52 protein-coding genes and 1 tRNA gene (2 of these 53 cut by a window edge) are annotated in these 57,671 nt (G+C 58.8%); 23 read left to right on the top strand and 30 right to left on the bottom strand.

Translation table 11 applies throughout. The features are described 5' to 3' along the window. On the bottom strand, positions 1-400 hold the 5' portion of the coding sequence (locus HCO70_RS21810; RefSeq protein ID WP_253913418.1) for a sugar transferase. The gene continues 371 nt to the left of window position 1, outside the view; 400 of the gene's 771 nt are visible here — the first part of the coding sequence; its start codon is at positions 398-400; its stop codon lies off the left edge, out of view. A gap of 885 nt (positions 401-1,285) precedes the next feature. On the opposite strand from HCO70_RS21810, the gene HCO70_RS24915 reads away from it, so the two are divergent. The 3 genes from HCO70_RS24915 to HCO70_RS21795 all read left to right on the top strand — a co-directional run bounded on the left by HCO70_RS24915 (position 1,286) and on the right by HCO70_RS21795 (position 2,974). Next, a complete protein-coding gene (locus HCO70_RS24915) occupies positions 1,286-1,810 on the top strand; it encodes a DUF3768 domain-containing protein (protein WP_253913417.1) in 525 nt (174 codons plus the stop codon). 326 nt (positions 1,811-2,136) lie between these two features. Continuing rightward, positions 2,137-2,487: a helix-turn-helix transcriptional regulator gene (locus HCO70_RS21800; protein WP_172299998.1), complete on the top strand. Its 351-nt coding sequence runs from the start codon at positions 2,137-2,139 to the stop codon at positions 2,485-2,487. 10 nt (positions 2,488-2,497) lie between these two features. After that, positions 2,498-2,974: a hypothetical protein gene (locus HCO70_RS21795; RefSeq protein WP_172299997.1), complete on the top strand. Its 477-nt coding sequence runs from the start codon at positions 2,498-2,500 to the stop codon at positions 2,972-2,974. A gap of 95 nt (positions 2,975-3,069) precedes the next feature. Here the strand turns inward: HCO70_RS21795 and HCO70_RS21790 are convergent, their stop codons facing one another. After that, positions 3,070-3,513, bottom strand: coding sequence for a MucR family transcriptional regulator (locus HCO70_RS21790; protein WP_172299996.1), 444 nt, complete (start codon positions 3,511-3,513; stop codon positions 3,070-3,072). A 252-nt stretch (positions 3,514-3,765) separates the two neighbouring features. Here HCO70_RS21790 and HCO70_RS21785 point away from each other — a divergent pair, with 252 nt between their 5' ends. The 10 genes from HCO70_RS21785 to HCO70_RS21745 all read left to right on the top strand — a co-directional run bounded on the left by HCO70_RS21785 (position 3,766) and on the right by HCO70_RS21745 (position 17,436). Continuing rightward, the gene (locus HCO70_RS21785) at positions 3,766-4,395 is read left to right on the top strand and encodes a hypothetical protein (protein ID WP_172299995.1); all 630 of its coding nucleotides are present in this window, start codon (positions 3,766-3,768) and stop codon (positions 4,393-4,395) included. 181 nt (positions 4,396-4,576) lie between these two features. Continuing rightward, positions 4,577-4,936: a hypothetical protein gene (locus HCO70_RS21780; protein ID WP_172299994.1), complete on the top strand. Its 360-nt coding sequence runs from the start codon at positions 4,577-4,579 to the stop codon at positions 4,934-4,936. Further along, positions 4,936-7,011 (top strand): type IV secretory system conjugative DNA transfer family protein, encoded by a 2,076-nt coding sequence (locus HCO70_RS21775; protein ID WP_216665564.1) that lies wholly within the window; start codon positions 4,936-4,938, stop codon positions 7,009-7,011. Before HCO70_RS21780 ends, HCO70_RS21775 begins: the two co-directional genes overlap by 1 nt. A 19-nt stretch (positions 7,012-7,030) precedes the next feature. Continuing rightward, positions 7,031-7,924 carry a replication-relaxation family protein gene (locus HCO70_RS21770; RefSeq protein ID WP_172300025.1) on the top strand — a complete coding sequence of 298 codons (894 nt, stop codon included), beginning with the start codon at positions 7,031-7,033 and terminating at the stop codon, positions 7,922-7,924. 274 nt (positions 7,925-8,198) lie between these two features. Continuing rightward, positions 8,199-11,000 carry an SIR2 family protein gene (locus tag HCO70_RS21765; RefSeq protein WP_172299993.1) on the top strand — a complete coding sequence of 934 codons (2,802 nt, stop codon included), beginning with the start codon at positions 8,199-8,201 and terminating at the stop codon, positions 10,998-11,000. Further along, a complete protein-coding gene (locus tag HCO70_RS21760; RefSeq protein ID WP_172299992.1) occupies positions 10,997-12,505 on the top strand; it encodes a hypothetical protein in 1,509 nt (502 codons plus the stop codon). Before HCO70_RS21765 ends, HCO70_RS21760 begins: the two co-directional genes overlap by 4 nt. A gap of 86 nt (positions 12,506-12,591) precedes the next feature. Beyond that, on the top strand, positions 12,592-14,877 hold the full coding sequence (locus HCO70_RS21755; RefSeq protein WP_172299991.1) for a restriction endonuclease: 2,286 nt from the start codon (positions 12,592-12,594) through the stop codon (positions 14,875-14,877). Between the two features lie 193 nt (positions 14,878-15,070). Then, complete coding sequence (locus tag HCO70_RS24680; RefSeq protein WP_216665563.1) at positions 15,071-15,445, top strand: hypothetical protein; 375 nt, start codon at positions 15,071-15,073, stop codon at positions 15,443-15,445. 90 nt (positions 15,446-15,535) lie between these two features. Beyond that, the gene (locus tag HCO70_RS24675) at positions 15,536-16,603 is read left to right on the top strand and encodes an AAA family ATPase (protein ID WP_216665562.1); all 1,068 of its coding nucleotides are present in this window, start codon (positions 15,536-15,538) and stop codon (positions 16,601-16,603) included. Continuing rightward, a complete protein-coding gene (locus tag HCO70_RS21745) occupies positions 16,597-17,436 on the top strand; it encodes a hypothetical protein (protein ID WP_172299990.1) in 840 nt (279 codons plus the stop codon). The genes HCO70_RS24675 and HCO70_RS21745 overlap by 7 nt, the downstream gene beginning before the upstream one ends. Before the next feature lie 223 nt (positions 17,437-17,659). Here HCO70_RS21745 and HCO70_RS21740 read toward each other — a convergent pair whose 3' ends face one another. The 4 genes from HCO70_RS21740 to HCO70_RS21725 all read right to left on the bottom strand — a co-directional run bounded on the left by HCO70_RS21740 (position 17,660) and on the right by HCO70_RS21725 (position 20,331). Then, positions 17,660-18,214 carry a GNAT family N-acetyltransferase gene (locus HCO70_RS21740; RefSeq protein ID WP_172299989.1) on the bottom strand — a complete coding sequence of 185 codons (555 nt, stop codon included), beginning with the start codon at positions 18,212-18,214 and terminating at the stop codon, positions 17,660-17,662. Positions 18,215-18,435: 221 nt separating this feature from the next. Next, positions 18,436-18,621, bottom strand: coding sequence for an AlpA family transcriptional regulator (locus tag HCO70_RS21735; protein ID WP_172300024.1), 186 nt, complete (start codon positions 18,619-18,621; stop codon positions 18,436-18,438). 209 nt (positions 18,622-18,830) lie between these two features. Next, a tRNA-Leu gene (locus HCO70_RS21730) sits at positions 18,831-18,917 on the bottom strand. Positions 18,918-19,038: 121 nt separating this feature from the next. Then, positions 19,039-20,331, bottom strand: a complete 1,293-nt coding sequence (locus HCO70_RS21725) for a peptidoglycan-binding domain-containing protein (protein ID WP_172299988.1) — start codon at positions 20,329-20,331, stop codon at positions 19,039-19,041. Between the two features lie 150 nt (positions 20,332-20,481). On the opposite strand from HCO70_RS21725, the gene lipB reads away from it, so the two are divergent. Together lipB and ctaD are read left to right on the top strand one after the other, a co-directional pair. Continuing rightward, on the top strand, positions 20,482-21,147 hold the full coding sequence (lipB, locus tag HCO70_RS21720) for a lipoyl(octanoyl) transferase LipB (RefSeq protein WP_172300023.1): 666 nt from the start codon (positions 20,482-20,484) through the stop codon (positions 21,145-21,147). Positions 21,148-21,620: 473 nt separating this feature from the next. Then, on the top strand, positions 21,621-23,291 hold the full coding sequence (gene ctaD, locus HCO70_RS21715; protein ID WP_172299987.1) for a cytochrome c oxidase subunit I: 1,671 nt from the start codon (positions 21,621-21,623) through the stop codon (positions 23,289-23,291). 101 nt (positions 23,292-23,392) lie between these two features. Here ctaD and HCO70_RS21710 read toward each other — a convergent pair whose 3' ends face one another. Beyond that, a complete protein-coding gene (locus HCO70_RS21710; RefSeq protein ID WP_172299986.1) occupies positions 23,393-23,836 on the bottom strand; it encodes a hypothetical protein in 444 nt (147 codons plus the stop codon). 232 nt (positions 23,837-24,068) lie between these two features. Between HCO70_RS21710 and HCO70_RS21705 the strand changes: the two genes are divergently transcribed. Continuing rightward, complete coding sequence (locus tag HCO70_RS21705) at positions 24,069-24,587, top strand: DUF2244 domain-containing protein (protein WP_172299985.1); 519 nt, start codon at positions 24,069-24,071, stop codon at positions 24,585-24,587. Positions 24,588-24,619: 32 nt separating this feature from the next. Here the strand turns inward: HCO70_RS21705 and HCO70_RS21700 are convergent, their stop codons facing one another. Both HCO70_RS21700 and HCO70_RS21695 read right to left on the bottom strand, forming a co-directional pair. Beyond that, complete coding sequence (locus HCO70_RS21700; RefSeq protein WP_172299984.1) at positions 24,620-25,747, bottom strand: aminotransferase class V-fold PLP-dependent enzyme; 1,128 nt, start codon at positions 25,745-25,747, stop codon at positions 24,620-24,622. A 70-nt stretch (positions 25,748-25,817) separates the two neighbouring features. Further along, positions 25,818-26,552, bottom strand: coding sequence for a GAP family protein (locus HCO70_RS21695; RefSeq protein ID WP_172299983.1), 735 nt, complete (start codon positions 26,550-26,552; stop codon positions 25,818-25,820). A 172-nt stretch (positions 26,553-26,724) separates the two neighbouring features. Here HCO70_RS21695 and HCO70_RS21690 point away from each other — a divergent pair, with 172 nt between their 5' ends. After that, entirely contained in the window at positions 26,725-27,468 is a 744-nt protein-coding gene (locus HCO70_RS21690) for a YbaY family lipoprotein (protein WP_172299982.1), read from the top strand. Positions 27,469-27,670: 202 nt separating this feature from the next. Further along, positions 27,671-29,275 carry an ATP-binding protein gene (locus HCO70_RS21685; RefSeq protein ID WP_172299981.1) on the top strand — a complete coding sequence of 535 codons (1,605 nt, stop codon included), beginning with the start codon at positions 27,671-27,673 and terminating at the stop codon, positions 29,273-29,275. 84 nt (positions 29,276-29,359) lie between these two features. On the opposite strand, the gene HCO70_RS21680 is transcribed toward HCO70_RS21685, so the two are convergent. The 3 genes from HCO70_RS21680 to HCO70_RS21670 form a co-directional block, all read right to left on the bottom strand. Beyond that, positions 29,360-30,160 (bottom strand): YdiY family protein, encoded by an 801-nt coding sequence (locus HCO70_RS21680; protein ID WP_371742298.1) that lies wholly within the window; start codon positions 30,158-30,160, stop codon positions 29,360-29,362. 294 nt (positions 30,161-30,454) lie between these two features. Continuing rightward, positions 30,455-30,910: an Lrp/AsnC family transcriptional regulator gene (locus HCO70_RS21675; protein ID WP_172299980.1), complete on the bottom strand. Its 456-nt coding sequence runs from the start codon at positions 30,908-30,910 to the stop codon at positions 30,455-30,457. A gap of 7 nt (positions 30,911-30,917) precedes the next feature. Then, on the bottom strand, positions 30,918-31,373 hold the full coding sequence (locus HCO70_RS21670; protein WP_172299979.1) for an Lrp/AsnC family transcriptional regulator: 456 nt from the start codon (positions 31,371-31,373) through the stop codon (positions 30,918-30,920). A gap of 129 nt (positions 31,374-31,502) precedes the next feature. On the opposite strand from HCO70_RS21670, the gene ilvC reads away from it, so the two are divergent. Next, positions 31,503-32,525: a ketol-acid reductoisomerase gene (ilvC, locus tag HCO70_RS21665; protein ID WP_172299978.1), complete on the top strand. Its 1,023-nt coding sequence runs from the start codon at positions 31,503-31,505 to the stop codon at positions 32,523-32,525. A gap of 60 nt (positions 32,526-32,585) precedes the next feature. Here the strand turns inward: ilvC and HCO70_RS21660 are convergent, their stop codons facing one another. Then, positions 32,586-32,780: a hypothetical protein gene (locus tag HCO70_RS21660; protein WP_172299977.1), complete on the bottom strand. Its 195-nt coding sequence runs from the start codon at positions 32,778-32,780 to the stop codon at positions 32,586-32,588. Positions 32,781-33,149: 369 nt separating this feature from the next. Between HCO70_RS21660 and HCO70_RS21655 the strand changes: the two genes are divergently transcribed. Then, complete coding sequence (locus HCO70_RS21655) at positions 33,150-33,614, top strand: GyrI-like domain-containing protein (RefSeq protein ID WP_172299976.1); 465 nt, start codon at positions 33,150-33,152, stop codon at positions 33,612-33,614. 4 nt (positions 33,615-33,618) lie between these two features. Here HCO70_RS21655 and glmM read toward each other — a convergent pair whose 3' ends face one another. From glmM to HCO70_RS21620, 7 genes are all read right to left on the bottom strand, one after another. Further along, the gene (gene glmM, locus HCO70_RS21650; protein WP_172299975.1) at positions 33,619-34,971 is read right to left on the bottom strand and encodes a phosphoglucosamine mutase; all 1,353 of its coding nucleotides are present in this window, start codon (positions 34,969-34,971) and stop codon (positions 33,619-33,621) included. After that, positions 34,968-35,981 carry a dihydropteroate synthase gene (folP, locus tag HCO70_RS21645; RefSeq protein ID WP_172299974.1) on the bottom strand — a complete coding sequence of 338 codons (1,014 nt, stop codon included), beginning with the start codon at positions 35,979-35,981 and terminating at the stop codon, positions 34,968-34,970. Before folP ends, glmM begins: the two co-directional genes overlap by 4 nt. Positions 35,982-36,021: 40 nt before the next feature. Next, positions 36,022-36,930: a dihydroneopterin aldolase gene (locus tag HCO70_RS21640; RefSeq protein ID WP_172299973.1), complete on the bottom strand. Its 909-nt coding sequence runs from the start codon at positions 36,928-36,930 to the stop codon at positions 36,022-36,024. Between the two features lie 77 nt (positions 36,931-37,007). Next, on the bottom strand, positions 37,008-37,646 hold the full coding sequence (locus tag HCO70_RS21635) for a cell wall hydrolase (protein ID WP_172299972.1): 639 nt from the start codon (positions 37,644-37,646) through the stop codon (positions 37,008-37,010). A gap of 194 nt (positions 37,647-37,840) precedes the next feature. After that, positions 37,841-40,420 carry a putative PEP-binding protein gene (locus HCO70_RS21630; RefSeq protein WP_172299971.1) on the bottom strand — a complete coding sequence of 860 codons (2,580 nt, stop codon included), beginning with the start codon at positions 40,418-40,420 and terminating at the stop codon, positions 37,841-37,843. Between the two features lie 176 nt (positions 40,421-40,596). Beyond that, the gene (gene glyS, locus HCO70_RS21625; RefSeq protein ID WP_172299970.1) at positions 40,597-42,906 is read right to left on the bottom strand and encodes a glycine--tRNA ligase subunit beta; all 2,310 of its coding nucleotides are present in this window, start codon (positions 42,904-42,906) and stop codon (positions 40,597-40,599) included. Position 42,907: 1 nt separating this feature from the next. Beyond that, on the bottom strand, positions 42,908-43,378 hold the full coding sequence (locus HCO70_RS21620) for a DUF6446 family protein (protein ID WP_172299969.1): 471 nt from the start codon (positions 43,376-43,378) through the stop codon (positions 42,908-42,910). Positions 43,379-43,479: 101 nt separating this feature from the next. Between HCO70_RS21620 and HCO70_RS21615 the strand changes: the two genes are divergently transcribed. Beyond that, on the top strand, positions 43,480-44,313 hold the full coding sequence (locus tag HCO70_RS21615; protein ID WP_172299968.1) for a glycosyltransferase: 834 nt from the start codon (positions 43,480-43,482) through the stop codon (positions 44,311-44,313). On the opposite strand, the gene HCO70_RS21610 is transcribed toward HCO70_RS21615, so the two are convergent. Further along, positions 44,301-44,672, bottom strand: coding sequence for a VOC family protein (locus HCO70_RS21610; protein ID WP_172299967.1), 372 nt, complete (start codon positions 44,670-44,672; stop codon positions 44,301-44,303). The two genes, HCO70_RS21615 and HCO70_RS21610, sit on opposite strands and share 13 nt — an antisense overlap. Further along, a complete protein-coding gene (locus tag HCO70_RS21605) occupies positions 44,669-45,595 on the bottom strand; it encodes a glycine--tRNA ligase subunit alpha (protein WP_172299966.1) in 927 nt (308 codons plus the stop codon). The genes HCO70_RS21610 and HCO70_RS21605 overlap by 4 nt, the downstream gene beginning before the upstream one ends. A 159-nt stretch (positions 45,596-45,754) precedes the next feature. Here HCO70_RS21605 and HCO70_RS21600 point away from each other — a divergent pair, with 159 nt between their 5' ends. Both HCO70_RS21600 and HCO70_RS21595 read left to right on the top strand, forming a co-directional pair. Beyond that, positions 45,755-47,515, top strand: a complete 1,761-nt coding sequence (locus HCO70_RS21600; protein WP_172299965.1) for a trypsin-like peptidase domain-containing protein — start codon at positions 45,755-45,757, stop codon at positions 47,513-47,515. A gap of 160 nt (positions 47,516-47,675) precedes the next feature. Further along, positions 47,676-48,350, top strand: a complete 675-nt coding sequence (locus tag HCO70_RS21595) for a DUF6064 family protein (RefSeq protein ID WP_172299964.1) — start codon at positions 47,676-47,678, stop codon at positions 48,348-48,350. A gap of 89 nt (positions 48,351-48,439) precedes the next feature. On the opposite strand, the gene HCO70_RS21590 is transcribed toward HCO70_RS21595, so the two are convergent. From HCO70_RS21590 to hpaE, 8 genes are all read right to left on the bottom strand, one after another. Continuing rightward, positions 48,440-49,888 carry a TrkH family potassium uptake protein gene (locus HCO70_RS21590; protein WP_172299963.1) on the bottom strand — a complete coding sequence of 483 codons (1,449 nt, stop codon included), beginning with the start codon at positions 49,886-49,888 and terminating at the stop codon, positions 48,440-48,442. 33 nt (positions 49,889-49,921) lie between these two features. Next, positions 49,922-51,937, bottom strand: coding sequence for a cation:proton antiporter (locus tag HCO70_RS21585; RefSeq protein ID WP_172299962.1), 2,016 nt, complete (start codon positions 51,935-51,937; stop codon positions 49,922-49,924). Between the two features lie 3 nt (positions 51,938-51,940). Beyond that, positions 51,941-52,549, bottom strand: a complete 609-nt coding sequence (locus tag HCO70_RS21580) for an NAD(P)H-dependent oxidoreductase (protein WP_172299961.1) — start codon at positions 52,547-52,549, stop codon at positions 51,941-51,943. A gap of 64 nt (positions 52,550-52,613) precedes the next feature. Then, complete coding sequence (gene hpaH / locus HCO70_RS21575) at positions 52,614-53,411, bottom strand: 2-oxo-hept-4-ene-1,7-dioate hydratase (protein WP_172299960.1); 798 nt, start codon at positions 53,409-53,411, stop codon at positions 52,614-52,616. Next, complete coding sequence (locus tag HCO70_RS21570; protein WP_172299959.1) at positions 53,408-54,262, bottom strand: fumarylacetoacetate hydrolase family protein; 855 nt, start codon at positions 54,260-54,262, stop codon at positions 53,408-53,410. Before HCO70_RS21570 ends, hpaH begins: the two co-directional genes overlap by 4 nt. A 66-nt stretch (positions 54,263-54,328) precedes the next feature. After that, a complete protein-coding gene (gene hpaD / locus HCO70_RS21565) occupies positions 54,329-55,309 on the bottom strand; it encodes a 3,4-dihydroxyphenylacetate 2,3-dioxygenase (RefSeq protein WP_172299958.1) in 981 nt (326 codons plus the stop codon). 33 nt (positions 55,310-55,342) lie between these two features. Beyond that, entirely contained in the window at positions 55,343-56,197 is an 855-nt protein-coding gene (hpaD, locus tag HCO70_RS21560; RefSeq protein WP_172299957.1) for a 3,4-dihydroxyphenylacetate 2,3-dioxygenase, read from the bottom strand. A 45-nt stretch (positions 56,198-56,242) separates the two neighbouring features. Then, positions 56,243-57,671, bottom strand: the 3' portion of a protein-coding gene (gene hpaE / locus HCO70_RS21555) for a 5-carboxymethyl-2-hydroxymuconate semialdehyde dehydrogenase (protein ID WP_172299956.1). It continues 83 nt past the right edge of the window; the window shows 1,429 of its 1,512 coding nt (coding positions 84-1,512); the start codon falls outside the window, past its right edge; the stop codon is at positions 56,243-56,245.

Genomic DNA, 57,671 nt, shown 5'->3' with positions numbered 1-57,671 from the left:
TCCGTTCAAACGATCCGGCATCGCACATGGAACGAAATTTGAACATAGCAAACGGGGCGCAGTCGCGACCCATCCGTTTTTGTACGAAAAACAATGGGCCGGCATTAAGCCACGGGTTCAGCGCCAGCAAAAACACAGCCACAATCAAAAAAATTGGAACGAGCAACAGGCACATGCCAATGTCGAAAGCACGCTTGCTCACCGAAAAAACTACACGCCATGGCGGTCCTACATCACGCTCCCGATCGCGCCGTGTATGGTTTGAAACGGTTATCGCGCCAATATCGGACACGTCCAATACCATTGGTGGCATCTTCGCAGAAGAACCAATCCTGAGATTTGGGATCAATTCGTAAGGCAGATTGATGAAGCCATCTTCCGTTCGAATTAAGTCATGCATTACAGTGCCTCTCCGATCTAGCCCTTTCGTCAACCGTCTCCCCCATGCACTCCAAAGCCCGCCTCGCTAAAAAAAGGTCAGATCCCTTTTCAAGTTTTACTTCAGATAAATAAATACAAATAGACAAACGATTATTATTATCGTATCAATATTGTAATTTTCGCCAGATATTTTTCGTAATCTGATAGATTGCCCAAGTTCTAATAGCGATTCAAGATCGGACTGCTTCAAATCACCTTCACACAAGGAAGTAATACCGGTGTGATAGGAAAGGCAAGGAGCTCATTTCGCAGAGTGACACAAGGGCGGCACCTTGCAAGTCTCCACTCAACGGTATCGTGGAAAGCAGGTAAATTAGAACGTTCGCCATATTCTCGAGTCCAAGGCGTGAGAATTTCCGGGTCGACTTCTGGTGGGGCTATATCCTGATAATTTTATTACTGCAGTAAAACTTTCAGAACTCTTTTTCTGTATTCTACAGTACCATCAACATTATCGAGCAGCTAACCATGATCAAATCGACGTAATTGTGCGTTGCCGCACCAAAGACGGCAAGTTTTTCCGAACGCTGATCTTCAAGCCTTGGTGCGCCATTGGTTTGAGCAAATGCCATATGACGAATTCAGCCGCGAGTGTCGGTCGGCAATGTTTGGGCGCAGGCTTGACGCGGCCAGCGGCATCGAAGCATTTCAACGCCGGGTCGCATTTCCATCACGCTTCCCTAGATCCACTCACGAATTAGACATTCATCGGAACATTGTTGACTGACAGGTGGTTTCCGGAAATCCCGCCTGATGGCAAGCTACTCACAGACCGCTCTTTCTCTCCTTTCGGAGGGTGCGCCCGAAACGGTTTCGGGCCCCTACCCTGCGGAAGGAGAACTATATGCCAAGGGATATCGATGTATGTGATCTGGTTGGCGCTTATCCAATTTGCGCCAGTTGTGGTGATCAACGTGTTATGCGCGACGCCTCGGCGATCTGGAGCCTTGGGAGCCGCGGATGGGTCTTAGGGCCGACTTTCGACAGCTTCGTGTGCGAGCGTTGTGGCCGCTGCAATCTTAACTGGCTGGTCGACGAGACGTTCAGGACCAAACGAGTCCGTCGTCTCAATGACGAGTTGCGGCATGGCCAGGCCGACCATGCCTCCATCATGGTGACCACCGGGATCAAAGCGAAGGGCGAGCCGTTTCTGGCCGCAGTCACCAAAGCGGTGATCGATTTCAACACTTTCACTGAGGGTAATGATCCCCATGGCGAGCATGACTTCGGTTCTATCGACGTCGAAGGCGAGAAGGTGTTTTGGAAGATCGACTACTTCGACCTGAAGCTTGAGGGGCACTCCCTCGATGCCGCCAATCCGCTGCTCACACATCGTGTGCTGACGATCATGTTGGCCAGCGAGTATTGAACCTCGTTTCCACGTGCCAGGTCCGTCCCAAATGGGACGGACCATTTTCTTTGGGGCGTCATTCGCATTGACGGCGGATGCCCGGGTCTTGCCGGTATTCGCATTGTGCGCAAAACTATTCCTCTCCAGGATTGAGCACGGGCTGGGGGCGGCAGGTTCGGGCCGGAATAGGCGAAGCGGGCCCTCGCCCCTTCGCTCTCCAATACGTCGCTACGGTCCAGGACCTGCCGCCCCCAGCCCGTGCTCGGAATTCACAAATGAACGGTCGTACGCATACCGCGTCGCATCGGCTATCATAGGGTCATTATTCACTAACCGAACACACTATGTTCAAATCATTCAATGCCGACCTGAGGCTGATCCGGAAGCGATCCGGACTTACCCAGGCCGATTGTGGCCATCTCATCGGTGGCAAGCTTCACCAGATCAGTATGATCGAGCGCGGGCGCCGTGCGCCGACGATTGAAGAGATCTGCGCCTTATCCATTCTATACGGCCGAAGCTTCGAAGACCTCTATGCCGAGGCGTTCGAGAAAACCCGCCGCAACATCGCCGTTCATCTCGAGACATTACCGGAAGCGCCGCGCGACTGGCCGAGAGGGCATATTCGGAGCCGGACACTGGAGCGTCTGGCAGAACGATTGGCAGAGGAATCCAATCTGACGGATGGCGGCTAGCAGGTCGCGGGTGCTGTCGGTCGCCGCCCGAACCGGACGCCTCGGTGTCATCGTCCTGGAAGGTCCTGATCTGATTTACTGGAGCACTTCTGCGAAAGGATCCAAATCTGCGGATGCCGCGGCACTGGTCCTCCGAGGATGGATCGCGGAATTCCGACCAAATGTTCTGATCTCGGAGAACCCGGACGCGGCAGGACGAAAACGCGGTCGGCAGATCCCGATCCTGAAAGCCTTCGTTGATCTTGGTACAGAGTTGTCGTTACCGCACCGGGTGGTTGAGCGCAGGCGCCTGTTCAATAACGCGCATCAAGAGGCCGCCGCCTTCGTCCGACAATTTCCGGATGCCGCACCCACCGCACATGGGAAGCCGCCGATCTGGGGTAAGGAACCCCACAATCTTGTCTGCTTCGAAGCCCTGGCCCTGGCGCGGGACGCAGGCTGTATCGAAGCCACCGAGCCGGACGCACCAGAAGACATACCCGGCTGATCTGGGATGGACATGTTTGAATATTGGAAAGCTGCAGTCGGGTGCTGCAGCTTTTTTGCCAAAACAATCACCGCGCGGTGGGCGCCAGCAATAGGTTAGGCCGCCTTGGCCTTGCGCCCCAACCCAATCTTCTTGGCGGTCTTTGAGCGCCGCGCACTGTAGGAGGGCGCCAGGACCGGATAGTCGTTCGACAGCTGCCAGCGTTCGCGGTATTCGGTCGGGGTCAGCTGATGTTCGGTCGACAGGTGGCGCTTCAGCGTTTTGAAGTCCTTGCCGCATTCCAGGCAGGCTATCGCATCCTTGCCGACAGAGGCATCGATCGGGACTGCCGGGACAAGCGCGGCAGCTGGTCGTGCGCTCTCGACTTCTGCAGCTACGTTCCCGGTAAGACCAGATAGTGTCTTGTGGATCGAACGGTTCAGCGCCGGCAGATCACCGGCGGCCATCTGGTTGCGCCCGACATAGGCGGCCACGATCTCTGCCGTCAAAGAGAGCGTGTCGTCATGTTCGGTATCGGCTTCTAAGCGGGCGTCAGTCATCCTGCTGTCCTTGTTTTTCGAGTTTCATCAAGGCCGCTTAGTACGGCATGCATGCATGAAAGGCCAGATGTCTTCCAAATGCTCCTTCATTTCGAAAAAATTCATACCTATGCGTACCAGATTCGCTTCAGGGTGGAACATGGGTGCATAATACACTCCAGCAACAAACATGTCTGAATATTTCACTACCTATGTTATCATTTTCATTATTAAAGCGCGAATGTTCAACTGATTTACTTTGGAGGGGGAAATATGAAATCTTATGAAACTGCGCGCAAGATGTTCGACATTCTTGAAATTGCTGCCTGGTTAATGGTGGGAGCAGGTGTCCTATTGACGCTCAGTGGACCCGCGACCGTCTCACAATTCGCGCCAAGCGGCGCAGCTATGGCGGCGGCTCTGCCGGGAATCGCAGTCGCGTTCCTCGGAATGCTGCAGGTCGCCATCGTTCAGAATGCACGCGCCGGCGTAGACACCGCCGAATACACCCAGCAGATGCTGCAAGTGGCCCGAGATCAGCTCGAAGTCTCGCGGCGCGGCTTCAAGTTGCAGAAAGGCGCGCCAGCCGCGGGATTTACAGAAGCTCTATCCACTGACAGAGATGCGGATCCGCCTGTTGAGGGGCCGAGTTATGCCGACACGGCAAGCACAATGGAGTCTCAAAGCGAAGCAGCCGCCGCCATCGAGCAGTCCACGGAAGAGGCAGAGAAGGAACGGCCAGTTAGTTTCGAACACCGTGGACACCAGGTCTACGGCGCTGTCGATGGCTACTATTACGACGGTCAACGGTTCGACACGTCTGAGAAAGCCGTCGAATTCATTGACCGAAAAGATCCGTTGCTGGCGCAGCAGGCAAAGGATCCGTCTCGTAATGCGGTCTGAACACCACCCCCATACAGACCCCCAACCCGTATGGGGGTCCGGTATGGGGAGCCGGGGCGGAACATCGCGGATCACTCCGGAACGAGTATCGAGCTTTGTTTGCCGTGACATATACCGCTTCAGCGGCATTATCTCTGGTCCTCCCACCCACCCCAATGGCGTCATTGATCCGGTCTGACTGATGCGGGTGGCCATCGACCATCACACGGTGCACCGCGGTTTTCCGTTCCGGAAGACCTTTGAGGAGGTGCACCTGACTGTGGCCTTTTCCCATGAAGAGAAACAGGTCATCCGACAGAGGGGATTGCTGAAATTCAAGCTCGTCGATCGCCGCCCAGCCAACGCGCGCGTGGACGACCGGGATCAGAAGTTCGAACTGCGGGTGGAGCACCTGATGGACGGCCGCACCGACCGGTTTCTCTGTGCCAACCCGTCTGCCGCCAAAGACTACGAAGCGGATCTGCTCGCCGTTCTCGAGCAGATGAAGCGCTGGCTCGACGACAATATCGAGACCGGCATACGCACCGTGACCGAATTCTGATGTCGCGCTCGGCAGGCGAAAACTTCTTCGGGTTGTTCCTGACATTCACGATCCTCGCCTTCCTCGTTATCATCGCGGTGCTCGTGAGCTACGTCGCGCTCGTCGGTATTGTCGCCTACGTCGGCTATCGCCTCTGGAAAGAAAACCCTTGGCGGCTCGAGCGCGTCGCCAGGCGCGAGACGGAGCTCCTGTACGATCATGCACTCTCTGGCAGCGTGCAGCTCTTGGAGACGGAGATCGACGCGGCGTTGCTCCACCACTGGCCGCCGGACACGCCCGAGGCGCTGCAGATCCAGCTCCTTGCGATTGGCAAGGCGCTCTTCGCACAAGAAGGCCTGATGCCGGAGATCCCGCCGCCGCCGGCCCTCTGCAACACGATCGAGGGCGCTCGCTACCGGGACATGATGGCCCGGGCCGGTCAGGCCCGCGGCGATCGCGTGATGGTGCTCACCGCCCTTGATATGATCTCTCTGAGCCTGACGCCGATTGCCCGGGCGGTTCCCGCAACCTCCGGCGATGTTCTGGTCGAGGTAACCCAGTTCCTGCATCCACTCGGCCAGGCCGTCCAGGACGTGATCGCCCCCTTCTTCCAGGATAACGACTACGCCCACTTCAAGGCGTTGCGCGACCAGCTCGACGCCAACCTGAGGCGCACGCACCGCACCCAACCGATCTTTCCGACCGAGTACAAGGGCGACGATGTCGTCGACACCTATCTCAGCGGCACGCACCTGAAGGCGCTCTTTGTGCTGAAGACGCCCTTCGAGATACCCGAGGAACGGCGCTTCGAACATACTCATATCATCGCTGGCAGTGGCCACGGCAAGACCCAGACCTTGCAGTACTTCATCGCGCGCGATCTCGAAGCAGTCTCACGACGCGACAAGTCCGTGGTGGTGATCGACAGCCAGGGAGATCTCATCAACACGATCCTGCGCGCCAGGCACCTGCCCCCGGAACAGATCGTGCTGATCGATCCCGAAGACATCGCTTGGCCGGTCTCACTCAACCTGTTCTCGGTTGGCCAAGAGCGGCTGGCCCATTACAACGACCTTGAGCGCGAGCGCCTCACCAATTCGATCATCGAACTCTACGACTTCGTCCTCGGCTCCCTGCTGGCCGCGGCTATGACCTCGAAGCAGAGCGTCGTCTTCCGCTATGTCACCCGCCTCATGTTCTACATCCCAGGTGCGACCATCCACACCCTGCGTGAACTGATGGAGCCCGGTGGCGCGGAGAAATACCAGGAGCACATCGCCAAGCTCGACGGCACCGCCCGGCGGTTCTTCGAGACGGAGTTCGACAGCAAGGAGTTCGCGCCGACCAAGACCCAAGTACTGCGCCGACTCTACGGTGTCCTCGAGAACCAGACCTTCGAGCGGATGTTCTCGAACCCGACCTCGCGTTTCGACATGTTCACCGAACTCGGAGCCGGCAAGCTGATCCTGATCAACACCGCCAAATCGCTTTTGAAAGAACAAGGGACGGAGATATTCGGGCGGTTCTTTATCGCGCTCATCGCCCAGGCCGCCCAGGAGCGGGCCACCCTGCCCGACCGCGATCGGCTTCCGGCCATGGTCTATGTTGACGAAGCCCAGGACTACTTCGACCGCAACATCGGCGTCATCCTCAGCCAAGCGCGCAAGTACCGGGTCGGCATGACCATGGCGCACCAGTATCTCGGCCAACTCTCCTCCGGCCTGCAGGAGGCTTTCGAGGCCAATACCTCGATCAAGCTCGCTGGCGGCGTCTCCGCGCGCGACGCTCGGTCGCTGGCCGGTCAGATGAGCTGTGATCCCGACACGATCCAGCGACAGCCAAAGGGGACATTCGCCACCTTCGTTCGAGGCCTCACCGACCGAGCAGTGCCAATCTCGTTTCCGTTCTTCGTGCTCGAGAACATGCCGAAGGCCACCGAGGAAGAACGTGATGCCATCCGCGAGCTCAGCCGAATTAACTACGCCGATCCATGGCAGAACACTGCGGCTCAGGACGATCCGCCGGGGAACGAAAAACCTGAAGAAACAGAAGAAATTCCGCTTCCGGATCCAACCGAGCCTTCGCCGGAGCTTTGAGCCGGATTAGTCTGTGCGCATGTCGACACAGACTGACAGTCTCGGACGCGCCACTTTCCATCATATCGCCCCGCAATCGGACGTGGTACCGACGGAGCGCGAGCTGCGTTGGCTGAAACACATCGAGCGCCATGGGCCACAATCGTCGCAATACCTTTACGAGCTCACGCGCGATACCCATCGCTGCAAGGATACGGCCCTGCGACAGATGCAGAAGCTGCGGGCTGGTGGATACCTGATGTTGCCACCGCAGCAGCGGCGAACCGCGAAGGCCGAGTTCAATCCGTACATTTACGATCTCGGAATGCGTGCTCGCGACCATCTACGCGATCTGGGTTTGGATGAGCCAACCGTTCGGCCACAGGGACACTGGTGGCACAGCTTCGCGGTCGCGCAGGTTACCAGTGCAATCGACATCGCTGCCGCAAATGATGGCGTCCGTTACATCCCGGCACACGAAATCCTGGCGATCAAGGGTGCGTCGCTCAGCATCCTGGTAGGTCGGCAGCGGCTGATCCCGGATCAGCTTTTTGGGCTCGACTACGGCGGTACATACCGGGTATTCGCCCTCGAAGTCGATCGTGGGACGGAACCGAAGACCTCTCCTGCCGCGAGGAAGAGCTGGGCGTCGTCGATTGATCTCTACCGACAAGTGATTGAACAGCAGATCTGGAAGTCGCACTACGGGCTGAAAGCCAATCTGTTGGTGTTGTGGGTGTGTGCGAGGACGGGAGATGTGGAGAAGTTGCTGGAGATGGTCGGTCCGATGGCACCCAGCGTTGCGAACGCAGTGTTGGTTCAAGGTGTCCCGGAGGCCGGTATGGCTCAAATTGAGAAACACAAACTGAGCTTCTACGGGTCGCGCTGGCAGCGCGCGCGCGAAGTGCCTGTTCGGATTTGTTCTGTCAGTTAGGGGCGCTATGCGGACACGGCTAGAAAGGGCGGAAAGGAGCCATTCGCGGCAAGGGCATAAGTTGAGCGCACCAATCACGAAAGCTGACATTGATCGACGGCTCAAGAAAGCGCCGAACTTCGACTGCATGGCGCGAATGCATAAGAGATCTAGACTCAAAGGAAGATGACTAGAACGTTCTGCTTAGATGTTTTGCGAGTATGAACCATCTGGTATGTTCTGAATTTGTTCCGCATAATGAGCCAACAAAATCAAAACAACACGATTCGAGCAGATGGACAGCAAAGTTCTATCGTCAATCAGATATGCAGAAGTTGGACGCTTGCAAACACTGCTCGCGGAGCATCGCCAACCGATTTTGCTGCTAGGAGCAGGAGCGTCCGTCACATCCGGGGTGCCAGCTGCCGGTGAAACGGTGAACCGCGCAGCGAAATGGGCGTACTGCAAGGAGCACGGTCGTTCTCCAATGGACCCTGGTGTCGTCGACTCTGATTGGATTCCTTGGCTTGAACAGCAGTCTTGGTTCAAACGGGGGGTTGGCCTCGCCGATCAGTACCCAGTCGCGATCGACAACCTGTTGGGAATTGCGCAAGATCGAAGAGAGTTCTTCGAGCAACTCATCAGTCGGGGCGTGAAGCCTGGACAGGGCTACAGGGCATTAGCGCGCATACTGTACAATGGTTGGGTTGCAACAGTTCTAACGACAAATTTTGATCATTGTATTGATCGTGCGGCCGTTCTTGAAGCTGTGCCGCCCTACCTAGTCAAAATCCGCACAGCGTCCGACTGGATCCAATTCAAAACGTCGCCAGCAAACCCGCAGTTAATCCACATCCATGGATCGGTTGAGCACTATTCCGACAAAAACTTGGCTGAAGATGTCTTAAAGTTAGACCAAGAGACCGTAGAGCATATCAAGCCCCTACTGCGTGATCACCCATTGATCGTTGTCGGGTATCGCGGGATGGAGCCATCGGTCATGAAAGACCTGCTCGAGAACCAAATTGACTATGCAAATGGGTTCACCAATGGGGTTTTCTGGTGCGACATGAAACGCAGCATAACCGAGCCCCTGTCACCTCTGGTACAGTCTTTTGCCGATAAGATTGGTTCAAACTTCAATCGAGTCCCAATTGATGGCTTTGATCAATTGTTGAAGAACGACTTGCTGGACCAGCTCGCTGCTCGGCAGACCCCATTGAAACAACTGGGACCGGTCAGCGCCCCGAGTTCTCTTCCTTTGGACATGCGCCCTTTTCAATCCGCACGGTTTGAAGATTTGGATGAGCAGGTTCTTTTCCAGCGGTTGAGGCAGTACGCCGACAAGCACTACGAACCTTACCCTGAGCGATTTGACTCCGAGTGGGTCAGAGAACGTGCTGTTGTCAAAAGACTGCTCCATCAAACTGAGAGTGACCCAAAAGTTTCGTCGCCTACGCTCGCCGCCTGGGTCATGTTCGCCCGAAATCCGAACCAGAGCCTCGCCCAGGCAATGGTCAAACTGACCATTGAAGGTCCGGAATCATGGCTACGAGGAGCCTTCGGCGAAGATGCCGATCTCATTGATACCGACGAGGTTGGCATTTTTTCGGTTCAGCGGGAGATCGGTGGTACCCTTTGGAACCAGCTCAACACACTTGAGGAGACGATCGCTCTCCTCAATGCACCGTTTCTTTTGAAAGATGGAAAGTCCCACCAAGTAACCCCTTACCATCCGTTGGCTATTCACGAAATGATCGTGAATGCACTGGTGCATCGGGATTATTCGGTTGAAGCGCCAATAGAGATCAGGATTTCGCCGACTGAGATTGAAACGATAAGCCCAGGGGGTCTCATCGATGAAGTCGCGGCACGGGCGGGCGCAGAGTCGATTGAGAGCCTTGTGCGCGGAGGTTCGCGGGGTGTTTTGAAAGGCTACCGGAACCCCGTCATTTCGAGTTTCTTTTACGGTAGCAACGAAATGGAAAGGCGCGGCTCAGGCCTTGCCGACATGCTTCAGTATACAATTGACAATAATGGTGATGTGCATTTCCACCCGATGGAGCAGAATTCTGCGTTTAAGGTTCTGATCTTTGCCCGGCCAGAAGCAGTAGATGAAATTACGCGCACGGCGGTAGCTGATCAATCTGAGACAGTACGGTTCACGACAAATCTTGCGGAGTTTGTTGGTTTGCCGGAGAAGGTTTGGCACGCCGGTACATCCGCTCGATCAGCAGCTGGGCTTCGAAAAAGCGCCGGAGATCTTCCGGTTCCTCCAGGATATGTGCAAGATGGGCGCTTCTTTAGTTTTTACGATCTAGAGCGGATCACAAGTGACTATGTAACGCCATTTGACGAAGGAGACATCGAAGAACTGACGATCCCAGAGCTCTTTGAGCAGGGAAATGGTTTGAACATCATGCGCAGGCTACTGCATGAGCTCTTGAACGAACACCTAAGGGCAATCGGTCTCGTTGTAGACGAGGATCGTCGCCGGGCGCACTTCCCTAAGAACGACGAACCCGAAAGAAAGATCACCTATCAAGGACGTGTGAAGCGCGCCACGAGAACCATCGTAAAGGCTCGTACAAAGCGAGATTCTGACGACCTTCTCTACTACGAACACAAGGCCTTCACATACTCCTTGATGGCTTTTGGGATTGACTGGGGTCTGTTTATCAACCCGGGTTATGTCTTCACTCGCGACGGCAACCGCCGGTACTTGGGAAGGGATAGAATAAATATTCTGTCTACAAAAAGAGCGGCCCGAGACTTTAATCCCAGCGTGATGCACGATGTGACCTTCTGGATGGCATGTTTGTCTGAGGAGGCTGAAGGTGTTTTTGCATTGAAGCCTGAAACGAAGAACACGCTTTCGGATTATGCGCCGACAGTTCTTCTCAACACTGCGTTCCCCGGAATTGCTTATAAGTCGACAGCATTTGGTGATGGTCGAACGCTTGAGGACGAACTGGAGCAGAGTGTCTTGGAGGCTGATCAAGAGTTGGAAGATCTTGCGGCGATCGAAGACGTAGACGAAGTTGATGCCGCCCAAGATGATACCAATGATGATGACGGTGGGGAAGATGGCCAATGACGCTTGAGCTGTCAGTCAAAGAATTGACGCCCCCAAACCTTCAGTTTGGCGGCGCTCTGTCGGTTTCGGATCCCAAGGTAGGTCTGGCACAGGCGGGGCCGTTTGACCTCCATTTCGGGTCGGCTTCAAGGAAGCAGAAGATCGGGGTTGGAATAATTGGCCCCCAATGGATGATCGATCTCACCAGGGCTTGGTTGGAGCGCTGCATGAATCCGATCCCAGTTTTGGAAGGCGAAACACAACTGAGACGGATGTTTCCCGGTTTTGAGGAGACGTTCCACAGCGCAATATTGACTCAAGACAGCTGGACAATTCGGCTAGACGAGGGAGGCGTAGGCGACAAACTCGGTACTGCGCTCGCAATCAGTGATCCGTTTCGCCGTTTTGAACAGGTGCTGAACGCTTACGCCGATGCATTGGACAGCCTTGCCGCTCGCGACTCTAATCGGCCTGACTTGGTCATAATGGCGATGCCAGACGAAGTTCTGAAGAAGTCGCACGCAGTAGAGCGAAGTGCGACGGCCGAGGAAAAGAGGGCAGCGAATGCCATTCGAAAATCTCGCGCCAAAGGCCAGCTAGATCTGTTTGATCTGTTCGAAGAAGTCGAGCAATCGGAAGAGGACTTCCTGAAGCGAGATTTGCGCCATGCCCTGAAGGCTCGTGCACTCAGAGCCAAGCTGCCAATACAAATGGTCACTCGGAATCTTCTTGAGGATACACCGAGGGGGCAAGATGCTGCGACAAGAGCGTGGAACTTTTCGGTTGGTGTCTACTACAAAGCGGGTGGTGTTCCATGGAGATTGCCTCAAACAGGGCCTGAGACCTGCTTTGTCGGGATTTCTTTTCATCACCTGAGAACAACTAAGCGCCACATCGTTCAATCAAGTTTGGCGCAGGCCTTTTCAAGCGAAGGGGAAGGATTTGCCATCCGGGGCGATGGAGTACCAGCCACACCAGATCAGAGCCGCAATGTTCACCTTTCAGAAGAGCAAGCCTACGATCTTTCGAAAGATATCGTCGCGGAGTATGCAACGCGAGCAGGTGGTCCGCCGGTACGAGTTGTAATGCACAAGACGACGTATTTTGATGCCGCCGAACTTGCAGGTATCAGGGCAGCTCTTAGCGACATTCCGATCGTTGATCTGGTTACCCTCGTTCCGAGCAGTTTTCGACTGTTGAGGCTGGGGGTCTATCCGCCGAACGTTGGGACACTTTGCACTATCAACTCTGGTACTTCCTTTTTGTTCACATCAGGTTTTATGCCAGAGTTGGGTACGTATCCTGGCCCTCATGTTCCGCAACCATTTGAAGTTCGAATGCAATCAGGTGGCAGCAAAACCGAGGCCGCTCAAGACGTCCTAAATCTCACTCGCATGAATTGGAATACAGCCGATATTCGAGGAAAATGGCCGGTGACGTTGTCGTTTGCGCGGCGTGTCGGTGGTATATTGGACGAGTTTGGAGATGCCGAACCGGGCGAAACCTCATTTCGTTACTTCGTCTGAGAGACCGACAGATATTGTACACTAACTGAAATACGGGGGTAGCAGCCGTCTAAACCTAACCCTTAAAAAATGATTTGGCCCTAAGAATGCCCGAGTATGACTTCCATCAATTGTCTCCTCATGATCTTGAGGTTTTGACCCGCGATCTGTTCCAAGCAAGTTGGGACATCAATCTTGAAAGCTTCAAGACTGGCCGGGACAGTGGCATCGATTTTCGTTACGCTTCTGGACCGTCCAAGATGATCGTCCAGGTAAAGCATTACTTAAGGACAGGTCTAAAAGGCCTAATGCGCGATCTAAAGAAGGAGGCCATTAAGGTCCGCCGATTGAAACCTTCGCGATACGTCTTGGTAACTTCCGTCCCGCTGTCTCCACTCAATAAAGACGCTATTGTGGGTGTGATCGGCGGGGACTACTTAAAGCCTCACGACGTTTTTGGTCCTGACGATTTAAACAACTTGATCGGCCAGCATCCCGAAGTCGAGGGGCAACACTATAAGCTTTGGTTGGCCAGCCGGGCCGTCCTTGATCGGGTCATTCACAACTCGGCGTTGACCCGCAGCGAATTCAAGGCGCGCCAAGTCTATCAGTTGGCGCGGCGCTACGTCGCGAATGAAGCATATCCTAAAGCACTTAAGATGCTAGCGGAAGAACGGGTCGCAATCATTGCCGGCCCCCCAGGCGTCGGCAAAACGACCCTCGCGGACCTTTTGCTATACTCCCATCTAGAGCAGGGCTACCAGGCCGTTCTCATCGAGCGTGATGTTCGGGAAGGCGAAGAACTGTTCCAGCCAGGAATACGGCAGATTTTCTATTTTGACGACTTCATGGGCGCGACATTCGCAGGTGACCGTACTCAAAACGCCAATGACCGAGCGCTCTTGAACTTCATCGCGATGGTCCGGGCGACACCAGACGCACGTCTCGTGTTAACGACTCGTGAGCACGTCTTCTCTCAGGCGCTAGGTCGGTCCGAGCGGTTTCGTCATGCGGGACTTCGCGATTTTCGCGTCGTACTCAACATGCCGAGCTATACAACGATCCAGCGTGCCCGCATCCTCTACAATCATCTTCACTTCAGTGACTTGCCGACCGCCTACCAGAACAAACTGCTGGAAGATGAGTTCTACATGCGGATCGTGAAGCACGAGAAATTCAATCCACGACTGATAGAGTGGCTGTCGTCATATCGCCGACTGAAGCATGTGCCAGTGGAAAAGTATCGCGAGTTCGTCAACAACCTTCTGCGTGACCCCTCGGAGATCTGGCGCCATGCCTACGATGAGGAGATTTCGGAGGCGGGCCGCTCGGTTTTGCTCTCTATACGCACACTTGGTGGTCAGTGCGGCGGTCGTGCTCTGGAAAACGCGTTCGAGCCGCTCCACGCCCATCGCGCGTCGCGGTACAACTTTTCAACACGGCCGGACGATCTGCGCACAGGCATCCGAGAGGTTGTGAACAGCTTCATCAAACCTTGGGGCCCGCATGGCTTTGAAGTAATTGATCCATCCGTTCTTGATTTGCTAAACGCTGTTGCTCGCGACACACCAGACAACGCAGTAGACATGGTTCAGGGTGCGGCGAGTTTCGGGCAGATCGAGCAGATTTGGGGCCTTGCAAAGACCGAGGAAGGCGCCGCTATTCGGAGTGCTCTGAAGGATAAGTCGGACCGGATCGCTCCAACGATAGCGCGGTTGGCCGATCGTCGACGTAGGGTCAATATGGAGGGCGGTGGCGTTGCCTACTCCGGCCCGAGCTTTGAGCGGCGGCTCGCGACCGTTGTAAATATGGCTAATCTAATTGATCCTAGTGCGATTGGTGCACTGGTCGAACCGGCCTATACGCGATTGATCGAAGAATGGAAGTCCGAGCGACCAGAAATCAATGACGCGGTAGAGTTGATCCGTGCAATGGATGCAGCGTCATCATTGCCGCAGGACAGCCTAAGCAAAATGCGTGGTGTGGTTCTCAAGGCTGCTTTGGAAGAAGCCAGAACCGGCTGCCGATCAGACGAGCTGCGCGAGCTCCTTGGTGTAGTTGACGGGCAAGACGCAGGAAGTGAGAGGGCCATCGCCCGCGAAAGCTTCCTCCGGTATCAGCAAAATCAGTTCTCAGACGATCTGAGTGAATGTCGGTCGCGCGAACAGTTTTCTGACCTAATCGAAGACTTAGAACTGTTTCGAGATCAACTTGGCGTCAACGTTCAACGGATGATCCAGCGCGTTGAGGAAGCGAACGCCGAGTTTGAAGAACAAGAGGATCAATATGCAGACCATATGCAGGATGAATGGAAGGAGCGCTATCGCGCCGAACGTGACGATGACCGGAGTATTTCGGAAATGTTCGGATCGTTGAGGGGAGACCGCGCATAGCGGTTCGGCAAATCAAATGCAGGTTGTTTATCTTAGTCGCCGGAGCCGACGCACCAACCCGCCGCCACAAATTGCGGGAGACGTCATCGAGCTATTGACTAATAACTGGGACGATTACGGCTTTAAGACAACGTTCCCGGTCACTTGTAGACTTGGTGGCGAGATAGTCGAGCTGCCAGGACTTCGGCTACTAGTGGCCGACGAGCGCACGTCCAGTTCAGCCTTGGACAGGGCTCGAGACGCGGGCTGGGACGGCGTCTTCCCTGTCCCCGACACTGATTATGTCTCCGTACCTGGCGAAATTACCTTCTATGAGCAGATCGCAGGAGCGCTCGGTGTGGAGGTTGCTACAGAAGTTGCAACCGTGCTCCGGGACGCAAGCTATCTCGTCAATGTCGTTGACGACGCAGACGCCAAAGCGCTTGTGGACAGCGAAGGCTTTGGTAGTTCCCTCCAGCGCGAGCGCTCCAGCATGAAAGCATTCATTGATGGCTGGCGGGTGTTTGAGGAGCAGGCAATCGCAGTGCAGAATCTCGGCTTCAGGTTCGAAAATGCTGTCGGCAACTAGAGCACTCTTGAGCTAAAGTTCCAGCCACAGACGCGGCTCCCTCACGATATTAACGTCCTGATCGGTCCAAACGGCTATGGCAAATCGCAGTTGCTGCATCAAATAGTAAAGCACTGGATTTCGCCTTCAGAGGAAGGCGATCACGGCTTCGTCGAGAAGCCCAACCTAAGCCAACTTGTTGTGGTTTCGTACAGTCCCTTCGAGCGCTTTCCGGTCGATCTCGCAGGCCGCGAACTCCAGGACAAGGAGTCCTATCGTTACTTCGGTCTCCGCGGTCGCACAAAGCCGAGCGACGCCAAAAAGCTCGGGCGGATCACGCTGTCTCATTACTTTCCAAAGCGAAATGCAGCGCGGTCCCTGGTCCAGTGCCTCGCCGACGATCAACGCTTGCGTTCGATCCGAGACTGGTCTCGCAAGGTCGCGACAATGGAAAGTGTCCTCAGAACCGCGATGGCATTCGACTTCGCGGCTGTCGAAGTTGGCCCGCGCAAAAGAAGGGAGTCCTTCTATCACGACGTCGAAGATATCGATCCACTTGCCGTTGATGTCGGCGATGGAGAAGATCGACGGCGCTATATTCCGATCGCGTCCGATCGCGTCGTGGAGCTCGATAATGAGCGGTTGAGCGCAACGCTCGAAGCGACATCAGGCGTCACCTTCTTCCTCGATGGTCAACCGATTGAGCTTAGTTCAGGTCAACGACTTTTTGCTTACATCGTAATCAACATCCTCGGTGCAATTCGCCGAAACAGTCTGATCCTGGTAGATGAGCCAGAGCTTTTTCTCCATCCAACTCTCGAGATCCAGTTTGTCGAGATGCTCAAAATGATCCTTTCGCGTTTCAATTCGAAAGCGTTGCTCGCGACCCATTCGGTGGTAACTGTGCGGGAGGTTCCGTCTCATTGCGTCCACGTGTTTGAAAACACCGAAGACGACATCATCCTTAGGCACCCGCCTTTTCAAACCTTTGGCGGAGATTTCCAGCGGATCTCTTCCTATGTCTTCGGTGACAAATCGGTGTCGAAGCCCTTTGAAGATTGGATTAGGGCGCAACTAGAGGAGCTAGGTTCGGCCGAAGCACTAATCACCGAACTCGGCGATCAGATTAATGAGGAACTCATCGTTCAGATAAAGGCGACGGAGCGTGGCCAGTGGTAATGTTGCTTGAGGTGCCTGCCGCCTGCAGCCTTGAAATGGTAGGCGATGTGGTTGAAGAGCGGCAAGCTGGCGTTAATGCGGGCTTCTTTGCCGGCATCGCTGAAGAATGGCGTGATCGTGTCCAGGCCTATGTCGATGCAGAAGGATCGCCATCGGCAGTGCCAACATGGCCTGACATTGAATACAAGAAGAACAGCTTTCTTAACCTGTACCTGTCGCCTAAGGATGGGTCCGTACAAGGAAACATGCTCGCGGCAATGCGGGATCATAAGCTGTCGCTCTGTCCAGCCTGCGGCGAGGCGGGCGCGCCAAATACTCTGGATCACTATTTGCCTAAGGGGCTCTACCCACACTTTTGCGTTACGCCATACAATCTTTTCCCAATGTGCGACGCCTGCCAAACGAACAAAAAGGATAAGACGGGCGATGCGGCAGATCCCAAGTTCTTTATTCACCCCTATTTCGATGTGTTTGCCGCCAACCAGGTACTCCAGCTCACTATAGAACCACCATTTGACGCTCCGGCCTTTGAATTTGGTGCAGTGCCTCAATTGCCTGCGCCGCAGCGTGCCTTAGTAAATCGACATGTTAAGGAACTCGGCATTGTTCAACGCTACGCTCGTTTTTTTCGTAACCAGCACCAACGCCTGCTTCGGCTCTGCCAAAAGCTTCGCGAAGAGGACCTTGATGTCGAGACCAACCTAGGTTTCTTTCGGGACAACGCTGCTGTGCCCACGCGAAATTCGTGGGAGCACGTGTTCTACAGCGCGGTTCTATGCAATGCGGATATGCTCGTCTATCTTCGGGATGGCGACTTTCCGGACTACCGCTAGCTTTGAATGCCGCATGTTCGGGCCAGTTCGCGTTCGAACCTATTTGCGTTTATTGAACTTGACGGCTTGTGGACCATACCGCGCACTGTAACGATTATGGGACCCAATCCTATTGTTCTCAGAAAGTGTACGTTCCTTCGATTCATCTTAAAGTCCGCTTTGGGGTAGCTGCGATGCAGCACGGAATGCCCCGATGAATGGCTGGTGTGGGCCGTGAGTTGAACTAAAACAGGTAGCCCAGAAGATCAATCTCGCCCCTCGGCCATGGCGTCGTCCCCAAAGATTTGGCCATAAAACAATCATGCAGATCACGCTCTATGACGGAGTGGCTACGTAGTTCATCGATTGCAAGCCAACGCGTATGAGCCGGTACAATCCTTTGGTAACCGTTAGCCTCATACACACGATGATCATCCGCGAAGAGAAGTGAGAAGTCACGCCCGACATCGAATGTTTCAGACGCCCGAACGAGGGCGGTCCCAATTTTTAGACCACGCCGATCCGCAGCAACACACAGATCGATAATACCCACGATCTCGTAGAGCGTGCCCCCCACGGTGATTACGCGAAAATCGAGTCCGACATGTCCAACGAGGCGATCATTTTCGAACGCGAGAAGGCGATGATGAGGTTGTTGCTTATAAAATGTGCGGCCATCGAAAGTCGCAGAAAAACAATCGTCCAAAAGTTTGACTAGAGCAGGTCCGATGTCCCGTCGGCATGCAAGGCGAATGGTAATACCCTGCGGCAATTGAGTGTTTGAAGTGTGAAATACCATGTGCGTTTCTTAGCCCGTGTTGCCAGCCGGAAGCAATATTCACTTTGTCCGCTCAGCGGACCTTGGCCCTTGGAAAATGCTGCGCGACGCGCGAACGACTGCTTCGGTGAAGCTGCGCCGCGGCGTTGTCTCGCGGCCCCAAGGTCGGCTTTGGGCCGGAATTGTCGGGCGGCCAAGCTGTGCACGCTGGGCCGCCCTTACTCCCACTCAGGGAGTGTCGGTCAGGTCGTCTCTCTGCTATCCAGCCGCGTCTGAAGCCAGTCTAGGACTTCGTCTTCGACCCATCCCACCCTGTTGGGGCCAAGGATAATTCTCCTAGGGAATTTCCCTGCCTTCTCCAGGCGTGCGATGTGCTGCGGCGAGTACAGGACCAACTCCTTCAGCTGGTGCTTTGACAAGATCCTCATCGCGATCTCTCCATGATTGAAGAGCATCGCGATGCCCTAGGTTACGACAATACCCAGGCCAAGAAACGATAGAGCGTTGGCGACTCGCTTACTAGCCATTGATGCTCATTGCTGTCCGTACAATCGCCCTTCGGAAGGGGGGCTAAAAGGGGGGCCAAATTTCCCACGCTTGAAATATTCTTTATATATTAGACACTTAGCTAATACATTGGTGCGGTCGAGAAGACTCGAACTTCCACGGGAGTTACCCCACAGCGACCTCAACGCTGCGCGTCTACCAATTCCGCCACGACCGCACACTTGAATTGGTGCGCGGGTCTTAAACGAGCCGACAGGCGATGTGAAGCCCGATTTTCGCATGCGCAAAAAGAAACCCGGGCCGACGCGCGGCCCGGGTTCTTCTGTTACTAAATAGGCTTAGTTGTTGGTCTGGACGACCGGCAGTTTGCCCTTGGTAGACGTGGATTTCGCGGCAGATGCGGGTGCTCCGCCATTCAGGCGATAGACGGCCTCGTCCACAAGCTCCGTGCGAGCGCCATCCCCGAAAACCGGGGTCGCGCCATTGGCGAGTTCATCCGTAGTCCAGATGAGCCAGTCCATCGCGCGATCCTGGTTCGCCGCAGTGCCGAACCCATGGTACAGGTGATGACCCATCAACTCGCCATAGGCCGGCTGGCCCAGCGCGACAAGCAGCAGGCCGGAGCCCAGCGCCACGTTCATGTTATCCTTCCGGTACCCTATCCCAAGGCAGATCTTGGCTGTAGAGGCCAGTTGCGCAGAATCGGTACCGCTCGACGAAACGAAGCCTGTGACATCCCCGATCACGTCGGCACGCGGCTTGCCATAGAGCGACGTTACATAGCTGGCCATCACAGGACCCAGCTGTTCGCACTGCGCTTCGATATCGGCTAGGGTCACGCCCTGAACGGAGTTGGCCAGCCCTGTCGAGTCATCGATTGCTTCAGCCCGAGCACCGCAGAACACCTGCTCCAGCGCCGGCTTCGGATCCGTCATCGACACAGGGGTTATCCGCGGGCCGGTCACGGTCGGGCTGGAGCAGAACGCGGCCAGCTGGCCGTTCCCTGTCGGAACCGGGATCACCGGCAAACCGACAAGCGGTGGTGTTTCCGGCGTTGCCGGTGCTTCCGCCGCTGGCGGGGCATCGGATTCGGCCGAGGCCATCGTTGTAACAGGCGCACCGCCGCCCGAAGCAGGCGGTTTGCCTGTCATCATGTCTCGCTGTGCGATCAGCAAGGCACGGGCACCCATCGGATCGGTGGAGACCAACTGCATCGTTGCATAGTCGCCGACTTGCCCACGGTTGTACGCGCCGACAAGCACCTCGCGCTGGAACGGCGTCAGCTGACCGGTCACCGGGAATTGCAAGAACGCCTGATAGCTGCTCACGGCCCGAGCGGTCTGCGGGCCGAACACGCCGTCGGCGCCGCCAGCGTTGAACCCGAAGTAGTTCAGCGACGTTTGTGTCACGCGATTTGCGGCGCGAGCCGGCGAGTCGGGACGGGGCGTCACGTAAACCCGCTTCGTTGGTCGCGGCTTGTTCTTGTTCGCTTCATTGATGATCACACCAGTGACCACACCCCCGACGATCCCACCCAGAAGCGCGTCACCGACATCGGCAGCGGCACGGTGGGCAGGGGCAGCAAGCACAGCAGCAGTCGCGGTAAGCGCGACAAGTTTCTTCTTAAACATGGACCTCTCCAGGGCTGAAAATAATCGGCTCTGCACCGACTGTATCACAAGTGTGTCGGTTGCCTACGCTTTTTGGTTCAAAGGGTTTCCGGGTCTGTGGGCTATTTGGCCCGGCTGGACATTGGCCATCATTTGGCTGAAACCCCTATCATGGTGGATTGGATCATCTCCGACGGCTTGACGGATTACGACCACGCCGTAGCCGTGATGGAAGACCGCGCCGCAGCGATCGCTTCCGGGACTGCGGACGAGGCCATTTGGCTGGTCGAGCACCCACCGCTTTACACAGCCGGCACCTCGGCAAAAGCCGAGGATCTGAAAGACCCTCACAGGTTTCCCGTGTTCGAGACGCGCCGCGGCGGGCAATTCACCTACCACGGTCCAGGACAACGGGTGGTCTACGTCATGTTGAATGTCGGCAGGCGCGGGCACGACGTGAGAAAATTCGTTCAAGATCTTGAAAAATGGGTAATTTCCACTCTGGATCGATTCAACGTGACGGGCGAAATTCGCGACGGTCGCGTCGGCGTCTGGGTTACGCGCCCCGAAAAGCCGTCGCTACCCGACGGCAGCCCACGTGAGGACAAGGTTGCCGCGATTGGCATTCGCCTGCGGAAGTGGGTCAGTTTTCACGGGATATCGATAAATGTCGAACCTGACCTTTCCCATTTCGACGGCATAGTACCCTGCGGCGTAACCGGGCATGGTGTCTCGTCTCTGGTCGATCTCGGCCTGCCGGTAACCATGCCGGATCTGGACAATGCATTGAAGCTGACATTCCCGCAGATTTTCCCGAATCCAGATGACGTTGGGTAAGGAATTCCATACGGGCGGGAATTCCTGAATTTTCACGGAACCTTAACACACAGTACAACGTTTGTGCATCGAAGCTGCCTAACTGGAGGTGCACCTCATGTCCGTACAATCGCTCTTCCTGACGATGGTCGGGCTGGGAATGTTTCTGATCGTTCCCCTTATCACGATCACCAGCTAGACGGCTGCTGCCTCGGGCGCCTCATCCCCTTTGGCCGCCCGAACTGTCCCTTGAACTGGCGCCCCGGCCACAGGCCGCGGGCGCCTTTTTTTTCGCCAACGCCATCCGTGTCGCCCAAACCTGTCGTCCATGACTCAAGTCAAATCCCGCACCGCCTGCGACAATCTGATCGTCATTCTTGCGGATCACTGATTGCCCCGCGCCGCCGCGGATACTAAAACGCATTCAAATCAGGCGATCCGAGGCGACTCGGACTACGTCCGATAACAGTCTAACGGGAAAGCAGGAGGCACGTATGGCCGACGCCGCCATCCATGGCCACGAACACGAGGACAACCGGAGCTTCTTTGTCCGGTGGTTCATGTCCACGAACCACAAAGACATCGGGATCCTTTACCTCTTTACCGCCGCCGCCTTCGGCTTCATCTCGGTTCTCTTCACCGTTTACATGCGGATGGAACTGATGAACCCCGGTGTGCAGTTCATGTGTCAGGAAGGCATGCGTTTCATCGCCTCCTCGGCGGAATGTACCCCTAACGGTCATCTCTGGAACGTGCTGATCACCGGCCACGGCATCTTGATGATGTTCTTCGTGGTCATCCCGGCCCTGTTCGGCGGCTTCGGAAACTATTTCATGCCGCTGCAGATCGGTGCACCGGACATGGCATTCCCGCGAATGAACAACTTGTCGTATTGGCTGTTCGTCGCCGGCACCTCGCTGGCCATTGCGTCAGTGTTCTCGCCCGGCGGCGACGGACAAGCCGGTTCGGGCATCGGCTGGGTGCTGTATCCGCCGCTTTCCACATCCGAAGGCGGCTTCTCCACCGACCTCGCGATCTTCGCCGTGCACCTCTCCGGTGCCTCGTCGATCCTCGGCGCGATCAACATGATCACCACCTTCCTGAACATGCGCGCCCCGGGCATGACGCTGTTCAAGGTTCCGCTGTTCGCATGGTCGATCTTCGTCACCGCATGGCTGATCCTGCTTTCCCTGCCCGTTCTGGCCGGTGCGATTACCATGCTGCTAACCGACCGGAACTTCGGCACCACCTTCTTCGACGCCGCCGGCGGCGGCGACCCGGTGCTTTACCAGCACATCCTGTGGTTTTTCGGCCACCCGGAAGTGTATATCGTGATCGTTCCCGGATTCGGCATCATCAGCCATGTCGTTGCCACGTTCAGCCGCAAGCCTGTCTTTGGCTACCTGCCGATGGTCTGGGCGATGATCGCCATCGGCGCCCTGGGCTTCGTTGTCTGGGCGCACCACATGTACACTGTCGGCATGACGCTCAGCCAGCAAAGCTACTTCATGCTCGCCACCATGGTCATCGCGGTACCGACTGGTATCAAGATCTTCTCGTGGATCGCGACGATGTGGGGCGGATCGGTCGAGTTCAAGACGCCGATGCTCTTCGCATTTGGCTTCATCTTCCTGTTCACGCTCGGCGGCGTGACCGGCATCGTGCTGAGCCAGGCTCCCATCGACCGCGCCTATCACGACACCTACTACGTCGTGGCGCACTTCCACTACGTGATGTCGATTGGTGCGGTAATGGCAATCTTCGCCGGCATCTATTACTACATCGGTAAAATGTCCGGCCGTCAGTACCCGGAACTCGCTGGCAAGATCCACTTCTGGACCTTCTTCATCGGCGTGAACATCACGTTTTTCCCGCAGCACTTCCTCGGACGTCAGGGGATGCCGCGCCGCTACATCGACTATCCGGAGGCATTCGCGTTCTGGAACCATATCTCGTCGATCGGCGCCTTTATCTCCTTCGCATCCTTCCTGTTCTTCATCGGAATCGTGTTCTACACACTGACCCGTGGCGCCAAGGTGAACCAGAATAACTACTGGAACGAGTACGCGGACACCTTGGAATGGACCCTGCCCTCGCCGCCTCCGGAGCACACGTTCGAGACGCTCCCGAAGCAGAGCGACTGGGATAAGGGCCACGCCCACTAAATCTGCTGTCATCCGGCAGGACTAAAAAGCCCGGGATGCGGTTCGCTTCCCGGGCTTTTCTTTCTTCAGTCTGGCATGAACGTAGAGTTTCTGGGCCTATCTCACGGGCAATCCAGCGCGACCGGCTCTTGCAGAAACGGGCGTTCAGCATACTCCACGAACTTGCGCTTGAACTCGAGGTTCGTCACAGCCATCCCGTCCGGGCTCCACTCGTAAAGCAGGCGTATGCCGGCAATCTCCCCCAGTTTCAGCCGAAGCAGGATCAGGTGCTCCTCGACGTCGTCGCCTAGTTTCGCGATCTGGTAGACGGTTCCCCCCGAAAACACCTGCTCTTCCAGAAGCTTCGCGAAATTCTGCTGCGCACCATCCCGATTTGACTGAGGCCAGCGCGTCGAGATCTCCTCGACCAGCTCATTGACCATTCCGGCCCGGTTGTTGCCAACCACGTCGAGAATCCGGCAACTCTGTTCCAAAGGCTCGGCAGCGGCACTTGCCGAATATACGGCCGCTGTCAGTGCGATAAACGCGATTTGCCTTGCCTTCATGGTGAATCCTCTTCGGTTACTGAAGCCTCACAAGTCGACCATCACAGACAAATGTGGCCTGCGACAAGGCAACGACGCCAGAACCCGGCTCCGGGGCATAACGTTTCCGTGCTTGCAGGCAGATCTAGCCACCAATCAGAGTGTTTGCCACCTTGCCGGCTGGCCTCTGGACAAGCCTGGCTGAACGCCGCAGATTCCCATCCGACGCTTCAGTCGGACAACTGAGTCACACATGCCGTACAAATGGGACACCGTTGCCGCCTCCGGCACCAACGATGCCGTCATTGGCTGGCATCTGATGCTGTGGCCACACCGCTCCCTCTCGCCTGAGGGATTCGTGACCTTTTTCAGCATCACTTTCCTGCTGTTGCTGGTCCCGCTCTTTGCGGTACTTGGATCGCCCGTGCTCTGGGGACTACTGCCGTTCCTGATGGGCACCCTGGCGCTTACATGGTACCTGATCCGGCGTTCGTGGCGTGACGGTTCTTTGCGTGAGGACCTGTTGCTCGACCAGGATCATATCGAGGTGGTGCGCCGGGAACCCAGCGGCACCGAGAAAAGCTGGCAGGCCAACCCCTATTGGGTTCGCGTTAAGCTGCATGAATCAGGGGGCCCGGTGGAAAACTACCTGACGCTCGAAGGTTCGGGCCGGATGGTGGAAATCGGTGCTTTCCTCAGCCCCGAGGAGCGCATCAGCCTATACACCGACCTGACTGACAGACTCGCCCGCCTCGGCCTGCGGCCGCGCTGACATGACAGTCGCGTTGCGGCGCGAAATACTGATCACATCACCTTGTCCAGCGTTGCCTCCAGACGTGCCACGCTGGCGTTAACGTCAACAAGCTTGTCGAGCCCGAACAAGCCCAACCTGAACGCACGGTATTCGGGGCCTTCGTCGCACATTAGCGGCACACCGGCCGCGACCTGCACGCCCAGCGCGGCGAAGGCTTTCCCGGTCGCGATCTCCGCATCGCCCGTATAACTGACGACCACACCGGGCGCCTGGAACCCCTCAGCCGCCACTGATTTCACGCCACGCTTCTCAAGCGCAGAACGCACTCGATGACCTTGTTCCCACTGCGCTTCTTTCAGTTTGTCGTAGCCATATTCCCTAGTCTCCAGCATTGTATCCCGGAACACCCGCAACGCATCGGTCGGCATCGTCGCGTGATATGCATGGCCGCCATCCTCATAGGCCTCCATGATCGCCAGCCACTTGCCGAGATCGGCGGCAAAGGAGGTCGATACCGCGGACTTGCACGCCTCCACTGCATCCTCGTTCATCATCACCAGCCCGGCGCAAGGCTGCGCCGACCAGCCCTTCTGCGGGGCAGAGATCAGCACATCCACGCCGACCGCCCGCATATCCACCCAGACACAGCCCGATGCAATGCAATCGAGCACGAACAGCCCGCCGTTCTCGTGGACCGCCGCCGCGACCCGCCGAATGTACTCGTCTGGCAGGATCATCCCCGACGCCGTCTCGACATGCGGGGCGAACACGACGTCCGGGCGCAACTCGGCTATCTTCGCCTCGACCTCTTCAATGGGTGCCGGCGCGAATGGCGCATCCACCGCATTCCCCGTCCGCCGGGCCTTCAGCACCGTCTCTTCTGCCGGGATCGACCCCATCTCGAAGATCTGGCTCCAGCGATAGGAAAAGAAGCCGTTCCGGATCACCATCGCCTTCTTGCCGGTCGCGAACTGCCGCGCCACCGCTTCCATCGCATAGGTCCCGCCACCCGGTACCAGCGCCACCGAGTCGGCCCCATAGACCACCTTCAGCATCGACGAGATGTCTCGCATCACCTTCTGGAAAGCGGTGGACATGTGGTTCAATGAGCGGTCGGTAAAGACAACCGAGAACTCCAGCAGACCATCGGGATCGACGGTATCGAGCAAAGCGGACATGGCAGGTCTCCCTAAAGATTGGCCATTCGCTACCCCAGACGGTGTGCCGGGGCAAAGCGAATCCGTACCCTCAGTAGAGTTCGCTCGCAGCTAGTGCGGACAGCCCGTCACCCAGAACCTTCACACCGATAAGCAGGAAAAGCAGCATCAGGATCACGTTGTTGTTGCGCAGCATAAAATCCTTCACCACGCCAAGCGAGGTTTCCGCCTTCGCTCCGCCCAGCAAACGATACATGACAGTGCCGAAGACGGTGACGGTACTAAGCGCCACGAACACCGCTCCGGCCACGACTGTGCCCAATGAATAGAGTTCATGTCCGACGATGATCGCACTTCCCGCAATGGCAAGTGCCACATTCTTAGGGTTCACGCCGCCGATCATCGCGCCCACCACCATCGCCCGGCCGGGGGTTACGGTGGTCAGCGACCTCAGCCAACCTGGCGGCTCCGGTACGATGGCGCCGCGTGGCCGGCCGCGCCATTTCTTCCACGCCGCCCAGAGCAGCAATACCCCGATGACTAGCTGCATCATGGGTCCAAAGATGGCGAACTCGCTTTCAGCGCCACCCAAAAGCAGGATCATCAGGAATGTCAGCGTCGTCAACCCAAAGAGCCAACCGAACAGAAAGCTCAGGCCGGCAGCCGGTCCTTCAGGAGAACCCTGAACAAGGACTACTGCGACCACGGTAAAGGGGCTGAATGCGATGGCGATCGCGATGGGCAGAAATGCCCCGGTCACAAAGAGGATCGAGAGAAAACCCTGAACCACCGCTTCGCCCCAACCACGCGCGGCCCGAAGCCGCACATTTCATCCATTACCCGTCATTCTACACCGGTCAAGCTGTATGCCAGCAGCGGATTGCCATTTCGGAGTCGGCGGTAACACGCCACTGCTGCGCCACTACTGGTACGCATCACCCGGGTCGCCTAGCATTACACACAGGTCCGACGCTGATCGCTCATCACGGAGGAAAAAGATGCGCAAGATCCTTGCCTTGTCTGTCATGGCTATGACGTTACCGACGCTGACTGCCTCTGCCGAGGTCCGCACCATCGAAGTAACCGCGCGATACCTGGAGCGCATGGCCCTGCCCCCGGACGCGGTGCTCGAAATCGACCTGCTCGACACGTCCCGGGCCGGTGCGCCGGCGATCCAGCTCTCATCCCAAAGGCTGCATATCCGGGGCGTCCCGGCCACGGTCGATCTGCCGTATGAGAGCAGCCTCATCGACCAGCGTTTGACCTATACCGTGACTGCGGCGATTCACTCCGGCGATCAGGTCTTGTTCCGCTTGACCACGGCCATCCCGGTGATCACCCGCGGCGGGCCCGACAGCGTCGACATCGTGATGCAAATCATGGCCAGCGAAGAACCTCCTTCCGGCATAACCGGTGCAACCTGGACCGCCTACGAGATCGGTGGCCGGATGCTGGTAGCGGAGGATCCACCGACGATGACCATCGCAGGAGACGGAAGCATTGCGATCTTCGGCGGCTGCAATCGACAAATAGGCTCGGTCAAGCTTGAAGATGGCGGCTTCGCCCTGGCCAGCCCGCTCGCCGGCACCATGATGCTCTGCCCGGACAACAAGATGAAGCTCGAGACGGACTTTCTCGCTGCCATCGCGGACACTGCGCGCTATGAACGCAACGGCGACCAACTCAGCTTCGTAAACGAGGCTGGCATTGCGACGGTGCGCTTCCGCCAAACGCCGGAATAGCCATAACCTGCAGAACTAGGTGCAACAGTGAAACAAAAACGCACGGTCGGTCTGGAAATCCAATTCCACCCGTGCAACTCAGAATTGAAAATAAGAACTCGATCTTCATCAAGATCGCTAACCCGGGAAGCTATCATATCGCAGTGCGAACCAATTACCGCAGATACTCGGAAACAGTCGGCATTGCCGTAAAGTCACCAGGATGATCGAACAAAACACGCTGTCTTGGGAAGCCGAGATTATCGCCGCAGATCCGTCGCCTGAGACCGAGGTTGCGCTCAGAACACTCTACATGCTGGCAGTAGAGCCAGACCTGCCGCTCGAAATCAAAATCCAGAAGCTGCTGCAGCTCGGCACGCGGGTCCTTGGTATGCCACTTGGGATCGTCAGCCGCATCCGCGATCAAAGTTACGAGGTACTACACTGCGAGGGTCCTGACTGGGCACCTACAGCCGGTACATATTTCGCTCTCGGTGAAACCTACTGTATCCACACGCTCGAAGCCGGCGATGTGACCCACTTTCATCACGCCGGTGCGTCTCGAATTGCGACGCATCCCTGTTACAGGGGCTTCGGGCTGGAAAGCTATATCGGCGTGCCGTTGGTCGCCGGGGGCGTCCGTGTCGGCACAGTGAACTTCTCGAACCCTGAGCAACGAGAGCCCTTTGAACCGCGTGAGATCGCGCTGGTGCGCTTCTTCGCCCGATGGCTTGGTCAGGAATGGCAGCGCCGCGAAGAACATTGCGCCGTCGCTCGCCAATCCGCCCTTCTGACAGCAGTCTTCGATACTGTACCCGAAGCCATCATCCTATGTGACGAACAGCGCCGTATCCGGCTCGCCAATCCTGCTGCACAGGAGATGTTCGGTTATAGCTCCGCCGAGCTGATCGGGCGCCAGACCTCCATCCTGTACCCTTCGGTCAGTGACTACGCCGCCTTGACCAACAAGTACTATAACGACCCGCCGTCCAAGCGCGATGCGCTTGAATTGACCTTCCGCCGGCGCGAAGGATCGGAATTCCTCGGTGAGGTAGCAGTCACGCCACTCTTCAACGAGGAGAGCGAGTTCAACGGATATGTCGTTATGGTCCGAGACATCTCGGAGCGCCACGCGATGGAAACAACCCGCAAGGAATTGATCTCTAATGTCAGCCACGAGTTGCGCTCGCCGGTAACATCGATCCTGGGCTCACTGAAACTCCTTGCTCTGAATACGAGGGACTTGTCGGAGAAATCCGCCGGACTCGTCGACATTGCCCACCGCAATGCCGAGCGGCTGCAGCACTTGGTAGACGACATCCTGGAATTGGAGGTACTAAGCGATTCGAGCTTCGCTCTCCAGGTTGAAGCTATTGATTTTTTGACACTTCTACACCGTGCAGCAGACGACATGGCAGGTTATGCCTCTCAGCACTCTGTCGAGATTGTCGTGGACGAGAAGAGCCACGTGGACTTCACAGTGGAGGGTGATTCCAGCCGCCTGCTTCAGGTTTTAACCAACCTGCTGTCCAACGCCATCAAGGCCTCCCCCGAAGGCGGTACTGTCGTGATGGGCCTGACACAGGACGGAAGCGGTTTCTGGGTCCGGGACCAAGGCATGGGCATTCCGGCGGAACTGCAGCCTGTACTGTACGATCGCTTCAAACGCGCGAGGGAAGGCTATGCCAGACCCCAAAGCAGTACGGGCCTCGGCATGAGCATCGTCAAGGAAATCGTCGACTATCATCTCGGCGAGATCCGCTATGTCACCGAAAAGGGCAAGGGCACCGAATTTACGGTCACCGTCCCTCCAAGGATGCGCAACTAGATAGCTGAAACGGACCAAACAAAAAACCGGGACGAAACATCGCCCCGGCAGTTTTGCACCTTTTTACGTCTATAGAGTAGGGCGTCAGAACCCGTAGACCAGCGAGACACCCAAAGTATTATCGGTATTGTCGTAGCCCGGTAGCGGATCGGAGTCATACTCCGTCCGGTAGGATACCCGCGTGGAGAACACGTCGGTTACCTTGAAGTTCAAGCCGAGATCATTGGTCACCAAGGTGCTGTCATCCGAAAACAGCACATCGGTGTCATTCGTCAGGAACACGGAATCGGTGAAGGCATAGTAGAAACGGGACGCCACAACACCGGCGACCTCGGTGGTGTTAGCGCCGGTTTGGTCCTCGACATACCGAACGCCAGGCCCGGCCTGCACCCGCCATGCCGCGTCCGAAGTGTTGATGATCCGGTATCCCGGTCCAGCGCCAGCAAACAGGTCCCACTCGTTGCTGTCGAAGGCATCATAACGGACCGACGCCAGACCAAAGATGTAAAACCTGTCATTCAATGACCGGTTCACGTCATAGGTGGCGAAGACCTCTTCCTCGCTGCGGACGTCGTTGTCCTCGGAGAATTCGCCCGCAAATCCGAACGTATGGCTCCAGGGTCCCTGTCCGTAGTGGAACCGGCCCGCGAAATTCAGATCGACCGTGTCAGTGTTCCCGCTGTTCGCAGAAAAACCGAGTGCAACACTGCCGCTCCAGCCCTGATCGAACTGCGCCGGTCCGAAACGCGCCGAATCCTGGGCATCTGCCAGATCATCGTCGACGTCTTCCTGAATGTCGTCGATCCGGTCGTCCAGTCCCTCGATGCCTACGATCGCAGCCTGCGAAAAAACCGGCTGGGCCAAGATCAGGGACAGTGCGGGCACGGCGAGAGCGGTTGCGATTGTTGGGGAGACTCGATGCATTTAACTAACCTCATTCCTTGTGACTTCGCCTCGCCTCAAGCTGCAGAAGCAGCACTCCTTGAGGCGACATAGAGCCAGTTTACTGTAGGTCAGATTTTCTACTATAGATTTTTTAATTGTTTTGTTAATCAACTCTTGATAGCAATTGCGTGATATCAGCCAAAGCCTTTGAATGCTGGCTTTCATGGGCATTCCCAAGAAGTATGCTTTGTGCAATTTCCCGCCGATGTCGTTCGAGGTCCCAAAATATAGGCATCAGAGAGGACCCGGCAGACGTTCTTCGCTCAGCATAACATTCGCTTCGATGCTCCCGACGCCTGGCAATGCCATGATCCGCCGGCGAAGCACGCGCTCGAAATCTGAAAGATCCCGCGCCACCACACGTAAGCGGTAATCGAAGAGGCCCAGCACATGCTGTACCAATTGCACCTCGGGAATGGCTGACACCGCTCGCTCGAACGCTTCCAACCCGACACCGCCCTTTGCGGCCAGCTTCACACCCAGAAAAACCGTAACCCCGAAACCTAGCTTCTCAGCATCCAGGTCCAGCCGTCGCCCGCGTAGCGCGCCCGAGCCATAGAGCCGTTGAACACGGCGCCAGGTTGCAGGTTGGCTCAGTCCAATTTTGCGCCCCAAAAGTCCGGCCGACTGCGTCGCGTCCTCCGACATTTCACGCAGCAGCAAACGGTCGATCTCATCCAATTCCGTCATGCGGTCCTCATATTGGCAGCCACTCCTCTGCCTTCACCGTCGCCACAAGCACCAGCGCCTCGATATCTGCGATATGCGGAAGCCTGAGGATCCGGTTACGATAGATGTCCTGATAGTGCCGCATGTCCCGTGCTATTACGTTTAACCGCACATCGACTTTGCCCAGAAAGGTCTGTATCTCGATCACCTCGGGGACCTCGCGCGCAGCAGCGAGGAATTCGTCGAAGGCAGAGCGTTGTGTCTTGTCGAGGTTGAAGCGCAAGCTCACCTGAACTTCATAGCCCAAAGCCCGCCAATCGATCACCGCCCGAGTTCCACGGATCACGCCCGAACCGCGTAGTTTCTCGAGCCGGCGCTGCACCTGCGGGACGGAGAGATTGGCGTGCTCTGCCAGGTCCTGTGCGACACGACCCGGATCGTCCTGCAAAAGCCTCAACAATCGCCGATCCATGTCATCAAGCATGAAATCTCCGAATATTCGATACTACGCGCATGATTACCACGAAGAATGGCTGAGAAACATGCCAAATCAGTCTCGTAAACCAGAGCCGTCCAATCTAGGACACTTCCCGGAACAACCGGAGGACAGACCATGCGCGTCTATTACGATCGTGACTGCGACATCAATCTCATCAAGGACAAGAAGGTGGCAATCCTTGGCTACGGCTCCCAGGGCCACGCCCACGCGCTGAACCTGCGCGACTCTGGCGCCAAGAACGTGGCCGTCGCCCTGCGCGAAGGCTCGGCATCCGCTAAGAAGGCCGAAGGCGAGGGCCTGCAGGTCATGGGCATCTCCGAAGCCGCCGCCTGGTGCGACCTGATGATGTTCACCATGCCCGACGAGCTTCAGTCCGACACCTGGAACAAATACGTCAAGGATCACATCAAGCCCGGCGCCGCGATTGCTTTCGCCCACGGCCTGAACATCCATTTCGGCCTGATCGAGGCGCCGAAAGAGATCGACGTCATCATGATGGCCCCCAAAGGCCCCGGCCACACCGTCCGCGGCGAGTACACAAAGGGCGGCGGCGTGCCCTGTCTCGTGGCCGTCAACAACGATGCCTCCGGGAAAGCGCTGGAACTCGGCCTCAGCTATTGCTCCGCCATCGGCGGCGGCCGCTCGGGCATCATCGAGACCAATTTCCGCGAGGAATGCGAGACTGACCTCTTCGGCGAACAGACGGTTCTCTGCGGCGGCCTCGTCGAACTTATCCGCATGGGCTTCGAAACCCTCGTCGAGGCGGGCTACGCCCCCGAGATGGCCTATTTCGAGTGCCTACACGAGGTAAAGCTGATCGTGGATCTGATCTACGAAGGCGGCATCGCCAACATGAACTACTCGATCTCGAACACCGCTGAATACGGCGAATACGTCTCCGGGCCGCGCATCCTTCCCTATGCCGAGAGCAAGGCGCGAATGAAGGAGGTCCTGACGGACATTCAGACCGGCAAATTCGTACGTGACTTCATGCAGGAAAACGCCGTGGGCCAGCCGTTCTTTAAAGGCACTCGCCGGATTAACGACGAACACCAGATCGAACAGGTTGGCGAAAAGCTCCGTGGCATGATGCCATGGATCTCGGCTGGCAAGATGGTCGACAAGGAAAAGAACTAAGCCAATCGGCTCTACGGTAAGGGCCCCGGCACCAGCCGGGGCCCTTACAGTTCCAAGACATCAGGCCTTCTCGCCGGCCTTCAGGCGCAATGCCGCATCAATCTTCGGGGCTTTTGTGCACCAGTCCTCGCCGCGCGCTTCCCAGACCGCATCGCGAACTTCGGCGTGAATGACGATCCGTTCTGACGACACTTCAATCCGCTCCTGCGGCAAAAGCGCCAAGAAAGTTAACAGCGCTTCGGTGGTCAAACACATATCGGGGCTCCTTCGACTACCCGGAGTTGCCCTCCCCTCCCAATAGGCTGGAGTAGCATCGGCACGCGATCCAGCTTCGAATGCTGCACCGCAGCATTCCCTGTCCGAAATGATGCTTACGTGCCACCAACCGTTGCCAACAGCCTGCTTTTTAAGCGATGGTGGGCATTCAATAGATCGCAGAAGACAATACCGCCCGCCTAACGCGCCGCGCGCTATGACCATTGCAACGCAGACCCCTCCTCCGTTGAATCGAACGACAGTGCCGTCCAGTCGGAAATGAGTGTTTTTCGGCCGACCAATACGTGCTGCGAAACGTTCGGCCATGTTACGATGTCCGCGCCACATATTGCCTCGAAGAGACCAACCATGGACATCCGCCGCGAAACGCTGCCCGCACAGCCCTACTACTACGTCGACTGCGAAACTGACTTCGACGGAACCACCATCACCGCAGCCATGGGCGACGCCTTTAGAAAGGTCTTCGACCATCTCGCCGGCAAGGGTATCGCCCCGGGGAGCACGCCGATTACGGTATATCTCGAAATGTCCCGCGAAAAGCTGCGCTTCCGGTCAGGTGTGATTGTCGCCCCGGGCGATGCAGATCAGCCGGAAGGTGAGATCGAGACCGGAACTTTGCCTGCTGGCGACGCAATGGTGGCAACCCATGTCGGTCCATACGCCACTTTGAACCAGACACATAAGACTCTGCAGAACCACATGCAGACAGAGGGAATCGAAGCGGCCATGCCCGTGTGGGAGATCTACGTGGACGATCCCGGCAGCGTTCCGGAAGGCGAGTTGAGAACCGAAATCTACCGCTTCATCGGCTGACGCCTTAGGCAGGAATGCCCGCCGCTTCGACTTCGGCCACGATTTCGTCAACCACCCGAGCCATCAGCGCTTCGTCCTCGGCCTCGGCCATAACCCGGATCAACGGCTCGGTTCCGGATTTCCGGATCAGCAGCCGCCCCGCTCCATTCAGCTGTGCCTCACCATCAGTGATTGCCTTTCGAACGGGCGGCAGCGACAAAGGATCGGTCCCTGCGGCATAGCGGACATTTCTCAGCAACTGCGGCACCCTCTCGAAGCTGACCGAAAGGTCCGATGCCCGCTGCCCGGTTTCCACCATCGCACCCAGAAATTGCAACCCCGCGATCAGCCCGTCGCCGGTCGTGGCATAATCCGTCATCACGATGTGCCCGGATTGCTCGCCACCCAGATTCCAGCCGCCGGCACGCATCCTCTCCACCACATATCGGTCGCCCACCGGCGTCCGTTCTAAAGCGATCTGATTGCCCTGCAGGTAGCGCTCCAGCCCAAGATTGGACATCACCGTGGCGACCAATGTATTTCCGCGCAACCGTTGCGCTTCGGCCCAGCGAGTCGCGAACAGGGCCATGACCTGATCGCCATCGGCCACCTCGCCATTCTCGTCGAGTATCATCACACGGTCCGCGTCGCCATCGAGACAGATGCCCACATCCGCCTTTTCGCGGCGGATCGTTTCTGCCGCTAGTGCCGTGTCGGTCGACCCGCAACCATCATTGATATTGTACCCGTCCGGCGCGGTGCCAATTGCCACGACCTCGGCGCCGAGCTCCCATAGAACTTCCGGCGCGGCGCGGTAGGCCGCACCGTGGGCACAGTCGATCACCACTTTAAGCCCGTTCAGCTTGCGCCCCATCGGGAAGGTCGTCTTGGCGAATTCCATGTAACCGCGACGCCCGTCGTCGATCCGCCGCGCGCGGCCGATGTTCTGCGGCTGGGCATAGTCGATCCCACCCTCGAGGATCGTCTCAATCTCTGCTTCCGCCTCGTCCGACAACTTGTACCCGTCGGGCCCGAAAAGCTTGATCCCGTTATCGTGCGACGGGTTGTGCGAAGCCGAGATCATGATCCCCACATCCGCCCGCATCGAATGGGTCAGCAGGCCCACCGCCGGTGTCGGCACCGGACCGAGCAGCAAAACATTCATGCCTGTAGAGGTTAAGCCCGCTGTGAGCGCGTTCTCGATCATGTAGCCCGACAGGCGAGTGTCCTTGCCAATCACCACCCGATGTCGGTTCTCGCCGTCGCGACGGAAATAGCGTCCTGCCGCCGCGCCGAGCCGCATCGCCAAGTCAACAGTCATCGGATAGGTATTCGCCCGCCCGCGCACCCCGTCGGTGCCGAAGATCTTCCTACTCATGCAATCCACCTCTCGCCTGTAACGGCGGCCTGCAGGCTAAGGGCCTGTCTTGTCGCCTTCATATCATGAACTCTGAAAATCTGCACACCCTGCAACGCACCGGCCAGCGCCACCGCGACTGATCCCGGCATCCGGTCCTGTGCTTCCGGCGCATTGCTGATCGTTCCTATGAACCGCTTGCGCGATGCCCCAAGCAGCAACACGCAACCCAGCGAATGAAATAGGCTCAGATGCCGTAATAGCTGCAGGTTGTGCTCGAGTGTCTTGCCGAACCCGATACCGGGATCTAGGATCACTTTTCCCCGCGCAATTCCCGCTTCCTCTGCCGCGGCCACCCGCGCCTCCAGGTAGTCATAGACATCGAAAAGCACGTCGTCGTAGTGCGGGTCGTTTTGCATCGTGGCCGGGTCGCCCACATTATGCATCAGGCAGATCGGCGCGCCGCTCTGCGCCGCGAGCGCCGCCATGCAGGGATCGTATTCCATGGCCGCCACGTCGTTCAGAAGCGTTGCCCCGGCCTGCAGCGCGGCCTTGGCCACCACGGACTTGCGCGTGTCGATGGAGATTGGAATGTCGATCTCATTCGCTAGAATGCCGATCACCGGCTCTGTCCGCGAGTTCTCTTCTGGAACCGCCACTTCCGCCGCACCGGGCCGCGTAGATTCTCCTCCGATATCAATGATGTCGGCACCTTCGTCGCGCAAACGTCGCGCCTGACCCAGCGCCGCTTCTACGTCCAGAAATTTCCCGCCATCGGAGAAACTGTCTGGTGTCACGTTCAGGATACCCATCATTCGCGGAGCCTCCCAACCGATGCCCGCGAGCGGAGTGCGTGCGGCCGTCAGCCGCTCCAGCACATTCGCCGGCGCATCATCCGCCGGGATCACTTCGCCCTCGTCGCGCGTCATCCGCTCAACCCGGTCGAACCAGCACCAACCTCCGGCCAGCGACAGCGCCTTGCGCGGACGCGCGGGATCGGTCATCGGGATCGGGCGATAGTAGGTCTTCATGACCAGAGGATTTGAAAGAGCACGGCCGAAAGGACAAGACCTATCGGCTGGTCAGCATCTCGCGCACAGGAACGGCGGCAGAAATCGGCGCAGCAGTCCCTAAAACGACCAGTTCACGCGCCTCCACCAGCGCCGCGAACCAGGCGGCCAGCGATGGGCCATCGACCGCACGGGGCCCGTCCACCGCATCCAGCACGATCTTCGACGGCGCCCAGACGCAGATTTGCCCGTGCTTCATTGCCCAGTCGAGTTCGGTCCGTGTTCCGACCACCACACAACGACTGTCGCGACTCGCCAGAATCCAAGCATTCTGCTCCATCGCCAGCAGGTCGACCCGCCGCTGCGGAAGTCGCGATCCCGCTTCTGGCAGCGGCCCTTCCGGAAAGCCGACGCAAATGATCAACGGCTCACCCGAGGTGGTGAAATCGTCAATGATGTTGGGCAATTCCGGCGCGCGGATAAAATGGTTTGTCAAGTACATGACGGTGGGATGAGGCACCGCCGCGCCCTCGGGCACGGCTCGTGCACTGGCACGTCGTGACCGTACAATTTCGACACCTAATGCCCCCGGCCCCCGGTCGAGCTTTTCGACCCGAACGAAAATCCGCCGAACCCGCGGCTCATTTAGCACTCGCTCGGCGATCCGCTCCGCCAACGTCTCCAGCAGATTCAGCCGCTCTGCTGCCAGCTCGCCATGGATCGCCTCGGTCACCCTGTCATAGCTCACGATGCGATCAACATCATCATCGACCGGCCCGGTTGGCGGCGTGAGCTCCACGACAATGTTGAAACAAAGCCTCTGTGTCCGGCCACGCTCGGCCTGGAACGCGCCGATCTCGGCCTCGACGATATGGTCGCGCAGCGAGATTCGGTCGGGCATCCCTGGGTCAGCGGTGGACGCCGCCCGCGCCTCTGGATGCGCAAAAGCGTCGTGAATTTCGTTGCTCATCTCGGCAGGCCTCCCGTTCCTCAGGAGACTTACCTAAACACAGGCCGCACTGGATGCGAACCCGAAAGCGCCGCGGCTCAGTTCGACGCGATTTTCAACGGCATCCGGTAGAAAAGGTGCCGGCCGATGGTCGCCGTATGCTCGAAACGGCGCGCCCAGCGCGGGCTGACTGCGGGGGTGTGGAAATTGGTCGCGCCGCCAGTCAAGGTTCTGGCTGCTCCGTCCATCAGCACCCGCGCCACCTTTCCGGCCCTCACATAGGCAGCCTTGTTAGCAAAGACCTCTGCCAAACCATCGCAGGAATAGCTGAACTGGCATTGGTTGCGGCGCCCGGTTCCCTGGTGAACGACACCGCAGACGGTGTCGGGAAATTCCCGGCGTTCGACACGGTTCAAGATCACCTCACCCACGGCGAACTGGCCGCGCACGCTTTCGCCACGCGCCTCAAAATACAATGCTTCCGCGAGGCATGCCCATTGAATGCCGCCGTTGGCTCTCGGCATCGTGTCCAACCAAGCCATAGTGTATTCCGTCGCCAACGACGCTGCTTCTGCCGCCGTTCCCGCCACAATCTGGCCCAGCGTGTCGTCAAAGCGTTCATCCATCTGAATGCTCGGATCATTCGATTCGCTCAGCACCTCGCCGGCTCCAGCGACGGTACTAAAACTCACAGCGACGACAATAATTGCCGCCTGCCATAGGCGAATGAAAGCCATCAATCTGTCCCCCAGGCTGGCCCGGCTATCCGGTTCAAACCAAAATCACCGCGTGGCCCTAACCGATCGGAGCGCTGCGAGTCGAGTCCGGGGGCTCACGGCGGGTAAAACCGGCGGGAAAACGCAAACGCAAAAGCGATTCAGGCTGCACTTTTTGCGCAGCCTAACGCGAAGGTCCTGTTAGCAGGTTAATCTCACTTGCCGGCTTTCGGTCGCGTGAGTGCAAGATGTGCTGCCGCAAGTCTCACAACAGGCACACGAAATGGCGAGCAGGAAACATAGTCGAAGCCTGCATCTCGGCAGAAGGAAATCGACTCTGTGTTGCCGCCATGCTCGCCGCAAATTGAAAGTACGATCGCCGGCGCGGTCGCCCGCGCCCGGCCAGCGCCAAGCTGAAGCAACTCGCCAACACCCTCGGTATCAAGCACGTGGAACGGATCCTCCCGAAATACCCCCTGGTTCACGTATTCCGACATAAATCGTCCCGCATCGTCGCGCGACAGGCCGTAGGTCATCTGCGTCAGATCATTTGTCCCGAAGGACATGAATGCCGAGTGCTGCGCAATCTCATCCGCGCGTAGGCAGGCCCGCGGCGTTTCCGCCATAACGCCCAGCCGATAGTCGAAATCAGCGCCTCTCTCGTTGCGCACCGCCGCCGCAACGGCATCGATCCGAGTCTTGACCAGTTCCACCTCGCGGTTGGCGGATACCAACGGGATCATGATCTCTGGAACCACCGGATCGCCACGGCGGCTCGCTTCCACCGTCGCCTCGAAGATTGCACGCGCCTGCATGTCGTAGATCTCAGGCACAGTGATCCCAAGTCGCACGCCCCGCATACCAAGCATCGGGTTAAATTCGCTCAGTTGCTCGACACGCCGGGTTACCTTGGCGATGGGCAGGTCCAGCGACTCCGCGAGACCGCGCATTGCATCCCGGTCGCTGGGGAGGAATTCGTGCAGGGGCGGGTCGAAGAGACGGATGCAAACCGGCAGCCCCTGCATAATCTCGAACAACTCGACGAAATCGCGCCGCTGCATCGGCAACAGCTGATCCAGCGTCGCCTGCCGGTCTTCCGGCGCGTCGGCGAAGATCATTTCGCGCATCACCGTCAGGCGGTCTTCCTCGAAGAACATATGCTCGGTCCGGCAGAGCCCGATCCCCTGTGCCTCGAAACTGCGCGCCAGCCGCGCTTCGGCAGGCGAATCCGCATTGGCCCGGATCCCGATATCGCGCACCGCATCTGCCCAGCTGAGAAGTTTCTGGAAAGCATCGTCCAGCGCCGGCTCCAGCATCTCGACCGAGCCTGCAAGTACCTGTCCGGTACCGCCGTCGATGGTGATCTCGTCGCCTTCCTTGAACACCCGTCCGTCCGGCGTGGTCAGTGTCTTCTTGCGGCTGCTGATAGACACTTCCGACGCGCCCACAACGCAAGGCAGGCCCAGCCCGCGCGCGATCACCGCCGCGTGGCTGGTCATTCCGCCACGTTCGGTAAGGATTCCGACTGCCGCATGCATACCCCGGATATCCTCCGGCGTCGTCTCGCGCCGCAACAGGATGCAGGGCTCGTCCCGCGAGGCGCTGGCCTGCGCCACCGTCGCGCTGAACACGATCTTCCCGCGCGCCGCGCCCGGGCTTGCGGCAATGCCGCGCGCTACCACGTCGCGTTTCGCGGACGGATTGATCTGCGGGTGCAGCAACTCTGTCAACGCCCGTGGCGCAATCCGCAGGATCGCCTCGCTCTCAGGAATGATCCCGTCTTCCGCCAGCGACACCGCGATCCGCACTGCCGCCCGGCTCGACCGTTGCACGCGCAGCGCATCGATCACCTTCAGCTTGCCGGCCTCAATCGTGAATTCCAGCTGCATTTCCTCGCGCAGCTTTTCCCGGCACAGCGCGCCATGCCGGATCAGCGCCTCGAAACAATCCGGCAGCAGTTCCTCTAGCGATTTTCCTCGCTTGTCCTTCGTCAGGTATAGCGCGCCCTCGCCCGATCGAAGCGCATCGCGCGCCTGGCTCTGGCTGCGGTAGCGCCCTGTGATCTGCGGCAGCCCGGTCGCGGGATCGATAAACTGCATCACGCCGGACCCGGATTCCTCCGGCCCGACTCCCAGCGCCATCTGCTGCACAACCAGCCCCAGACCGGCATCCGCCGGCGCGCCCCGCGCCTGCCTCAGAAGCCGCGCCGTCGTGCCCTCCCACGCTCGCGCCATCGAGCGCAGCACTTCTTCCAGTTGCCGCGCCGGTTCCTGCGGAAAGGGCTCGTCCGTCTCGTCCTCATAATCGCGAAGCGCCTGCTTCAGCGCCTTCGCGTCCGGTACGCCATCGATCTCGAACATATCAGGATCTAGCCGCGCCACATGGATCGCATAGGCCCGGATGAACCGCAGATATAGCGCGGTCGCAGCCGCCTCGCCCAACGTATCGCACAGGCAGGCATGCCGAGTGTCGTTCATTCCGATATTCAGGATGGCGCCGGGCCCGCCCCAGTCCGGATCCTCACTTGAGGGCCGAACGGAAAGCAGAGCATCCGCGCCGAATTCGTGCAGGATCCCCGCCACGTTTGGCATCTGCCCGCCGGCAATCCGGTGCACTGTCTCAAAGCTCAGCGCGACGGTCTCAGGTACCGGCAGACCCAACCGGATCAACCGCTGCAGGCACTTCGCCCGCCCGCCATGTGTATGCACATCGATCGGCGCCGAGGGCGTGATGTGCACATAGGGCTTGAGGGTGACGATTTTCTGCACTGCAGCATCTCCGCTGGGTTGCAGCATGATACATCCCGCGCCATTTCGAGCAAGTTTAAAGCAGGAAATGACCAGAAAGTGAGCATTCGCGCAAGATTTCTGGCACTTAGTGCGGCTAAAGGATCAGGCTGTCGCCACTGGATGTCAGGTCCGATGGTGCATCCAAAGCGACCACCGGGATGTTTCAGCCAGAAGTCAGGCGATTAGCCGTCCAGCTTGGTCAGGTCCGCCACCGCCAGGCATGTGGCGCGGATCCGACTCAACAGATTCAAACGGTTGCGGCGCACGATCTCGTTGTCAGTGTTGATCTGCACTGCCTCGAAGAACACGTCGATCGGAGAGCGCAGCCCCGCCATGGCCCCCATCGCCGTCTCGAAATCCTCGTCCTTCATCGCAGGCTCGATGGTCCGATCCGCGGCGTCCAGCGCTTCGAACAGCGCCACCTCCGCCGGATCCTCGGCGAATTTCGGATCGGCGCCAAAACTGTATTCGACCCCGTCCTTCTCCTCGGCCTGGGCCAGGATATTGTTCGCCCGCCGGAAACCCAGCACGAGGTTCTCGCCGTCGTCGGTATTCAGGAAGTCCGAAAGCGCCCGCGCACGCTTGACCAGCAGCGTCAGGTCGTCATTGCCGGGCATCGCCAAACAGGCATCGATGACATCGTGCCGGATGCCCTCGTCACGGAGGTGGACCTTCAGGCGGTCGTGGAAGAAGGAAAGCAGGTCCGCAGCTAGATTGGAAACTTTCTGAAATTCCACCTGCATGGGTCGTGCAATGTAAGCTTCGGCGATCTTCTTCGCGTGTTCTTCGGTAACACGTTGGCTCGCCTCTACTTTCTCCCAAATAGCCCACAAGGAGGCAGGGCTGGAAATCTCACCCTTTTGCGCCGCCTCATGCTCCTCGACGGTCTGGCGAGCCTGATCAATGTTTGTCATCAGCGACGGCCAAAAACTCTCAAAATGCTTCTTGAATCTGTGCTCGATACGTATTTGGCTCGCTTCAGTCAGCAGGTTTTCAAGAGAAACCCGAAGGTTGTTCCCCAACACCAACCGAATAACCCCAAGCGCCGCCCGCCGCAGCGCATAGGGGTCCTTCGAGCCCGTCGGCTTCTCGTCAATCGCCCAGAACCCGGTCAGCGTGTCGATCTTGTCGGCCAGCGCCACCGCCACCGACACCGGCGCCTCCGGCACTGCGTCAGACGGCCCCAGCGGCGAATAATGCTCCTCGCAGGCTTCCGGCACGCCCGAGTCGTGCCCGGCATGCGCCGCGTAATATCGCCCCATGATCCCCTGCAATTCCGGGAATTCATAGACCATCTCGGATGTCAGGTCCGCCTTGCAGATCCGCGCCGCTTCTTCCGCAAGGTCGGGCTTCGCGCCGACCATGGGCGCGATCTCTCGCGCCAAAGCGGCGATCCGCTCCACCCGCTCGCCCTGCGTCCCGAGCTTGGCGTGGAAGGTCACGTTGGCCAGCCCCGCGGCCAGCCCCGACATGCCCTGCCGCTCCACCGTGCGCAGGTCGTTTTCCCAGAAGAACTTCGCATCCGACAAGCGCGCCGCCAGCACTTTCTGATTCCCCGCCAGGATCGTCGCGCCCTCGTCGGCCGTCTCGATATTGGCGACGGTCACGAATTTCTCGATCCGCCCGGTCTTCGGGTTCTTCACCGAAAAGAACTTCTGGTGCTCCTTCATCGAGGTCTGCAGCACCTCCGGCGGCAACCCCAGAAAATCGGCGCCGATATCGCCCATCAGGACAACCGGCCATTCCACTAGCCCTGCGACCTCGCTCAGCAGCCCCTTGTCTTCTACGACGTCGAACCCCTGCGCAAAGGCGCGGTTGTGGGCGTCGACCCAGATATGATCGACCCGCTCATCGGCGCGCAGGATCACGTGGCTCCGCTTCAGTTTCGCCTCGTAATCCTCGAAGGAGGTTACTGAAAACCGCCCACTCCCCATGAAGCGGTGGCCTTCGGTGGTATCGCCAGCCCGTATCCCGTCCACCTCCATCGGCACGACGCTCGCGCCGGTCTCGTCGGTCAGCAGGCAGATGATCGAATGCAGCGGCCGCACCCAGCGCAGACTGCCCGCACCCCAGCGCATCGACTTCGGCCACGGGAAGTTGCGGATCGCCGCTTCCAGCACCTCCGCCACGATCTCTGCCGCCGGACGCCCCGGCCGCTCGATCACAGCAAAATAGACTTGCCCCTTCTTCTCGTCCCGAACGTCCAGCTGGTCCTTGGTCAGCCCGGTGGACCGAAGAAAACCTTCCAGCGCTTTATCCGGCGCATCAACGCGCGGCCCCTTGCGCTCCTCGCGCAGGGTGGGCGACTCGCCCAGCAATCCCTCGACGGTCAGAACCAGCCGCCGCGGCGTTGAGAACGAACCGGCATGGCCATAGGTCAGACCGGCCTCGACCAGCCCGTCGGTGACAAGGCGCTTCAGATCCTCCGCCGCGCGGGATTGCATCCGGGCGGGGATTTCTTCCGAGAAAAGCTCGATCAGCAGGTCGGGCATGTCAGTCCTGATAGGTCTCGTTCAGCTGGTGCCAGGCATAGGCGCGCCCGTCATCGAAGACGGCAACGACGCGGTCAACCCCGTCATGAATGTTTCTCTCGCCGAGAAAGGCAATCGCCTCTCCGTTTTCCAGCGCCTCACCTATCGCCTCCGCGTCGAAACAGTCGAACCAGCCCGGCGCATTCAGCGGCACTGCGGCATCGTAGATGATGAATTGTTCAGTGAGCCCGGCGATGGTCCGGTCGGTGTGGAAACAGGCGCGAAAACGCAGCGGAGAGCTGTCTGCATCGATGGCCTCCAAACCCTCGATCAGGATCGGCTCGGGTTCTTGCGAGGTCAGCGAAGTCAGCTGGATCTCGGCGTCCTCGGGACCCAGTTCGACGTAATAGCCGTATTCCTGCAGATAGTAGATCGCCACACCGGCGATCAGCGCGGTTACCACGATGAAGCCTCCGACGATCTTTCCGTTCATTACAGCCACTCCGCAACGGACCTCCCGGTATAACGATGCCTGAGTGGGTGCAAGCCGCGTTCGGATTGCGAACGCGCCGCGGATACAGGATAACCCGTCCCATGCGCGTCGAGATCATCATCTCCACCTATAACGCGCCGCGCTTCCTGCGGCTGACTCTGCTATCGCTTCTGGGACAGCGCCGGATACCTGATGTTATCGCCATCGCCGACGATGGCTCGGGTCCTGAGACAGCCGAAGTAATCGGGTCCTTCCAGGACGACCACCCTGAACTAACAATCCGCCATGTTTGGCACGAGGATGACGGGTTCCGGAAAAACATCATCCTGAACCGCGCGACCGAAGGCTCCGACGCCGATTACCTGATCTACACCGATGGCGACTGCCTGATGTCCCCCGGCTTTGTTGAGCGTCATTGCACCCTCGCCCGCCCCGACCGTTTCTGCTGCGGCAGCCTGATCCGACTGACAGAAACCGGCACCGAAGCAGTAACTGAAGATGACGTGACTTCCGGCACTGCTTTCCGTCAGGAATGGCTGCGCGGGCACGGCACCTTTGACCGTCCTACAACGTGGCTCAAATCCATGCCGCTGCCGATGCCGTTCCAGGTCGCACTCGACAAGGCCTATCCGATCCGCAAGACGTGGATGGGTTCCAACGCCTCGGCCTTTCGCGAAGCGATCCTGACAGTCAATGGCTTCGACGAGACCATGGCCTATGGCGGCGGCGACAAGGAATTCGGCATCCGGCTGGCCAACAGCGGCGTGTCCGGCCGGCGGCTGCGTTTCACCGCTCCGGTGGTCCATCTCGACCACCCGCGCGGCTACAAGGACGCCGAAGCGATCCGACGCCAGCGCGAAATGATCGGCCACGCCCGCACCAGCGGCAAGACCTGGACGGAAGAAGGTATCGTGAAAGGGCCTCAACCGGCCTGAGGCGCGATTTCCTGTCCGAAGCACAGCAGGTTTCCGTCCGGATCGCGCAAGCTCACCTCGCGCATCCCGTAGACCGCATCCCGCGGGCCGTCCACAGAATAGCCCCGGCCGCGCACAGCCCCAGCCAGCGCATCCACATCGTCGCAATGGAAATACGCCCGCCAGGCCGGCGAACGTACCTGATCCGCGCCATGCCAGGCATCGACGAAAACCACTGCCTGATCTTTGTGAAAGATCCCGAACCGAACGGGATCGCCGCCTTCCTCGCCCACCGCGAAGCCCATGACCTCGACCCAGAACGCCCTGGCCGCGGGATAGTCCGCCGACCGCAACACCGGGATCGAGGAGGTCAGCGTCACGCGGCCCATCCTCCTGCCGTCGTCTGCACGAAGGCGTCGGCGCATTGCTTCGCCAGTGCCCGCACACGCCCGATATAAGCCTGCCGCTCGGTGACGGATATCACTCCACGCGCATCCAGCAAGTTGAAAATATGGCTGGCCTTGATGCAGTAGTCGTAGGCCGGATGCGCCAGCACGATCCGCTTGCCGGTCTTCGGGTCTTCCGCCGGTTCGCTAAGCAGGCGCGCGCATTCCGATTCTGCTTCCTCAAACTGCTTCAGCAGAACCTCGGTATTCGCCACGTCGAAGTTGAAGCGCGAGTACTCCTCCTCGGTCTGTCGGAAGATATCGCCGTAGGAGAGAGCGATCGGCGTCTGCGGGTCGTTGAACGGCATGTCCATGACATGGTCGATACCCAGCACATACATCGCCAGCCGTTCCAGCCCGTAGGTCAGCTCGCCCGACACCGGATGGCAGTCATGACCGCCCACCTGCTGGAAATAGGTGAACTGCGACACCTCCATCCCGTCGCACCAGACCTCCCAGCCAAGCCCCCATGCGCCGAGTGTGGGGCTTTCCCAGTCGTCCTCGACGAACCGGATATCGTGCACGGACATGTCGATGCCGATCGCCTCCAGCGAACCGAGATACAGGTCCTGCAGGTCCGGCGGCGATGGTTTGATGATGACCTGATACTGGTAATAATGCTGCAGGCGGTTCGGATTCTCGCCGTACCGGCCGTCTGTCGGCCGCCGCGAAGGCTGCACATAGGCGGCCGCCCAGGGTCGCGAGCCTAACGACCGAAGCGTTGTCGCCGGGTGGAAGGTCCCTGCGCCCACCTCCATGTCGTAGGGCTGCAGGATCGCGCAGCCCGCCTTGGACCAATAGGCCTGTAGCCGAAGGATGATCTCCTGAAAGCTTTTCGGCGCTGTCTCTGTGGCCATGCCAACCTGCCTTGATCCGGTAGAAACGCGTTCTCAATAGGCAACAGCCCGGTCCGGGTCAATCAACTCTCCGCAAGCGCATATTGACCTTAACGCCTTTCCATCATTGAAAGGCTTGAACGGTCCGAAGCACGTTAGAATTAAGAGGAAATTGTTAACATGAAGCAGGTTGCAACCGCGCTCTTCACGGTCGCCGCATTGCTCTGGGCCGGGATCGCGGCCGCGCAGTCTACTTTCATTCAGGTAGAGGCACGACCCGACCTCAACGCCGCACAGGAAAGTGTGCGCGCGATTGCCGGAATTGTCAGACAGGTCAAAGGTTTCCGAATGGCCTCAGGCTGGTATGGCGTGGCAATCGGACCCTTCACCGAAGAAGAAGCGATTGACCGGATGCAGCGGCTGAAGCTGGATGGCCTGATCCCTGCCGATGCCTTCCTGACCGACGCCTCGGCCTACACGCAGCAGTTCTACCCAGTCGGTGGCTCCGCGCTCGCCGGCACGGCGCCGGAGGCGCCCTCGTTGCAGGGTGAGACGGCGACCGCCTCCAATCAACCCGGAATCCCGGTGATCTCGGAACCGACTGTCACCGACACCGAAACCCCGCAGCAGGCGGCCCGCAGCGAGGCCATCCTGCCGCGCGAAGACAAGCTGCAACTTCAGCGCGCCCTGCAATGGTTCGGCTTTTACAACGGCGCCATCGACGCCGCCTTCGGACCTGGAACCCGCGCTTCCATGGCTGCCTGGCAAGAGGATCAGGGCCTAGATCCCACCGGAATTCTCACCACGGTGCAGCGCGGCATGCTTCTTGACGAATACCGCTCCGTTCTGTCCTCCCTGGGCCTGACGCAGCGCATCGACGATGTGGCTGGCATTCAGATGACGATGCCATTGGCGATGGTCGAGTTCGACCGCTACGAGCCGCCTTTCGCACACTATGAGGCGATCAATAACAGCGGCGTTTCCGTTCTGCTGATCAGCCAGACCGGCGACGAGGCAACACTGCTCGGCCTCTACGACATCATGCAGACGCTTGAAATCGTTCCGCTGAACGGCAATCGCAATCGCTCTGCCAATTCGTTCACGCTGACCGGCGAGAATGACCGCATCAGGTCCTACACCTATGCCGTGCTTTCGGGCGGCGCCGTCAAGGGATTCACCTTGATCTGGCCCGCGGGAGAGGATCGCCGCTACAATGTTGCGCTACAGGCAATGCGCGACAGCTTTGCTCCGATCTCCGGCGCAGTGCTGCCTGATGCCTTTGGCGATGCGGCGCTGGATCAGTCGGTCGACCTCTTCGCCGGCCTGGAAATCCGCGCGCCTGAAAGTACCCGCTCGGGCTTTTACGTGGATGGCTCGGGTACCGTGCTAACCACCACAGAAGCCGTGGACGGATGTGGCCGCATCACACTGGAAGAAGTGTACGACGCGGCCGTTACCGCACGGGATGACACCCTGGGGCTCGCCCTGCTGCGCCCTTCCCAGACCCTCGCGCCGCTGGGATATGCCCGCTTTCAGGGGCACTCACCTCGGCTTCAGACTGAGGTCGCGGTTTCCGGTTACAGCTACGAAGGCGTTCTGAGTTCGCCGACGCTGACCTACGGCACGCTGGCTGCCGCGCGCGGATTGCAGGGTGAGGAGACAATGAAGCGCCTGGCGCTCAATGCCACGCCAAGCGACGCCGGCGGCCCGGTCTTCGATACAACCGGCGCAGTTCTTGGAATGCTGTTGCCTGAAGAAAACCCGGACGGGAAACGCCTGCCAGAAGGTGTCAGCTTTGCCACCGACGGCCTCGCCATAGCGGAATTCCTTTCAAACAGCGGTGTCACTGCCTCGGCCTCCGACAATTCCGGCGCACTCTCTAGCGAAGATCTGGCGCAGCTTGCCTCGACGATGACGGTTCTGGTCAGCTGCTGGGATTAAACGCGCAAACTAATCAAACCGGGCAAAGGCAGCCGGCTGGCGTCAGCAGGACCCGGGATAGAACCGTGTTTGGCCTGCAACAAACCGCCAAACGTGGGCCATCAGCGGCACTCTTGTAGGTAAACTGTCGCCATTTCTGGCATAATGGCGGCATTATACCATGAGTGTTGCCATGCCATTTACCGCTGAACAGTTTTTTGAGATTTTCGCCGCCTGGAACAATGCGATCTGGCCATTTCAATGGTTTGCATATGCGCTCGGCGTTTTGGCACTTCTTCTCTTATTCCGGCGCAAGCGCTACTCGACCCGCTACATCCTGCTGATTCTTGCTTCGATGTGGATCGTGAACGGAGTCGGTTACCACTGGATGTTCTTTTCCCGGATTAACCCCTTGGCGTGGTTGTTTGCCGTGGCTTTCTTGCTTCAGGCATTCCTGTTGTTGTCTTTCGCGATGTTGGGGCTGCGAATCCGCATCGTTCCGACCTGGGACATGCGGACACTTACCGGGCTCGGACTGGCTCTCTATGCGATGCTGATCTACCCGCTTCTGGGGCAGGCCTTAGGCCATGTTTTCCCGGCGGCGCCGGCATTCGGAGTCGCGCCCTGCCCAACCACAATTTTTACAATTGGCCTGCTTCTGCTCGGATCATGGCGTACATCACGCTGGCTCCTGCTGATACCCGCAATTTGGGGAATCGTCGGCGGCAGCGCCGCCATTCTCCTCGGCCTGCCACAGGACTATGGGCTTCTCGTCGCTGTGGCGGCAGCGGGCTGTGTCGCAATTGTCGAAGGCCTGGGAGCGGGCTGCGCACGCCACGTGCCGGATCCGAACTGAAACTCGCGTCGCTCAACGCGTTGCCAGGATTTCGCACCAATGCGCGGATCATCAAGCATTCGCTCGCACTTCAGGCTGATTTGACCCGATCAGACCCGCCAGAACTTCACTGTGAACAGCACAAGCACCACCATCACCTCCAACCGCCCAACCAGCATGGCGAAGAACAGGACCCATTTCGCCCCGTCGGTGAGACCCTGAAAGTTCCCCGCCGGTCCGATCTTGTCCCCCAGACCCGGCCCGATATTCGCAATCGCTGTCGCTGCGCCTGACACCGCCGTTATCGTATCTTCGCCGGTCAGCGCCAACAGCACCGAGATCACTCCCATAAGCACAACGAAAGACACGAAGAAGGCCACGACCGAACTGATCACATCCTGGCCGACGGGCCGCCCCTCGTAGCGCGGCGTGAACACACCGTGCGGAGAATGGATCCGCATGATCTGCGCCTTGATCGAGGCAAACAGCAGCTGGTAGCGGAACACCTTCACCGAACAGGCCGTCGATCCGGCGCAGCCCCCGATCAGTCCGATGAAAAAGAATGCAACCACCGGAAACGCGCCCCAAAGCTGGTAATCCACACTGGCATAGCCGGTTCCGGATATGATCGAGGTGACATTGAATATACCTTCCCGAAACGCATGCTCCGCATGATCTCCGTTGGCCACCACTCGATAGATGGTCATCACCAGAACCAGTACCGAGATGATCGTAAGATAGATCCGGATCTGGCTGTCTCGCCAGATCGGTTTTGCCTGCCCCGCTACCAACTGCACATAGCGGACGAAGGGCAAGCTGGCGAGAATCATGAAGACCGACGCGACATATTCCGCCGGCCCCTGGAACGTCCCGAAAGAGGCGTCATAGGTCGAAAATCCGCCAGTCGACATGGTCGTCAGCGCATGATTCAGCGCATCGAACCCGCCCATCCCGGCCGCTACATATGCGATCACGTTCGAGATCGTCAGCGCCACGTAGACCACGGAAATGCGACTTGCGATCTCGGCCGCGCGAGGCAGCACTTTGCCCCCCGTGTCGAACGCTTCCGACCGGAAGATCTGCATCCCGCCGACTCGCAGTTCCGGTAGGAATACCATCGCAACCACGATGATCCCTACGCCGCCGAACCACTGCAGCATCGAGCGCCAAAGTTGCGTGCCCTTTGCAAGATCGTCGAGTCCAGAAAAGACGGTCGAGCCGGTCGTCGTCAGCCCGGACATCGCCTCGAAAAAAGCGTCTACAACCCGTGCGTTGGGTTCGCCCAGAATGAACGGGATCGCACCGAATACAGGCAGAACCAACCACACCGAAACGGCCAGCAGAAAGGTTTGCTGCAGCGACAGCCGTTCACGCACTCCGTTCGCGCAGGCGAGCGCCAGGGAAACACCCGAGACCACGGTAAGGATCGCCGATTCCAAGAAGATCAGCCAATGCCCGCTGGCATAAAGCAGGTCCGTCAGCATCGGCACCAGCATCGTCGCACCAAGGGCCGCGACGAGCATGCCGATCACATATCCTACTGGGCGCAGGTCGAACATGAAGGCGAGGCTTGTCCGCCCGCTCGGAGACTGTCAAGCATCCTCGGCACCGCGCGCCTCGGCATCGCGACGGCATTGTTCGTCGGCCTCCTCGCCCTCGTCTCGGCCGACCGGCGGCGACCACGCCTTGTCGAACTGTACGGAATAGGCGCCGCGCCCGCTCAGCATCGCTCCGTCGGTCTCTTCTCGCAGTTCCAGCGACCGGCGGATGTAGGGTTCGTTCTCGTGTATCGGAATGTCATTGCGGTAGAGATCCGCCAATTCGCGGATAACCCGCCGATCGTGGTCGACAAATCCCTGCGCCATACGCTCTGCTTCGAAGGGGTGCATGCCCATCGCCTCAAAAGCTGAACGACCGGCGCGCACACCGCTGTCGAACGTCTCGCGGATAACATCGCGACAGCCTGCGGCCCATAACTCGTAGACGTGATCACGGCTCCGGGCACGGGCAATCACATGAACATGCTGGTAGTTCTGAATCACGTGGTGCACGATCTCGTTGGTTTGTTGCCGGTCGTCGATGGCCACGACCAGCAGCTTGGCGTTCTCGATTCCGGCGGCGTGCAGCAGGTCGGGGCGCGACGCATCCCCGAAGAACACCTTGAAATTGAAGGCTCGCATCATGCGGAGTTGCGCCGAATTATGGTCCAGCACAACGGTCCGGTACCCGGCGCCAAGCAGCATCCTGTTTACGATTCCGCCGAACCTGCCGTGACCGGCGATGATGATCGGTGCTTCCTCGTCGATCTGGTCGGGTTCGTCCGCCTGAGCGAGTGAGAAGCGGGGCGCCACGACCCGGTCGTAAAGGATGAACAAGGCCGGCGTCAGCAGCATTGACAGCGCGACCACCAGCAGCGCTACATCCGCCACGCTTTGCGGGATGACATGGCTGGCGGTGGTGAAGCTGAGCAGGACGAAGCCGAACTCGCCCGCCTGCGCCAGCCCCATCGAAAGCAGCCATCTGTCTGCACCGCGCACCCGGAATATCAGGCCGAGGCCGTAGAGGATCCCTGCCTTAAGGACCATCAGCCCCAGGGTGAGACTGACGATCATCCACAGATCCTCCCAAAGCAGCAGGAAGTCGATCCCTGCCCCAACAGTCATGAAGAACAGGCCAAGGAGCATGCCCCGGAACGGATCGATATCGGACTCCAGTTCGTGCCGGTACTCGCTGTTGGCCAGAACCACACCCGCAAGGAAGGTCCCGAGCGCCGGCGACAGGCCGACATGGTTCATCAATAGCGCGATGCCGACCACCATCAGCAGCGCCGTCGCGGTGAACAGCTCACGCATCTGCGCCACCGCGACGAAGCGGAACAGCGGACGCGTCAGCATCGAACCGCCGAGGATCACCGCCGCAATCGCCGCCACAGTGATCAGGGCGCGCTGCCAGCCGGGTATCGTCTCGATCCAGCCGGGCCCTTCCGGCGCATGATCGCCAGATGCTTCCACACCGTGTCCGTCCTCCACTGGCACCGATACTTCCGCTCCGTGCGCCGCATTCGGAACGGCGACCGCCGTGGCGTGGTCCATAAGCTCCGGCATCGCGAGCAGCGGGATAAGCGCCAGCATCGGGATCACTGCGATGTCCTGGAACAGAAGCACCGAAAAGCCCGCCTGCCCGCCGTCCGATCGCATCAGCCCCTTCTCGTTCAGGGTCTGCAACACGATCGCTGTGGAACTGAGCGCAAAGACCAGCCCCAGAGCCAGAGCAATCGTCCAGTAAAGCCCCAGCGCGATGCCCGCAGCCATCACCGCCAGCGCCGTCAGACCGACCTGAAGACCGCCAAGGCCCAGTAGCCGGGTCTTCATCCGCCAAAGCAGCTTTGGCTCCAGTTCCAGCCCGACCAGGAACAGCATCATCACCACGCCGAATTCAGCGAAGTGCTGCAACGACACGACATCGACCCGGAACGCCGCCAGCACCGGGCCCAGCGCGATCCCCGCGATCAGGAAGCCGAGGACCGAACCGAGGCCAAAACGCGTTGCGATCGGGACCGCAACGACACCGGCGATCAGAAACAGGAAGGCGAGAGACAGGAAATCCATGACTCAGACCCCTTGCATACCGGCCAGCGTATCGGGCGCCAACAACGTGCCGGGCGCCGCCTCCTTCAACGGCACGCGTCCGTCCCGCAATCCTTCCAGCAGATTGGAATACTGCGCGATGTGATGTTCGATATGTGCCTTATTGTGAGCCTTGAGAGACCCATGAAGCGCATAAGGCGTAAGAAAAGTTATACAGCAAAGCCGCGCCGTCTGCTCCAGGGGTCGAAGGAAATCGCGTAACGGATAACGGTTGTATCCCGTCGGTGCGTAGGCATCCTCGGGCCCCGCTGCCGTAACGGCCACCTGCATCGCCTTGCCCGCCAGTGCCGTGCCGTCCTTGCCATAGGCAAAACCATGCTCCAGCACCAGATCCTGCCATTCCTTCAGCAGCGACGGTGTCGAGTACCAGAACAACGGGAACTGGAAGACATAGACATCATGCGAAAGCAGCCGGTCCTGCTCTTTCGCGATATTGATGTGGAACCGGGGATACTCCGCGTAGAGATCGACCAGAGTGATTCCCTCGACCTGCCCGGCACGCTTCCACATCGCCGCGTTGGATTGCGAATGCCGGTGCCCCGGATGGGCGTAATAGACGATCACCCTCGGCATGGCTCCCCCAGTCCGCGCGGTTTGCGGAAAGAGCCTAGGCGCAGCCGCGGTGCCTGTCCACGGGTCAGGCGAAAGAGATCGAAACTCCGCCGAAGCTGCCGAAATCGGCATCGATCCGACTGCCGGCGGGCGCTTCGATAGGCCGGATGAAACTGCCGGACAGCACCACTTGCCCGGCCTCGATCCGCTGCCCGTACTCGGCGAGGCGCCGGGCCAACCAGACGATTCCCTCGACTGGATCGCTCAGCACACCCGCGCCCAGGCCGGTTTCCTCCACCGCGTCGTTCCGCGCAACGATGGCACCGACCCAGCGCAGGTTCAGCGCACCGGGATCGTGCCGCGCCGCGCCTAGTACGATGCCGGCATTCGCCGCATTGTCCGAAATCGTGTCACAGATCTTCCGCGCCTGCCCCGTCTCCGGATCGCGGCGACGGATGCGCGTGTCGAGGATCTCCAGGCTCGGCGCGACGAAGTCCGTTGCCGCCAGCACCTGCGCGCGCGTCGCGTCACCGGGCACATCGGCCTTCATCACGAAGGCGATCTCCGCCTCAATCCGCGGCTCGATGAACCGGCCCGCCGGAACGGTGCTTCCGGTCTCAAACACCATGTCGTCGAACAGGATTCCACTGTCGGGAATGTCGATCTGCAGCGCCGCCTGCATCGCCTTTGACGTCAGGCCGATCTTCCAGCCGATGGGTTTCGCGCCCGCCGCCATTTTCCGCGCGCAGAAATCGGCCTGCACCGCATAGGCATCCGCCATGTCCATCTCCGGATGCACCAGCGTCAGCAAACCGATCTGGCGCCGCGAGTTTTCCGCCTCGAACAGGGCCGCCCCGGCAGCCGCCACCTCTCCGGGTGTCATTCGTCCGCCACCCCGTTGACCAGCGCACCGATGCCATCGACCGATACCTCGATCTCGTCCCCCGGCTTGAGGAATTTTGGCGGATCGAACCGCGCGCCCGCTCCTGTGGGCGTGCCGGTGACGATGATGTCGCCCGGCACCAGCGTGGTGAAGGTGGAGATGTAAGCGATCTGCCGCGGGATCGGGAACAACATGCGACTGGTCCGGTCCTGCTGGCGCAACTCGCCGTTCACCTTCGTAGTGATTTCCACATCGTCCAGCATCCCGCGCCCCGTGAACGGTACCAGCCAGGGACCCATCGCGCCGGACCGGTCCCAGTTCTTGCCCTGCGTCACGTTGAACTTCGCATGCCGCACCCAGTCGCGGATCGTTCCCTCATTGCAGAGCGTAACCGCGCCGATACGGTCCCAGGCCTCTGCCTCCGGGATTCGCCGTCCGCCACGGCCGATCACGATGGCGATCTCGCCCTCGTAATCCAGCATCTCGCTTTCGGGCGGCCGGATCAGCGGCTGCCCGTGCCCGGTGAAGGAACGCGGAAAGCGCGGAAACAGCGACATGTTGGGCGGCGCTTCCTGGCCGTCCTTGTACTCGGCATTGCGGTCGGGAAAGTTCACGCCGACGCAGATGATCTTCTCCGGGTCCGGGACCGGCGGCAGGAAAGTGACTTCACTCAGCGCATGCGTCTCGCCCCGCGCCTCCGCCTCCTCGGCCAGCCGCTCGAACCCGCCTGCCTCCACCACATCCCGCAAGGTCCGCCAGTCGGGGAACAGGTCGTCCACCGCCGCAAACCCCGCACCCGTCACACCACCGTAGTGCCGTTCCCCGCCGGCCTCGACCGTCGCAAATCTCATCCCGATCCCCTGCTTCTTCTGGTTACAAATATCCCCGCCGGAGGCAAGAAAGTCTCCGGCGCACCCTTAAGGCGCAACGATCGGTTGGGCCCTCATCAGCGACGCCCGAGTTTCTGCCCCCTCGAACAGGCTGCCCTCCTCGAACCAGGATCGCGGCGCCGGCGCGCCCCACAGCGTCTGCCGCTGCGGATCCTTCAGGTCCCACTTGATCGGTTCCAGGTCCGGGTCAACGGTCTGGTAATCCGAGCAGTAGATTTCGATACGGTGCCCGTCCGGGTCCCGCACATACAGGAAAAACGCGTTCGAAATCCCGTGCCGCCCCGGCCCGCGTTCGATGTTCGACACCCAGCCGGTCGTCGCCATCAGGTCCAGCAGATCAATGATGTTCAGCGGTGTCGGCACCCAGAACGCGGTGTGATGCAGGCGCGGCCCCAGCCCATTGGTGAAGGCCATATCGTGCACGCCGCCTTTCCGGTGGCACCACGCCGCCCAGAGATGCCCAGTCTCCTCGTCCTCCGTATACTCCGTCACCCGGAAACCAAGTTCATTGTAGAAGGCAACACTCTCGTCGACATTCGGAGAGAAGCAGTTGAAATGGTCGATCCTGAGCGGTTTCACGCCCTTATAGAGTTTGTACTGCTGATGGATCGGCGGCAGCCGGTCCATCTTCACGTAGAACTCCAATGGCACGCCATGCGGGTCGCGCGTCCGGAAGGTTTTCGACTGATACGGCCGCTCCACCCAGTCCACCGGCAGGTCCTTGCCGCGAAAGAATGCTTCCGCCTTCTCCAGGCTTTCCTCGTCGAACAGCTTGAATCCAAGGTCGCGCGCGCAGGGCGTCTCGCCCTTCCGCAGCACGATGCAATGGTGCCCCCGCTCCTCCATCGCGCGCAGGTAAATCGTCTCGCTGTCCTCGTCGGTCACCTGCAGGCCCAGTGTGTCTACATAGAAGGCGCGCGACTTCGTCAGGTCGGAAACGACCAGTTCCACGTGGCTCAGGCGCACGATGTTGAAGGGCGGGTACAGGTTCGGTTCGGGTACCGGCATATCAGCTCTCCATTGCCCAGATTGCGGGACAGGTCATTGTACGGGAAGGATTACGTTGGTCTGGCCGGTGCCGGATGACGGGAAGTACTCGGTCACGACCTCTCCCTTGCCGGTGTAACCGTCCCAGCCGAGAGCGCCCAGCAGCATCACCGTGTCATGCATCGATCCCTCGCCGCAGCAGTAATCCGCATATTCAGGCAGCATCTTCAGAAACGTATCCCATTCACCGCGTTTCCACAGTTCCAGCACGTGAAGGTCTACCTGCCGGTTGAACTCCTTCGAGATCGTAAAGGTGCCGTTGTTCGCCGCGTATTCGTCGTTCGGCCAGATCCGGTGCGACAGCGAGCCGGAAGCCACCAGCAGCACCTTCGAGTCGCTCTCCTCCACTGCCTCGCGGATCGCCTCGCCCAGCTTGCGGGAGCTTTCGTAGCTGTGAACCGTGCACCAGGCGGCAACGGATACCACCTTCATCTCGTGCTCGCGGCTCATGAACCGCATCGGAACCAGAGTGCCGTATTCAAGTTCCAGCGATCCGAGATGATGCGACAGCGTGTAGACATCCTTCGCCTGCGCCTTCTCTGCAATTGCGTCGCCCAAAGCCGGGTTACCCTCGTATCTATATGGCAGGTTCTGGATGAATTGCGGGAACTCGTTCGAGGTGAAAAGCCCTTCGAAATGATCGTTGGCATTCACATGATAGCCCGCGTTCACCACCCAGTGCGTATCGCAGATCACAGCCGTATCGGCGCCCAACGCCTTTGCCCGGCGAGCGATCTCCATGTGACCGTCGATCGCCGTCTGTCGCTTACCCGCGACCGGACCCTCCTGCTCCGACATGATCATCGTCGGCACATGGGTCATCTTTGCCGCCAGAACGATCTCTCCCATTTCTTCCTCCTCAGAAAACCGTTCGCGCGCTTCTCTGATCTCCGATCATGCACCCAGCCGCGGGATCTTGTGCTGACCCAGCGCAAAGCCGATGTGCTTTTGCTCCATGTAGAATTCGAAACTCCAGTCGCCGCCGTCGCGCCCTATGCCACTGGCCTTCACGCCGCCGAAGGGCGTGGGCAGATGGCGCACGTTCTCGGAATTCACCCAGATCATCCCGGCTTCGAGCTTATCGGTAAAGCGCAATGCACGGGTCAGGTCGTTGGTCCAGACATAGCCGGTCAGTCCGTAGTCGACGCCGTTGGCGATCTCCAGTGCCTGTTCCTCGGTGTCGAACTCGATCACTGTCAGGACCGGGCCAAAGATCTCCTCCTGTGCAATACGCATGGCGGGCGTCGCATCGGTGAAAAGCGTCGGCTTCACGTAACACCCGGTGTCGCCCGCCCGTTCCCCACCCGCCGCGATGGTTGCACCGTCAGCCTTTGCAACGTCGAAGTAGCTCGTGACCTTGTCCAGGTGAACCTTGTGGATCAACGGCCCGATTTCTGTCGCGGGATCCAGCGGGTGGCCGATCCTGATCCGGTTCACCCGCTCGATCAGCTTCTCCTTGAATTCTTTAGCGATGGAAGACTGCACCAGCAGCCGTGACGACGAGGTGCAGCGCTCGCCGTTCAGCGAATAAATCATGAAAATCGCCGCATCGAGCGCCCGATCAAGGTCGGCATCCTCGAACACAACCACCGGGTTCTTGCCGCCGAGCTCGAAATGCACCCGCTTCAGCGTATCCGCACCCTGTTTCATGATCATCGAACCAGTCTTCGACTCGCCGACAAACGCGATGGCCTTGATATCCGGGTGCTCGGTCAGAGCCTTGCCGGCATCTTCCCCGAAGCCGTTCACCAGGTTCCAGACACCATCCGGCAGCCCGGCATCTTGGGCAATCTCGGCAAGGATCCGGGCGGTGACCGGCGAGAACTCGGCCGGCTTATGCACCACAGTGCAACCAGCGGCCAATGCAGGCGCGATCTTCCAGGTGGACAGCATAAACGGCGTATTCCAGGGGGTAATCACCCCGACCGGCCCGATCGGCAACCGGGTCGTCACGTTCAGCAGAGTCGGCGACGGCAACGTCTGGCCGTCTCGGGCAGAAGGCGCACGGTCAGCGAAGAACCGGAAATTCTCCGCGCCTCGCAGGGCCGCTTTCGACATGAAACGCAGGGCCTGACCCGTATCCCAGCATTCGCAGAACGCGATTTCCTCGGCGCGCGCAACGATGCCGTCGCCGATCCGGTGCAGAACCTTCTTGCGTTCTGCCAGAGGGAAATCACGCCATTCCGCGAAGGCCGTCTTCGCCGCCTTGGCCGCGGCATCGATATCTTCCGCGCTTCCCTTCGACACTTGGCAAATCAGGCTATCATCAACTGGCGAAACGCTCTCGAAGGTCGCACCAGACGCGGCCGGCACCGATTTACCG

This window comes from Pseudoruegeria sp. HB172150 (assembly GCF_013184805.1).
Taxonomy (GTDB): Bacteria; Pseudomonadota; Alphaproteobacteria; order Rhodobacterales; family Rhodobacteraceae; genus Psychromarinibacter.
This window is presented reverse-complemented; position numbering and strand designations above follow the sequence as displayed.

Bases quoted from the DNA above. Each gene is read 5' to 3' on its own strand.
- HCO70_RS24915 (WP_253913417.1), top strand. From the start codon at position 1,286: ATGCCAAGGGATATCGATGTATGTGATCTGGTTGGCGCTTATCCAATT.
- HCO70_RS21800 (WP_172299998.1), top strand. From the start codon at position 2,137: ATGTTCAAATCATTCAATGCCGACCTGAGGCTGATCCGGAAGCGATCC.
- HCO70_RS21790 (WP_172299996.1), bottom strand. From the start codon at position 3,513: ATGACTGACGCCCGCTTAGAAGCCGATACCGAACATGACGACACGCTC.
- HCO70_RS21785 (WP_172299995.1), top strand. From the start codon at position 3,766: ATGAAATCTTATGAAACTGCGCGCAAGATGTTCGACATTCTTGAAATT.
- HCO70_RS21780 (WP_172299994.1), top strand. From the start codon at position 4,577: ATGCGGGTGGCCATCGACCATCACACGGTGCACCGCGGTTTTCCGTTC.
- HCO70_RS21775 (WP_216665564.1), top strand. From the start codon at position 4,936: ATGTCGCGCTCGGCAGGCGAAAACTTCTTCGGGTTGTTCCTGACATTC.
- HCO70_RS21770 (WP_172300025.1), top strand. From the start codon at position 7,031: ATGTCGACACAGACTGACAGTCTCGGACGCGCCACTTTCCATCATATC.
- HCO70_RS21765 (WP_172299993.1), top strand. From the start codon at position 8,199: ATGGACAGCAAAGTTCTATCGTCAATCAGATATGCAGAAGTTGGACGC.
- HCO70_RS21760 (WP_172299992.1), top strand. From the start codon at position 10,997: ATGACGCTTGAGCTGTCAGTCAAAGAATTGACGCCCCCAAACCTTCAG.
- HCO70_RS21755 (WP_172299991.1), top strand. From the start codon at position 12,592: ATGCCCGAGTATGACTTCCATCAATTGTCTCCTCATGATCTTGAGGTT.
- HCO70_RS21740 (WP_172299989.1), bottom strand. From the start codon at position 18,214: ATGGTATTTCACACTTCAAACACTCAATTGCCGCAGGGTATTACCATT.
- HCO70_RS21735 (WP_172300024.1), bottom strand. From the start codon at position 18,621: ATGAGGATCTTGTCAAAGCACCAGCTGAAGGAGTTGGTCCTGTACTCG.
- HCO70_RS21725 (WP_172299988.1), bottom strand. From the start codon at position 20,331: ATGTTTAAGAAGAAACTTGTCGCGCTTACCGCGACTGCTGCTGTGCTT.
- lipB (WP_172300023.1), top strand. From the start codon at position 20,482: ATGGTGGATTGGATCATCTCCGACGGCTTGACGGATTACGACCACGCC.
- ctaD (WP_172299987.1), top strand. From the start codon at position 21,621: ATGGCCGACGCCGCCATCCATGGCCACGAACACGAGGACAACCGGAGC.
- HCO70_RS21710 (WP_172299986.1), bottom strand. From the start codon at position 23,836: ATGAAGGCAAGGCAAATCGCGTTTATCGCACTGACAGCGGCCGTATAT.
- HCO70_RS21705 (WP_172299985.1), top strand. From the start codon at position 24,069: ATGCCGTACAAATGGGACACCGTTGCCGCCTCCGGCACCAACGATGCC.
- HCO70_RS21700 (WP_172299984.1), bottom strand. From the start codon at position 25,747: ATGTCCGCTTTGCTCGATACCGTCGATCCCGATGGTCTGCTGGAGTTC.
- HCO70_RS21690 (WP_172299982.1), top strand. From the start codon at position 26,725: ATGCGCAAGATCCTTGCCTTGTCTGTCATGGCTATGACGTTACCGACG.
- HCO70_RS21685 (WP_172299981.1), top strand. From the start codon at position 27,671: ATGATCGAACAAAACACGCTGTCTTGGGAAGCCGAGATTATCGCCGCA.
- HCO70_RS21675 (WP_172299980.1), bottom strand. From the start codon at position 30,910: ATGACGGAATTGGATGAGATCGACCGTTTGCTGCTGCGTGAAATGTCG.
- HCO70_RS21670 (WP_172299979.1), bottom strand. From the start codon at position 31,373: ATGCTTGATGACATGGATCGGCGATTGTTGAGGCTTTTGCAGGACGAT.
- ilvC (WP_172299978.1), top strand. From the start codon at position 31,503: ATGCGCGTCTATTACGATCGTGACTGCGACATCAATCTCATCAAGGAC.
- HCO70_RS21660 (WP_172299977.1), bottom strand. From the start codon at position 32,780: ATGTGTTTGACCACCGAAGCGCTGTTAACTTTCTTGGCGCTTTTGCCG.
- HCO70_RS21655 (WP_172299976.1), top strand. From the start codon at position 33,150: ATGGACATCCGCCGCGAAACGCTGCCCGCACAGCCCTACTACTACGTC.
- glmM (WP_172299975.1), bottom strand. From the start codon at position 34,971: ATGAGTAGGAAGATCTTCGGCACCGACGGGGTGCGCGGGCGGGCGAAT.
- folP (WP_172299974.1), bottom strand. From the start codon at position 35,981: ATGAAGACCTACTATCGCCCGATCCCGATGACCGATCCCGCGCGTCCG.
- HCO70_RS21640 (WP_172299973.1), bottom strand. From the start codon at position 36,930: ATGAGCAACGAAATTCACGACGCTTTTGCGCATCCAGAGGCGCGGGCG.
- HCO70_RS21635 (WP_172299972.1), bottom strand. From the start codon at position 37,646: ATGGCTTTCATTCGCCTATGGCAGGCGGCAATTATTGTCGTCGCTGTG.
- HCO70_RS21630 (WP_172299971.1), bottom strand. From the start codon at position 40,420: ATGCTGCAACCCAGCGGAGATGCTGCAGTGCAGAAAATCGTCACCCTC.
- glyS (WP_172299970.1), bottom strand. From the start codon at position 42,906: ATGCCCGACCTGCTGATCGAGCTTTTCTCGGAAGAAATCCCCGCCCGG.
- HCO70_RS21620 (WP_172299969.1), bottom strand. From the start codon at position 43,378: ATGAACGGAAAGATCGTCGGAGGCTTCATCGTGGTAACCGCGCTGATC.
- HCO70_RS21615 (WP_172299968.1), top strand. From the start codon at position 43,480: ATGCGCGTCGAGATCATCATCTCCACCTATAACGCGCCGCGCTTCCTG.
- HCO70_RS21605 (WP_172299966.1), bottom strand. From the start codon at position 45,595: ATGGCCACAGAGACAGCGCCGAAAAGCTTTCAGGAGATCATCCTTCGG.
- HCO70_RS21600 (WP_172299965.1), top strand. From the start codon at position 45,755: ATGAAGCAGGTTGCAACCGCGCTCTTCACGGTCGCCGCATTGCTCTGG.
- HCO70_RS21595 (WP_172299964.1), top strand. From the start codon at position 47,676: ATGAGTGTTGCCATGCCATTTACCGCTGAACAGTTTTTTGAGATTTTC.
- HCO70_RS21590 (WP_172299963.1), bottom strand. From the start codon at position 49,888: ATGTTCGACCTGCGCCCAGTAGGATATGTGATCGGCATGCTCGTCGCG.
- HCO70_RS21585 (WP_172299962.1), bottom strand. From the start codon at position 51,937: ATGGATTTCCTGTCTCTCGCCTTCCTGTTTCTGATCGCCGGTGTCGTT.
- HCO70_RS21580 (WP_172299961.1), bottom strand. From the start codon at position 52,549: ATGCCGAGGGTGATCGTCTATTACGCCCATCCGGGGCACCGGCATTCG.
- hpaH (WP_172299960.1), bottom strand. From the start codon at position 53,411: ATGACACCCGGAGAGGTGGCGGCTGCCGGGGCGGCCCTGTTCGAGGCG.
- HCO70_RS21570 (WP_172299959.1), bottom strand. From the start codon at position 54,262: ATGAGATTTGCGACGGTCGAGGCCGGCGGGGAACGGCACTACGGTGGT.
- hpaD (WP_172299958.1), bottom strand. From the start codon at position 55,309: ATGCCGGTACCCGAACCGAACCTGTACCCGCCCTTCAACATCGTGCGC.
- hpaD (WP_172299957.1), bottom strand. From the start codon at position 56,197: ATGGGAGAGATCGTTCTGGCGGCAAAGATGACCCATGTGCCGACGATG.